The 56,189-nt window shown below is 72.4% G+C and carries 50 protein-coding genes and 1 riboswitch (2 of these 51 only partly in view); of the genes, 26 read left to right on the plus strand and 24 right to left on the minus strand.

Annotation, left to right across the window (positions count from 1 at the left end; genetic code table 11):
• The 4 genes from ABIA32_RS21450 to ABIA32_RS21465 form a co-directional block, all read left to right on the plus strand.
• Window positions 1–1,456 carry the 3' portion of a biotin carboxylase N-terminal domain-containing protein gene (locus ABIA32_RS21450; protein ID WP_370097783.1) on the plus strand. Its footprint begins 542 nt before the window's first position, so the window shows 1,456 of its 1,998 coding nt (coding positions 543–1,998); the start codon falls outside the window, past its left edge; its stop codon occupies window positions 1,454–1,456.
• Entirely contained in the window at window positions 1,453–2,628 is a 1,176-nt protein-coding gene (locus tag ABIA32_RS21455) for an acyl-CoA dehydrogenase family protein (RefSeq protein ID WP_370097786.1), read from the plus strand. The genes ABIA32_RS21450 and ABIA32_RS21455 overlap by 4 nt, the downstream gene beginning before the upstream one ends.
• 45 nt (window positions 2,629–2,673) lie before the next feature.
• Window positions 2,674–3,318 carry a TetR/AcrR family transcriptional regulator gene (locus tag ABIA32_RS21460; protein WP_370097789.1) on the plus strand — a complete coding sequence of 215 codons (645 nt, stop codon included), beginning with the start codon at window positions 2,674–2,676 and terminating at the stop codon, window positions 3,316–3,318.
• A 71-nt stretch (window positions 3,319–3,389) separates the two neighbouring features.
• On the plus strand, window positions 3,390–3,971 hold the full coding sequence (locus tag ABIA32_RS21465) for a Uma2 family endonuclease (RefSeq protein ID WP_370097791.1): 582 nt from the start codon (window positions 3,390–3,392) through the stop codon (window positions 3,969–3,971).
• Here the strand turns inward: ABIA32_RS21465 and ABIA32_RS21470 are convergent.
• The 6 genes from ABIA32_RS21470 to ABIA32_RS21495 form a co-directional block, all read right to left on the minus strand.
• Window positions 3,881–4,831, minus strand: a complete 951-nt coding sequence (locus tag ABIA32_RS21470) for an ECF transporter S component (protein ID WP_370097793.1) — start codon at window positions 4,829–4,831, stop codon at window positions 3,881–3,883. The two genes, ABIA32_RS21465 and ABIA32_RS21470, sit on opposite strands and share 91 nt — an antisense overlap.
• A complete protein-coding gene (locus ABIA32_RS21475) occupies window positions 4,828–6,441 on the minus strand; it encodes an ABC transporter ATP-binding protein (protein WP_370097796.1) in 1,614 nt (537 codons plus the stop codon). The genes ABIA32_RS21470 and ABIA32_RS21475 overlap by 4 nt, the downstream gene beginning before the upstream one ends.
• A complete protein-coding gene (locus tag ABIA32_RS21480) occupies window positions 6,438–7,532 on the minus strand; it encodes an energy-coupling factor transporter transmembrane component T (RefSeq protein WP_370097799.1) in 1,095 nt (364 codons plus the stop codon). The genes ABIA32_RS21475 and ABIA32_RS21480 overlap by 4 nt, the downstream gene beginning before the upstream one ends.
• Window positions 7,533–7,552: 20 nt before the next feature.
• A complete protein-coding gene (locus ABIA32_RS21485) occupies window positions 7,553–8,176 on the minus strand; it encodes an SCO2322 family protein (protein WP_370097802.1) in 624 nt (207 codons plus the stop codon).
• Between the two features lie 41 nt (window positions 8,177–8,217).
• Entirely contained in the window at window positions 8,218–9,471 is a 1,254-nt protein-coding gene (locus ABIA32_RS21490) for a prenyltransferase/squalene oxidase repeat-containing protein (protein ID WP_370097805.1), read from the minus strand.
• 70 nt (window positions 9,472–9,541) lie between these two features.
• A riboswitch (cobalamin riboswitch) is annotated at window positions 9,542–9,650 on the minus strand.
• Window positions 9,651–9,874: 224 nt separating this feature from the next.
• Window positions 9,875–10,939: an MBL fold metallo-hydrolase gene (locus tag ABIA32_RS21495; protein WP_370097807.1), complete on the minus strand. Its 1,065-nt coding sequence runs from the start codon at window positions 10,937–10,939 to the stop codon at window positions 9,875–9,877.
• A 150-nt stretch (window positions 10,940–11,089) separates the two neighbouring features.
• Between ABIA32_RS21495 and ABIA32_RS21500 the strand changes: the two genes are divergently transcribed.
• Entirely contained in the window at window positions 11,090–12,580 is a 1,491-nt protein-coding gene (locus tag ABIA32_RS21500; RefSeq protein WP_370097810.1) for an aldehyde dehydrogenase, read from the plus strand.
• A complete protein-coding gene (locus ABIA32_RS21505) occupies window positions 12,580–12,807 on the plus strand; it encodes a ferredoxin (RefSeq protein WP_370097813.1) in 228 nt (75 codons plus the stop codon). Before ABIA32_RS21500 ends, ABIA32_RS21505 begins: the two co-directional genes overlap by 1 nt.
• A gap of 131 nt (window positions 12,808–12,938) precedes the next feature.
• Here ABIA32_RS21505 and ABIA32_RS21510 read toward each other — a convergent pair whose 3' ends face one another.
• A complete protein-coding gene (locus ABIA32_RS21510; RefSeq protein ID WP_370097816.1) occupies window positions 12,939–13,538 on the minus strand; it encodes a TetR family transcriptional regulator in 600 nt (199 codons plus the stop codon).
• Between the two features lie 216 nt (window positions 13,539–13,754).
• On the opposite strand from ABIA32_RS21510, the gene ABIA32_RS21515 reads away from it, so the two are divergent.
• From ABIA32_RS21515 to ABIA32_RS21525, 3 genes are all read left to right on the plus strand, one after another.
• Window positions 13,755–15,080 (plus strand): glycosyltransferase family 4 protein, encoded by a 1,326-nt coding sequence (locus tag ABIA32_RS21515; RefSeq protein WP_370097818.1) that lies wholly within the window; start codon window positions 13,755–13,757, stop codon window positions 15,078–15,080.
• Window positions 15,081–15,156: 76 nt separating this feature from the next.
• On the plus strand, window positions 15,157–15,891 hold the full coding sequence (locus ABIA32_RS21520) for a class I SAM-dependent methyltransferase (RefSeq protein ID WP_370097821.1): 735 nt from the start codon (window positions 15,157–15,159) through the stop codon (window positions 15,889–15,891).
• Complete coding sequence (locus ABIA32_RS21525; protein WP_370097824.1) at window positions 15,888–16,940, plus strand: prenyltransferase; 1,053 nt, start codon at window positions 15,888–15,890, stop codon at window positions 16,938–16,940. Before ABIA32_RS21520 ends, ABIA32_RS21525 begins: the two co-directional genes overlap by 4 nt.
• Before the next feature lie 152 nt (window positions 16,941–17,092).
• Here the strand turns inward: ABIA32_RS21525 and ABIA32_RS21530 are convergent, their stop codons facing one another.
• Both ABIA32_RS21530 and ABIA32_RS21535 read right to left on the minus strand, forming a co-directional pair.
• Entirely contained in the window at window positions 17,093–17,485 is a 393-nt protein-coding gene (locus ABIA32_RS21530) for an SRPBCC family protein (protein WP_370097826.1), read from the minus strand.
• 11 nt (window positions 17,486–17,496) lie between these two features.
• Window positions 17,497–20,904 carry an AAA family ATPase gene (locus ABIA32_RS21535; protein ID WP_370097828.1) on the minus strand — a complete coding sequence of 1,136 codons (3,408 nt, stop codon included), beginning with the start codon at window positions 20,902–20,904 and terminating at the stop codon, window positions 17,497–17,499.
• Between the two features lie 134 nt (window positions 20,905–21,038).
• On the opposite strand from ABIA32_RS21535, the gene ABIA32_RS21540 reads away from it, so the two are divergent.
• Both ABIA32_RS21540 and ABIA32_RS21545 read left to right on the plus strand, forming a co-directional pair.
• Window positions 21,039–21,413 carry a nuclear transport factor 2 family protein gene (locus tag ABIA32_RS21540; protein WP_370097830.1) on the plus strand — a complete coding sequence of 125 codons (375 nt, stop codon included), beginning with the start codon at window positions 21,039–21,041 and terminating at the stop codon, window positions 21,411–21,413.
• Window positions 21,414–21,486: 73 nt separating this feature from the next.
• A complete protein-coding gene (locus tag ABIA32_RS21545; protein WP_370097833.1) occupies window positions 21,487–22,257 on the plus strand; it encodes a maleylpyruvate isomerase family mycothiol-dependent enzyme in 771 nt (256 codons plus the stop codon).
• A 151-nt stretch (window positions 22,258–22,408) separates the two neighbouring features.
• Here the strand turns inward: ABIA32_RS21545 and ABIA32_RS21550 are convergent, their stop codons facing one another.
• The 5 genes from ABIA32_RS21550 to ABIA32_RS21570 form a co-directional block, all read right to left on the minus strand.
• Window positions 22,409–23,419 (minus strand): LLM class F420-dependent oxidoreductase, encoded by a 1,011-nt coding sequence (locus ABIA32_RS21550; RefSeq protein ID WP_370097836.1) that lies wholly within the window; start codon window positions 23,417–23,419, stop codon window positions 22,409–22,411.
• Between the two features lie 80 nt (window positions 23,420–23,499).
• Window positions 23,500–24,498, minus strand: a complete 999-nt coding sequence (locus ABIA32_RS21555) for a hypothetical protein (RefSeq protein WP_370097839.1) — start codon at window positions 24,496–24,498, stop codon at window positions 23,500–23,502.
• 42 nt (window positions 24,499–24,540) lie between these two features.
• Window positions 24,541–25,536, minus strand: coding sequence for an N-acetylmuramoyl-L-alanine amidase (locus ABIA32_RS21560; protein ID WP_370097842.1), 996 nt, complete (start codon window positions 25,534–25,536; stop codon window positions 24,541–24,543).
• Entirely contained in the window at window positions 25,526–26,920 is a 1,395-nt protein-coding gene (locus tag ABIA32_RS21565; protein WP_370097844.1) for a hypothetical protein, read from the minus strand. The genes ABIA32_RS21560 and ABIA32_RS21565 overlap by 11 nt, the downstream gene beginning before the upstream one ends.
• 125 nt (window positions 26,921–27,045) lie before the next feature.
• Window positions 27,046–27,702, minus strand: a complete 657-nt coding sequence (locus tag ABIA32_RS21570; RefSeq protein WP_370097847.1) for a class I SAM-dependent methyltransferase — start codon at window positions 27,700–27,702, stop codon at window positions 27,046–27,048.
• 141 nt (window positions 27,703–27,843) lie between these two features.
• Here ABIA32_RS21570 and ABIA32_RS21575 point away from each other — a divergent pair, with 141 nt between their 5' ends.
• From ABIA32_RS21575 to ABIA32_RS21595, 5 genes are all read left to right on the plus strand, one after another.
• Entirely contained in the window at window positions 27,844–30,024 is a 2,181-nt protein-coding gene (locus tag ABIA32_RS21575; protein ID WP_370097849.1) for an acyl-CoA dehydrogenase family protein, read from the plus strand.
• On the plus strand, window positions 30,021–31,214 hold the full coding sequence (locus ABIA32_RS21580; protein WP_370097851.1) for a lipid-transfer protein: 1,194 nt from the start codon (window positions 30,021–30,023) through the stop codon (window positions 31,212–31,214). Before ABIA32_RS21575 ends, ABIA32_RS21580 begins: the two co-directional genes overlap by 4 nt.
• Before the next feature lie 272 nt (window positions 31,215–31,486).
• Window positions 31,487–32,353, plus strand: a complete 867-nt coding sequence (locus ABIA32_RS21585; RefSeq protein WP_370097854.1) for a MaoC/PaaZ C-terminal domain-containing protein — start codon at window positions 31,487–31,489, stop codon at window positions 32,351–32,353.
• A gap of 59 nt (window positions 32,354–32,412) precedes the next feature.
• The gene (locus tag ABIA32_RS21590; RefSeq protein ID WP_370097857.1) at window positions 32,413–33,492 is read left to right on the plus strand and encodes a zinc-binding dehydrogenase; all 1,080 of its coding nucleotides are present in this window, start codon (window positions 32,413–32,415) and stop codon (window positions 33,490–33,492) included.
• Window positions 33,493–33,529: 37 nt separating this feature from the next.
• Window positions 33,530–34,474 (plus strand): 3-oxoacyl-ACP reductase, encoded by a 945-nt coding sequence (locus ABIA32_RS21595; protein ID WP_370097860.1) that lies wholly within the window; start codon window positions 33,530–33,532, stop codon window positions 34,472–34,474.
• Window positions 34,475–34,603: 129 nt separating this feature from the next.
• On the opposite strand, the gene ABIA32_RS21600 is transcribed toward ABIA32_RS21595, so the two are convergent.
• Together ABIA32_RS21600 and ABIA32_RS21605 are read right to left on the minus strand one after the other, a co-directional pair.
• Window positions 34,604–34,744 (minus strand): hypothetical protein, encoded by a 141-nt coding sequence (locus ABIA32_RS21600; RefSeq protein ID WP_370097863.1) that lies wholly within the window; start codon window positions 34,742–34,744, stop codon window positions 34,604–34,606.
• Between the two features lie 74 nt (window positions 34,745–34,818).
• Window positions 34,819–36,870: an alpha/beta hydrolase family protein gene (locus ABIA32_RS21605; RefSeq protein ID WP_370097865.1), complete on the minus strand. Its 2,052-nt coding sequence runs from the start codon at window positions 36,868–36,870 to the stop codon at window positions 34,819–34,821.
• A 278-nt stretch (window positions 36,871–37,148) separates the two neighbouring features.
• Between ABIA32_RS21605 and ABIA32_RS21610 the strand changes: the two genes are divergently transcribed.
• Genes ABIA32_RS21610 through ABIA32_RS21620 form a run of 3 tightly spaced genes read left to right on the plus strand, consistent with a single transcriptional unit; the run spans window position 37,149 to window position 40,022 of the window.
• A complete protein-coding gene (locus ABIA32_RS21610) occupies window positions 37,149–38,075 on the plus strand; it encodes a Nif3-like dinuclear metal center hexameric protein (RefSeq protein ID WP_370097868.1) in 927 nt (308 codons plus the stop codon).
• A gap of 10 nt (window positions 38,076–38,085) precedes the next feature.
• Window positions 38,086–38,829 carry a zinc ribbon domain-containing protein gene (locus tag ABIA32_RS21615; protein WP_370097947.1) on the plus strand — a complete coding sequence of 248 codons (744 nt, stop codon included), beginning with the start codon at window positions 38,086–38,088 and terminating at the stop codon, window positions 38,827–38,829.
• Window positions 38,826–40,022: a bifunctional RNase H/acid phosphatase gene (locus ABIA32_RS21620; RefSeq protein WP_370097871.1), complete on the plus strand. Its 1,197-nt coding sequence runs from the start codon at window positions 38,826–38,828 to the stop codon at window positions 40,020–40,022. The genes ABIA32_RS21615 and ABIA32_RS21620 overlap by 4 nt, the downstream gene beginning before the upstream one ends.
• Window positions 40,023–40,068: 46 nt before the next feature.
• Here ABIA32_RS21620 and yaaA read toward each other — a convergent pair whose 3' ends face one another.
• Window positions 40,069–40,863 carry a peroxide stress protein YaaA gene (yaaA, locus tag ABIA32_RS21625; RefSeq protein WP_370097876.1) on the minus strand — a complete coding sequence of 265 codons (795 nt, stop codon included), beginning with the start codon at window positions 40,861–40,863 and terminating at the stop codon, window positions 40,069–40,071.
• A gap of 267 nt (window positions 40,864–41,130) precedes the next feature.
• On the opposite strand from yaaA, the gene serB reads away from it, so the two are divergent.
• Together serB and ABIA32_RS21635 are read left to right on the plus strand one after the other, a co-directional pair.
• The gene (serB, locus tag ABIA32_RS21630) at window positions 41,131–42,372 is read left to right on the plus strand and encodes a phosphoserine phosphatase SerB (RefSeq protein WP_370097879.1); all 1,242 of its coding nucleotides are present in this window, start codon (window positions 41,131–41,133) and stop codon (window positions 42,370–42,372) included.
• Between the two features lie 36 nt (window positions 42,373–42,408).
• A complete protein-coding gene (locus tag ABIA32_RS21635; RefSeq protein WP_370097882.1) occupies window positions 42,409–43,101 on the plus strand; it encodes a hypothetical protein in 693 nt (230 codons plus the stop codon).
• A gap of 18 nt (window positions 43,102–43,119) precedes the next feature.
• Here the strand turns inward: ABIA32_RS21635 and ABIA32_RS21640 are convergent, their stop codons facing one another.
• From ABIA32_RS21640 to ABIA32_RS21655, 4 genes are all read right to left on the minus strand, one after another.
• Window positions 43,120–44,790, minus strand: coding sequence for a GMC oxidoreductase (locus tag ABIA32_RS21640; RefSeq protein WP_370097885.1), 1,671 nt, complete (start codon window positions 44,788–44,790; stop codon window positions 43,120–43,122).
• 167 nt (window positions 44,791–44,957) lie between these two features.
• The gene (locus ABIA32_RS21645; protein ID WP_370097888.1) at window positions 44,958–46,028 is read right to left on the minus strand and encodes a hypothetical protein; all 1,071 of its coding nucleotides are present in this window, start codon (window positions 46,026–46,028) and stop codon (window positions 44,958–44,960) included.
• The gene (locus ABIA32_RS21650) at window positions 46,025–47,353 is read right to left on the minus strand and encodes an MFS transporter (RefSeq protein WP_370097891.1); all 1,329 of its coding nucleotides are present in this window, start codon (window positions 47,351–47,353) and stop codon (window positions 46,025–46,027) included. The genes ABIA32_RS21645 and ABIA32_RS21650 overlap by 4 nt, the downstream gene beginning before the upstream one ends.
• A gap of 41 nt (window positions 47,354–47,394) precedes the next feature.
• The gene (locus ABIA32_RS21655; protein ID WP_370097893.1) at window positions 47,395–47,970 is read right to left on the minus strand and encodes an ArsR/SmtB family transcription factor; all 576 of its coding nucleotides are present in this window, start codon (window positions 47,968–47,970) and stop codon (window positions 47,395–47,397) included.
• A 72-nt stretch (window positions 47,971–48,042) separates the two neighbouring features.
• On the opposite strand from ABIA32_RS21655, the gene ABIA32_RS21660 reads away from it, so the two are divergent.
• Together ABIA32_RS21660 and ABIA32_RS21665 are read left to right on the plus strand one after the other, a co-directional pair.
• Entirely contained in the window at window positions 48,043–48,618 is a 576-nt protein-coding gene (locus tag ABIA32_RS21660) for a dienelactone hydrolase family protein (protein ID WP_370097896.1), read from the plus strand.
• A gap of 282 nt (window positions 48,619–48,900) precedes the next feature.
• Entirely contained in the window at window positions 48,901–49,308 is a 408-nt protein-coding gene (locus ABIA32_RS21665) for a hypothetical protein (RefSeq protein WP_370097898.1), read from the plus strand.
• 456 nt (window positions 49,309–49,764) lie between these two features.
• Here ABIA32_RS21665 and ABIA32_RS21670 read toward each other — a convergent pair whose 3' ends face one another.
• Both ABIA32_RS21670 and ABIA32_RS21675 read right to left on the minus strand, forming a co-directional pair.
• Complete coding sequence (locus tag ABIA32_RS21670) at window positions 49,765–50,220, minus strand: PIN domain-containing protein (RefSeq protein ID WP_370097901.1); 456 nt, start codon at window positions 50,218–50,220, stop codon at window positions 49,765–49,767.
• A complete protein-coding gene (locus tag ABIA32_RS21675; protein WP_370097903.1) occupies window positions 50,217–50,495 on the minus strand; it encodes a type II toxin-antitoxin system Phd/YefM family antitoxin in 279 nt (92 codons plus the stop codon). Before ABIA32_RS21675 ends, ABIA32_RS21670 begins: the two co-directional genes overlap by 4 nt.
• A gap of 252 nt (window positions 50,496–50,747) precedes the next feature.
• On the opposite strand from ABIA32_RS21675, the gene ABIA32_RS21680 reads away from it, so the two are divergent.
• From ABIA32_RS21680 to ABIA32_RS21690, 3 genes are all read left to right on the plus strand, one after another.
• Window positions 50,748–51,290: a LysR family transcriptional regulator substrate-binding protein gene (locus ABIA32_RS21680; protein ID WP_370097905.1), complete on the plus strand. Its 543-nt coding sequence runs from the start codon at window positions 50,748–50,750 to the stop codon at window positions 51,288–51,290.
• A gap of 416 nt (window positions 51,291–51,706) precedes the next feature.
• Window positions 51,707–54,031 (plus strand): discoidin domain-containing protein, encoded by a 2,325-nt coding sequence (locus tag ABIA32_RS21685; RefSeq protein ID WP_370097908.1) that lies wholly within the window; start codon window positions 51,707–51,709, stop codon window positions 54,029–54,031.
• Between the two features lie 372 nt (window positions 54,032–54,403).
• Window positions 54,404–54,577, plus strand: a complete 174-nt coding sequence (locus ABIA32_RS21690) for a hypothetical protein (RefSeq protein ID WP_370097911.1) — start codon at window positions 54,404–54,406, stop codon at window positions 54,575–54,577.
• A gap of 51 nt (window positions 54,578–54,628) precedes the next feature.
• On the opposite strand, the gene ABIA32_RS21695 is transcribed toward ABIA32_RS21690, so the two are convergent.
• Window positions 54,629–56,189 carry the 3' portion of a DUF2264 domain-containing protein gene (locus tag ABIA32_RS21695; RefSeq protein ID WP_370097914.1) on the minus strand. The gene runs 485 nt beyond the window's last position, so only the last 1,561 of its 2,046 coding nucleotides appear in the window; its start codon lies off the right edge, out of view; the stop codon is at window positions 54,629–54,631.

The following is a 56,189-nucleotide window of genomic DNA, read 5'->3' on the forward strand; positions in this document are numbered from 1 at the left end:
CGGCAACGCCGAGGTCTTCGTCGAGCCCTACGTCGAGACCGGCCGCCACGTCGAGGTGCAGCTGCTCGCCGACGCCCACGGCACCGTCTGGGCCCTCGGCGAGCGTGACTGCTCGATCCAGCGGCGGCACCAGAAGGTCGTCGAGGAGTCGCCCGCCCCGTTGCTCGACGCTGACACGCGGGCCCGCCTGCACGAGGCGGCTCGCGCGGCGGCCCGCGCCATCGGCTACGTCGGCGCGGGCACGGCGGAGTTCCTGCTCGCGCCTGACGGGCGCTTCTTCTTCCTGGAGATGAACACCCGGCTCCAGGTCGAGCACCCGGTCACCGAGTGCGTCACCGGCCTCGACCTGGTCCGGCTGCAACTGCTCGTCGCCGAGGGCGACCGCCTCCCCGGCGCGGAGCCGCCTGCGCCGCGCGGCCACGCGATCGAGGTCCGCCTCTACGCCGAGGACCCGGCGCGCGACTGGCAGCCGCAGACCGGAACGGTCCAGCGACTGGAAGTGCCCGGTGTCACCGCCTGGTTCACCCCGCCCCGGAGCGGGGAGGAAGCCGGGTTGCGGCTCGACGCGGGCTTCGAGGACGGCAGCGCTGTCGGGGTCCACTACGACGCGATGCTCGCCAAGGTCATCGCCTGGGCGCCGACCCGCGAGGAGGCCGCCCGCAGGCTCGCGGGTGCGTTGGCACGGGCCCGCGTCCACGGGCTGACGACCAACCGCGACCTGCTGGTCCGCGTGCTGCGGCACCCGGAATTCCTGGCGGGTCGCGTTGACACCGCCTTCCTCACCCGGCACGACCTCACCGCGGGGACGGACAAGGACGGCGTCGCGCTCTCCGCGCTGGCCGCCGCCCTCGCCGACGCGGCGGCCAGGCGCACGCCCGTCACCGGCGGCTGGCGCAACGTGCCCGCGCAGCCGCAGGTCAAGCGCTACGCGATGGAGGGCGTCGAGCACGAGGTCCGCTATCGCGAGACGCGCGGCGGCCTGGTCGCCGAGAGTCACCCGGGTGTGGCGCTCGTCGCGTCCGCGCCCGAGCGTGTCGTGCTCGAAGTCGACGGCGTGCGGCGGGCTTTCGAGGTCGCGCGCTACGGCGAGCTGGTCCACGTCGATTCGCCGCTCGGCGCGGTCGCGCTGAGCGCGCTGCCACGGTTCCCCGACCCGGAGCGCGAGGCGGCGGCCGGTTCGCTGCTCGCGCCGATGCCCGGCACGGTCGTCCGGGTCGAGGCGGCGGTGGGGGACCGGGTCACGGCAGGACAGCCGCTGCTCTGGCTGGAGGCCATGAAGATGCAGCACCGCGTCGCGGCCCCGGCGGAGGGCGTGGTCACCGAACTACGCGCGACCGTCGGCCAGCAGGTCGACACGGGCGCACTGCTCGCCGTCATCGGCGAGCCACCCAGCACCGAAAGCGAAGAAGAAAGCACCGGCAGCATCACCCCGGAGGAGGGGACACCGCAGCCATGACCGCGACCTTCGACAGCACCTTCGTGGAATCGGAAGAACGCCGCGACCTGCGCGCCGCCGTGCGCGCGCTCGGCAGCCGCTACGGCCTCGAATACAGCCTCGCCTGCGGCAAGGAGCATCGTCCCGCCGACGAACTGTGGCGCGAGGCGGGCAAGCTGGGCTTCCTCGGCGTCAACCTGCCCGCCGCGTACGGAGGCGGCGGCGCGGGCATCCAGGAGCTCGCCCTGGTCCTGGAGGAGCTCGGCGCCTCCGGCTGCCCGCTGCTGATGCTGGTGGTCACGCCCGCGATCTGCGGCAGCATCATCTCCCGCTTCGGCACCCCGGAGCAGAAGCAGCAGTGGCTCCCCGGTTTCGCCGACGGCACCCGCCGGATGGCCTTCGGCATCACCGAGCCCGATGCGGGCTCCAACGCCCACCGGCTGACCACCACGGCGCGCCGCGATGGCTCGGACTGGCTGCTCACCGGCCGCAAGGTCTTCATCTCCGGCGTCGACGCGGCGGACGCCACGCTCATCGTCGGCCGCATGGAGGACGCTCGCACGGGCAAGCTCAAGCCGGCGCTGTTCATCGTGCCGAGGGAGACTCCCGGCTTCGAGTACCGGCCGATCGAGATGGAACTGCAGATGCCCGAGCGGCAGTTCCAGCTCTTCCTCGACGATGTCCGGCTTCCGGCCGACGCGCTGGTCGGCGACGAGGACGCGGGGCTGCTCCAGCTCTTCGCGGGCCTCAACCCGGAGCGGATCATGGCGGCGGCCTACTCGCTGGGGATGTCGCGCCTGGCGCTGGACCGAGCGGTCGACTACGCGAAGCGGCGCACGGTGTGGGACACGCCGATCGGCGCGCACCAGGGCCTGGCCCACCCGCTCGCGCAGATACGCATCGAGCTGGAGCTGGCCAAGCTGATGATGCAGAAGGCGGCCTTCCTGTACGACGCGGGGGACGACTTCGGCGCGGGCGAGGCGGCGAACATGGCCAAGTACGCGGGGGCTGAGGTCGCGGTCCGGGCCGTGGACCAGGCGGTGCAGACGCTGGGCGGCAACGGCCTGGCCACGGAGTACGGGCTCGCGGCGCTGATCACGGGAGCGCGGGTGGGGCGGATCGCCCCGGTGAGCCGGGAGATGATCCTGAATTTCGTGGCTCAGCACACGTTGGGGCTGCCCAAGTCGTACTAGCAGGTCAGGGGGCACCGTAGAGTTCGTCGCGGAAAGGATCAGCCCGTGTCGTCACCATCCGTTGCCCCCGCCCCTGCCTCCGCCTCCGCGAGGGCGCCCAAGCAGGATCGCAGCCGCGCGACGCGGCAGCGTCTGCTGGAGGCGGCCGTCGACTGCCTCGCGGAGGTGGGCTGGTCCGGCAGCACGGTGGCCGTGGTCGCGGAGCGCGCCGGCGTCTCGCGCGGCGCGGCCCAGCACCACTTCCCGACGCGGGAGGACCTCTTCACCGCCGCCGTCGAGCACGTCGCGGTCCAGCGCCGCGCCGAGCTCGACGCCCGCGCGGCGGCGCTCCCGGCTCGGGGGCAGAACCGCACACAGGCGGTGGTCGGCATGCTCGTCGACCTCTACACAGGACCGCTGTTCCGCGCCGCGCTCCAGCTCTGGGTCGCGGTCAGCACGGACGACCAGCTTCGCCCCCGGGTCCTCGAACTGGAGTCCCGCGTCGGCCGCGAGACCCACCGCACCGCCGTCACCCTCCTCGGCGCGGACGAAACCCGCCCCGGGGTCCGCGAAACCGTCCAGGCCACCCTCGACATGGCCCGGGGCCTCGGCCTCGCCGACATCCTCAGCGACGACGGCGCGCGGCGCGCGAGGATTGTCCGGCAGTGGGCCCGGATCCTGGACGCGGAACTCGCCGACTCGATCGAGTGAAGACGAAGTTACTCTCTGGTGCGGCGCGCGACCGTGCGTAAAGCTGGTCGTCGACACCGAGGGGGTGCAGCATGAGTGCTATGGCGTTCGAGACGGTACCGACGACGGCGGAGCTCCTCCTGGACAGCTTTCTCACCCTGGAGACCCCGGAGGGCTTCAAGGCTGAGCTGGTCGAAGGGAAGATCGTCGTGTCCCCTGCCCCTGACGGGGACCACGAGGACTGCATCAGCACCATCCTGCAACAGGTGATCCGGGATTCCCGGATTCAGATGGACTGTTCGGGCAACAAGGGTCTGCAGATGCCGAGTGCTGTTGTGGAGCCGAAGAATCATGTGATCCCGGACATCACGATTGCCCCGCGCGAGCTGCGACTCTTCCGGGGTGCTCCTATCTGGATGCCGACCGTGGGGGTGTCGATGGTGGTCGAGGTGACGAGCACGCGTCCCTCCGACGATCGGATCATCAAGCGGCATTGCTATGCGCGTGCGGGGATCCCGCTCTATCTCGTCGTGGACCGCGATGAGGGCCGGGTGATCCGCTACAGCGAGCCTGCCAAGGACGACTACTCTGCGGGAGAGTCGGTCCCGTTCGGCGACCCCGTGCCGCTGCCGGAGCCGTTCGGTTTCTCGCTGGATACGAGCGATTTCATCTGACCCTCTCCGGTCTCGAACCGCGCCGGGGCGTGGAACGCCGCGCGGCGGGAGGCGCGGCGGAGGGAGAGCAGGACCGCGCGGCCCAGCGTCAGGCAGAGGACGGCGGTGAGCGCGCAGCGCATCAGGTCCCAGCCCATCGCCGTGGTGAGGTGGTAGAGGGCGAAGCGAGTCACGTTCGCCGCCAGCGGGTCGCCGGGGACGAAGGAGATGGAGCTGCTGAGGCCGGCGATGTAGGGCCAGCCCTGGAGGTCCATGATCAGGCCGTAGAGCTCGGCGGAGACCGCGCCGTAGGCGGCCAGCAGCCAGAGTTCGGGGCGGCCGCGTAGGGTCGCCGGGCCGGGGAGCAGGCCCGCGCCGAGGCAGACCCAGCCCATGGCGAGCATCTGGAACGGCAGCCAGGGCCCGACGCCGCCGGTGAGCAGAGCGGACGCGAAGAGCGTGATGTTGCCGAGGACGAAGCCGAAGCCGGGGCCGAGTACGCGTCCGGCGAGCACCATCAGGAAGAAGGTCGGCTCCAGCCCGGCCGTCCCGGCCCCCAGCGGGCGTAGCGCCGCGCCCGCCGCCGCGAGGACGCCGAGCAGGGCGATGGACTTCGCGTCCAGCCCGGCCTGCCCACCCGCCGCGCTGCGGCCTTCCGCGATCTGAGCGACGACCACCGCGAGCAGCAGCGGCAGGAGTACGGCGAACATCCAGGGCGCGTCCGTGGAGTGCGCGGCCAGCGCGGAGTGCGGGGAGGCGAGGAGTGGCCAGCCGAAGGCGACGAGGCCGAGAGTGGAGATGAGGACGAGCAGGGTGGTGGACCGCTTGCCGAGGGGAACCGGGCGATTCAGTTCGGCGCGGTTCATGTCGCGGCGGCTCATGTCGGCAAGCCGAGCGCCGTCGCGACCTGGGTGACCGTCAGCCAGGGTCCCGAGCCGATGATCTTCGCGACCTGTGGCGCGAAGGCGGGGGAGGAGACCACGACCTCGCTGGTCGGCCCGTCGGCGACGACCTCGCCCTCGGCGAGGATCACCGTCCGGTGGGCCAGCTCCGCCGCGAGTTCGACGTCGTGGGTGGCCAGCAGCACGCCGTGGCCCTTGGCCGCGAGGCCGCGCAGGATGTCGACGAGGCGCGCCTTCGCGGCGTAGTCGAGGCCGCGCGTCGGTTCGTCGAGCAGGATCAGCCCCGGGCGGGCGGTGAGAACGATGGCCAGCGCGAGCGTGAGGCGCTGGCCCTCGGAGAGGTCGCGGGGGTGGGTCGCGTCCGCGATGCCGGGGATCAGCCGCTCGACCAGCGCGCGGCAACTGCCCGACGCGGCACCCGCGTCCGCGTCCGCTGCCGCGCACTCCGCCGCGACGGAGTCGCAGTAGAGCAGGTCGCGCGGCTCCTGCGGGACCAGGCCGACGCGGCGCAGCAGGGAGGCGGGGGCGGTCGTGTGCGGGGTGAAGCCGCCTACGCCGACCGCGCCGCTCGTCGGCGCGTACAGGCCGACGAGCGTGCCCAGCAGGGTGGACTTGCCCGCGCCGTTGCGGCCCATCAGCGCGGTGATCTCGCCCGGCCGGAACGCCAGCGTGACGCCGTTCAGCGCGCGCACCTGGTCGCGGCGGACGAAGACGCGGTCGAGGACGGCCAGCGGTTCCCCGTCCGACGACGGAACTTCAGCGGGCCGGGGCGCGATCGCCAGCCGCTCCCGCAGCGGCGCGGCCTGGCGTCGCGCGTCGCGGACCGAGAGCGGCAGCGGACGCCAGCCCGCCGCGCGGCCGAGCGCGACCACGGGCGGGTGCACGGGCGACACAGCCATGACCTCGGCCGGTTCGCCGACCACCGGCGGCTGCCCGCCGCCCGGCAGCAGCACGACCTGGTCCGCGTACTGGACGACCCGCTCGAGCCGGTGCTCGGCGAGCAGCACGGTCGTGCCGAGGTCGTGCACCAGCCGCTGCAGCACGGCGAGCACCTCCTCCGCCGCGCCCGGGTCCAGCGCGGACGTCGGCTCGTCCAGGACCAGCACCTTCGGATGCACCGTCAGCACCGAGCCGATCGCCACGCGCTGCTGCTGCCCGCCCGAGAGCGTGGCGAGCGGTCGGTCGCGCAACTCGGCGAGACCGAGCAGGTCCAGCGTCTCCTCCACCCGCCGCCGCATCACCTCCGGGGCCAGGCCGAGCGACTCCATACCGTAGGCGAGTTCGTCCTCCACGGTGTCGGTGACGAAGTGGGCGAGGGGGTCCTGCCCGACGGTACCCACGACGTCGGCGAGGTCGCGCGGCCGGTGGGTGCGGGTGTCCCGGCCGGCCACGGTCACCCGGCCCCGGAGCACCCCGCCGGTGAAGTGCGGCACCAGCCCGCTCACCGCGCCGAGCAGCGTCGACTTGCCCGAGCCGGAGGGCCCGACCAGCAGGCAGAGTTCGCCCTCGGGTATCTCCAGCTCGATCCCGCTCAGCGCGGGCCCGGCGGCGTCGGCGTAGTGGACCGAGACGTCCTCGAAGGTGATCACTTCCGGGTCTCCTTCGCCTTCGCGACAGAACGACGGACCGGCGCGGGCGCGACGAACGCGGGCAGCAGGCCGAGCAGGACGACCGCCGCCGGCAGCAGCGGCAGCGTCGGTGCGGTCAGCGGCACCGGCGGCGGGTTGAGTATGTCGGCGTAGGCGGGACCGCAGAGCAGCATCCCGGCCGCCACGGCGACGCCGGACCCGGCGACCAGCCAGGCGCGCAGGTCCCAGCGGTCCGGCCGGTAGCGGGTGCGGACCGCCCGCCGGCCACCGAGCAGCAGCCCGCCCGCCGCCGCGACCGCGCCGATCCCGAGCAGCGGCAGCGCCCACGCGGCGCCGTCCGCGCCGAGCAGTCCATAGGCGGCGACGCAGCAGCCGAGCAGTCCCGCCAGCGTCAGCACCGCCGTGGTCAGCCGGACCCGACGCGGCACGTCGGCCTGGCGGCCGAAGCCCCGCGTGTCCATTGCGGCGGCCAGGTTGACCGAGCGCTCCAACGCGCCCTCCAGCACCGGCACGCCGATGGTCAGCAGCACCTTGACGCCCTTCTCCGACCGGCCGCGCAAGCGCCGTGCGGAGCGCAGCCGCTGGGCGTCGGCAACCAGGTTCGGCGCGAAGGTCAGCGCGACGACGACGGCCACGCCCGCCTCGTAGAGCGCGCCCGGCAGCGAACGCAGCAGCCGCGCCGGATTGGCCAGCGCGTTCGCCGCGCCCACGCAGGCCAGCAGGACGGCCAGCCGCAGCGCGCCGTAGGCGGCGAAGAGGAACCCCTCCAGGCTGAGCGGACCGCCCAGCCGCACGCCCTTCGCCCATTCCGGCAGTGGGATCTCCGGCAGGGTGAAGAGGATGTGCGTCCCCGGGATCGGGGAGCCGAGCAGCGTGAAGGCGATCACCCTGATTCCCAGCACCAGCAGCCCCAGCCGCAGGAACACTCCGTACGAACGGGCCCACGGCGCGTCGGTCCTGCGCGCGGCCACGACGTAGCCCGCCACGGCCGCGATCAGGAGCAGCAGCAGCGGATTGGTGGTCCGCGAGGCGGCGGTGGCCAGCCCGAGGGCCCACAGCCACCAGGCGCCGGGATGCAGGGAGTGCTTCATGTCGGTGAATTGATCGGGGGTCAGTTGGTGTTTCCGCGGCGGCGGTTCCGCCACCACGCCGCGCCGCCGAGTGCCGCGACGAGCGCTGCGCCGGCCGTCCAGCCGAGGACCGGCGTGGACGAGCCACCGCCCGTCGGCCTCGGCGCGGCCGCCGCCGGGGCGGAACCGTTGTCAGCGACGGCCTCGCCGCAGCCCTGCGCCGGATAGCCGGAGATGGCGCAGAGAATGCCGTTGCTGTCGTAACGCAGCGGTGGCACGAGCTGGGCCAGCAACTGCGCCGAGCTGGCGTCGGTCGCGAGCACCGCGCAGCCGCCCCGCTCGGCGGGCGCGCCCGCGTCCGTGCCGTAGTCGATGACGACGGCCACCCGCTTCTTCCCACTCACGGGAGGAGCCTTCGCGCACAGTTCAGCGAAGGACGGCGCGCCGGTGCTGCGCGGCTGCACGGCGTGCGCGCTGTCGACGCTGACGCCGAAGCGCCAGCCGTCGACAGAGCCGTCGGCCGGGACGTTGGTGTTCGGGCCCTGCTGCTGGTAGGTCCAGGCGCTGCCGCTCCAGGACCAGAACGACCAGTACCGGTACGCCGTCGCTGAGGCGGGTCCGGCGAGCAGCAGCGGCAGCAACGCCACCAGGGCGGCGGCCGACACGGCCACCGCCCTCGCGATCCGCCGGGGGATCGAGCGGGGTATCAAGACCGCTTGCCGCGGGTGTAGCTGATGAAGAGACCGGCGCCGATGCTGGCGACCAGTGCCACGCCGAAAATCCACCACGGCGACGTGCCGCTGCTCTTCTTCGCGGGTGCGGCGGTGGCGGAGGCGGCGCTCGCCGGGGCGCTCGCGGTACTGGGCGTCGCGGCCGGGGTCGGGCCGGTGCCCTCCAACTGCGTGACCAGGTTGGTCGTGCCGAACTTCGTCGCGTCCGTGCCGGTCGCCTGCGCGGCGAGGATCAGCAGGGACAGCGCGCTCGGGCTGGCCGCACCGTGGTCGCCCTGGGTCCACGCCTGGCCGTTCTGCCGCAGCCAGCCCATCGCGCCCTGCGCGTCCGCGAGGCGGCCCTGGTGGGCCAGTGCGAGCACGGCCCACGCGGTGGCGGCATAGTCGGGGCTCGGCGCGGCGCCGGCCAGCGCCTGGGTCAGGTGCTCCTGGCCGCTCTTGAGCTGAACGGCGAGGTAGTTCGCGGCGGACGCGGCCGGGTCCGAGCAGGCCGCGGACGCGGCGGCGCTCGCGGTCGACGCGGCCACCGGCAGGAACGCCTGCTCCGCGCCGAGTGCGCCCTGCGCGCTGGCGAGACCGTTGGCGGCAAGCTTGCCGTTCTTGTCCGGCTGGTAGGCGAACGCGCCCTGCTGGGCCGCGGGCGCGGAGCAGCCGAGCTGGAACGCGGCCAGGCCCTGGACGGCGGTCTTGCCGTTCTTGGCCACGGTCGCCGGGTCGGTCTTGGCGGCGGCGAGCGCGGTGACGGCGAGCGCGGTGGAGTTCGCGTCGCTGGCGGCGCCCGGGTTGTAGGACCAGCCGCCGTCCTTGTTCTGCACGTTCTTGTACCAGGCCACGGCCTTGGCGACGGCGTCGTCGTGTCCACCGAGCGCGGTGAGTGCCTGGACGGCGACGGCGGTGGCGTTGGTGTCCTCGGTCGCGGGCGCGCAGGCCTTGGCCGGGTCCGGGTTGTAGGAGGGCCAGCCGCCGTCGGCGCACTGCTGCTTGGTGAGCCAGTTCACGGCGGAGGCGGCCGGGGTGACGCCCTGGGTGTGCAGGGCGAGGATGCTCAGCGACTGCCGCCAGACGCCGTCGTAGGTGGGGTCGCTCTTGCCGTAGAGGCCGGCGGGCACGGTGACGGGCGCGGGCGATGCGGACGCGGCGAGGGCGGGCCCGGCGGCACCGATCAGGACGGCGGCGGAGACTGCGACACCACACGCCGCCTTCGCGGCGGGGCGGACGGCGGAGAGCATGGCGGAAGGGGCCTTTCGGTGAGCGGAGGACGATCCGTAGCCTCGACGGTGTCGAGCCCCCACGGGTTCGACGCGCCGCTCGCGTCCTGACAGGCACTCCGGCTCTACGGCTGCGGGTCAGCGCCGGAATCCCACCGGCTTCCCCTGCTGGGACGCGGATCAAGTTGTGGAGTCACCTTAGCCTGAGCTCGGGATCAGCCATGCAGTCACCCAACGGGCGCGGGGAACTGCGCGAGAAACCACCGTGTGCCGATGGCCCCTGCTCGTTCGGCGCGCCAGGTGGGCGGGTGGCTTGTCGCGCAGTTCCCCGCGCCCCTGGTGGTGCAACTGGTCCCATTGCCGACCGGCTCGCGCCCACGCGCCGGAGGCGCAAATCGGCAGCCCCGCGCCCCTGGAGGTGCAACTACCTCGCGTGGTAGCGGATCGGCTCCTCGTCGGTGACCGCCTCAGCCAGGCCCGTCTTCACCAGCCTGCGCAAATGCGCTGCCGCCTCCGACACCGCCAGGTGCCGCGCCAGGAAGCCCAGCTCGGACCAGGGTCGGTTCCAGTGCATCCCCTGCGCCGCCTGCCACAGCGTGAGCGGCTCGTCGCGCAGCTGACCGTGCAGGTCGGCCAGCCGTTCCGCGTGATGGTCGAGCAGCGCTCGCACGCGTCCGGGCGCGTCCGCGAAGCGGTACTGGTGGGCCGGGAGGATCTCCTCCGGCGCCAGCGCCGCGATCCGCTCCAGGGAGTCGAGGAAGTCGCCGAGGGGGTCCGTCGGCTCGTCGCCCGGGTTCTCCGGGTAGAGGCTCACCACCGGGGTGATCGTCGGCAGCAGGTGGTCCCCGCTCAGCAGGCGCGTCTTCGGCTTCTCGTCCAGGTAGAGGCAGACGTGGCCCGGCGTGTGGCCGGGAGTCCACATCACCCGCAGCTCGCGGCCCGGCACGCCCGCGCTCTCGCCGTGGACCAGCTCCCGGTCCGGCACCGCCGCGCCCAGCGTCGCCGGACCGTTCTCCGAGTCGCCGCCCCAGGAGGCCAGGCCGTCCAGATGATCCTGTGGGACGCCCGCCGCGCGCATGGACCGTGCCATCCGGCCGATCCACTTCTCCGTCGGGACGTCACGGATCGCCCGGACCACCGACGCCTCGGCCTCGTGCATCGCGATCCACGCCCCCGACGTCTCCTGCACGTGCGCGGAGAGGCCGTGGTGGTCGGGGTGGTGGTGGGTGATCAGCACGCCGTGCACGTCCGACAGGGCGAAGCCCGCCGCCGCGATGCCGGACGCGAGGATCTCCCGGCCGCTCGGGTCGTCCCATCCGGTGTCGACGAGCACCGGCCCGCTCGTGCTCTCCAGCAGGTAGACGAGCGTGTAGCGCAGCGGATTGTCGGGGATCGGCACGGGGATGCTCCACACGCCGCCGCCCAGGTCCTGCACGGGCGGGAGGACCCGGTCGCGCCACGCCGCACGGTCGGGGGTGTCCTGCGGCACGGGGCCTCCTCAAATGTGGAACACGTTCCTTGCGTCATGCACCTAATCCGGGAGGGTACTGCATGGGCATTGCCGCCTATAAGTAGAACTGGTATCAGTTCTCATGGAGTGGGACGGCAGCTTTCCGGTGTCCCGTGGGAGGAGAGATCGATGACCGACAGCGCAGCAGCGTCCGGCGGATTCACCGAGTACGGCGAGCTCTACATCGGCGGTTCGCTGGTGGCCCCCGCCGGGGCCGAGGTGATCGAGGTGATCTCGCCGCACACCGAGGAGGTCATCGGGCGCGTGCCGCACGCCTCCCGCGAGGACGTGGACCGGGCCGTCGCGGCCGCGCGCAAGGCGTTCGACGACGGCCCCTGGCCACGGATGAGCCTGGACGAGCGGATCGAGATCTGCGCACGGATCAAGGACGGCATCGCCGCCCGCGCGGACGAGATCGCCCGCGTGATCAGCTCCGAGAACGGCTCGCCGTACTCGTGGAGCATCCTGGCCCAGGCCTACGGCCCGATGATGATCTGGGACGCGGCGATCACCAACGCCCGCAAGGTGGTCCTGGAGGAGTACCGCGGCGGCGTGCTCAGCCCGATCCTGGTCCGACGCGAGCCGGTCGGCGTCGTGGCGGCGATCGCGCCGTGGAACGTCCCGCAGTTCATCGCGGCGGCGAAGCTCGCGCCGGCGCTGCTGATGGGCTGCACCGTGGTGCTCAAGCCCTCGCCCGAGACGCCGCTCGACTCCTACATCCTCGCCGAGATCGCGACCGAGGCCGGACTGCCGGAAGGCGTGCTCAGCATCCTGCCCGCCGACCGCGAGGTCAGCGAGTACCTGGTCGGCCACCCCGGCATCGACAAGGTCTCCTTCACGGGCTCGGTCGCGGCGGGCAAGCGCGTCATGGAGGTCGCCTCGCGCAACCTCACCCGCGTCACGCTGGAGCTGGGCGGCAAGTCCGCCGCGATCCTGCTGCCCGACGCGGACCTGGACGCGGCGGTGGCGAACCTGATGGGGTCCTCCTACATGAACAACGGCCAGGCCTGCGTGGCGCTGACCCGCGTGCTCGCTCCGCGCTCCCGCTACGACGAGATCGCGGAGAAGATGGCGGCGGCCGTCAGCGCGCTCGTCGTCGGCGACCCGCTCGCCGCCGAGACACAGGTCGGCCCGCTGGTCGCGAAGCGCCAGCAGCAGCGCAACCTGGACTACATCCGCATCGGCCAGGAGGAAGGCGCGAAGGTCCTCACCGGCGGCGGCGTCCCGGCGTCCCAGCCGAAGGGCTGGTACGTCGAGCCGACGCTGCTGGGCTCGGTCGACAACCGGATGCGGGTCGCCCGCGAGGAGATCTTCGGCCCGGTGGTCTGCCTGCTGCCCTACGACGACGAGGCGGATGCGATCCGCATCGCCAACGACTCCGACTACGGCCTCTCCGGCAGCGTCTGGGCGGGCGACGCGGAGCACGGCGTAGAGATCGCCCGGCAGGTGCGGACCGGGACCTTCTCGGTCAACAGCTTCAGCCTGGACTTCAACGGCCCGTTCGGCGGGTTCAAGAACTCCGGCCTGGGCCGCGAGTTCGGCGTCGAGGGACTGGCGGGCTTCCTGGAGGAGAAGACCATCAACCTCCCACAGGGTTACCCCGTCCCCGGGGAGAGCTGATGGGCGACCGCTGGCGGATCGAGGTCGACCGGGGGGTCTGCATCAGCGGGGGCTTCTGCGCGGCGAGCGCGCCTGAGGCGTTCAGGTTGGACGCGGCGCGTCAGTCCCACCCGATCGAAGAGGAGATCGACGCGTCGGAGGCGGTGCTTGGCGCAGCGGAGAGCTGCCCGGTGGAGGCGATCCTGATCCAACTGGCGGAGACCGGAGACCCTGTCTTTCCGGACTAAGCGTGAGTTGCAACTCCCCAGGGGCGCGGGGAACTGCGCGACAAGCCACTGATGTGGGGTGTCCCCGAACGCGCAGGGCCATGCGCACAGGGTGGTTTCTCGCGCAGTTCCCCGCGCCCCCGGAGGTGCAACTATCCCTCGATGGTCAGCAATTTGCAGGCCGTCTCAAGGTCGATACGCACCTGCGCGATCGACGCCCTTCCCGACAGCCACGTCACCAGCGCCGAGTGCCACGTGTGCTCGATGACCCGCACCGCCGCCAGCTGTTCGCGCGACGGAGCGTGGTCCAGCCCCATCGCGTCCAGGATCAGCGCGCCGGTGATCCGGCTCACCTGGTCCACCTCCGCGCTCACCGAGCGGTCCGCGAAGGTCAGCGCGCGGACCATCGCCTCCGCGAGCTGCGGCTCGCGCTGGAGGCCGCGGAAGGTCCGCATCAGCGTCTCCGCCACCCGTGCTCCCGGGTCGTCGCCCGCGGCGGGATGCTTGCGGGTCTGCTCCTGGAACAGCTGCAGCTGGTCCTGCATCGTCGCGACCAGCAGATGCACCTTCGAGGGGAAGTACCGGTAGAGCGTGCCCAGGGCCACGCCCGCCGTGTCCGCGACCTCCCGCATCTGGACCGCCTCGAAGCCGCCGCGCGACGCCAACTGCGCGGCGGTGTGCAGGATGCGGCGGCGACGTGCCTCCTGCCGCTCGGTGAGCGGCGGCGCCGAGGGCCGCGGGGTGGTCGTCATCGAGAGCTCCTACGTACCTACCACTGGATCCCCGAATGATGGCGCAGAGAGCGGGCGTGGCGCGAATCACCCGCCCCGGCCGATTTCGTAAAGCTACGGACCGGTAATCTTCAAGCTCTCTCGCTGCCGCCCCGCTGGAACGTGTTCTAGATTACCCTGACCGGGGCAGCCCGGGGAGGGCGCAGGAGAAGCAAGAGACCCAGGAGAGGGGTCCAGTTGACCGCGAGCCACGACGAGCCGCTGCGCATCGCCCTGCTCTCGTACAAGGGCAACCCGTTCTGCGGCGGCCAGGGCGTCTACGTCCGGCACCTGTCGCGGGAGCTCGCCCGGCTCGGGCATGACGTGCGCGTGCTCGGCGGTCAGCCGTATCCGACCCTCGACTTCGACGCGGTCGACCCCGACGGGCCCGGTCGGCTCGCCTTCGGCGAGATCGCCAGCCTCGACCTCTACCGCGACCCTGACCCGTTCCGGACGCCCGCGCTCTCCGAGTACCGCGGGCCGGTCGACGTGCTGGAGACGGCGATCATGCGCACCGGCGGCTTCCCCGAGCCGCTGACCTTCAGCCTGCGCGCCCGCCGCCACCTCGCCCAGCACCGTGGCCGCTACGACGTCGTCCACGACAACCAGACCCTCGGCTACGGCCTGCTCGGTCTGGACCGGATCGGCTTCCCGCTGGTGACCACGATCCACCACCCGATCACCGTCGACCGCGCGCTGGACCTCGACGCCGCCGAGGGCCCGCTCAAGAAGCTCTCGGTGCGCCGCTGGTACGGGTTCACCCGGATGCAGCGCCGCGTCGCGGCCCGCCTGGACTCGGTGCTCACCGTCTCGGAGAGCTCCGCCCGCGAGATCGTCGACCACCTCGACGTCGCGCCGCAGCGCGTGCACGTCGTCCCGATCGGCGCGGACGTCGACCTGTGGTCGCCGGACCCGGCCGTCGCCGAGGTGCCCGGGCGGATTGTCACCACCGCCAGCGCCAACGTGCCGCTCAAGGGCCTGGTCCATCTCGTCGAGGCGCTGGCCAAGGTCCGCACCGAGCGCGACGCGCACCTCGTCGTCGTCGGCAAGCGGCCCGAGGGCGGGCCGGTCGCCGAGGCGATCCGGCGGCTCGGGCTGGAGGACGTCGTCGAGTTCCGCGGCGGCATCGACGACGCCGCCTTCGTGGACCTGGTGCGCAGCGCGCAGGTCGCCTGCGTGCCGTCCCTCTACGAGGGCTTCTCGCTGCCGGCCGCCGAAGCGATGGCCACCGGGACACCGCTGGTCGCGACGACCGGCGGGGCGATCCCCGAGGTCGCCGGGCCGGACGGGGAGACCTGCCTGGCCGTGCCGCCGGGCGACCCCGGCGCACTGGCCGCCGCGCTCGGCCGGCTGCTGGACGAGCCGGAGCTGCGCGCCAGGATCGGCGCGGCGGGCCGCGAGCGGGTGCTGGCCCGCTTCACCTGGCGCCGGGCGGCCGAGCTGACCGTCGAGCGGTACCGCGAGGTGATCGCGACCGGGGTCGGGCAGCGTGCCCGGGCCGGCGCCGGCTGGCGCTACGTCTGACGCCCCTCACGATCAACCTCCCTTTCATTCTTCACTCCTGCCTCGCAGTTCACCGCAACCGTTAGGAGCCCCGGCCGTGCTGACCGTCGACTTCTCCCGCTTCCCGATCGCCCCCGGCGACCGGGTGCTCGACCTCGGCTGCGGCGGAGGACGCCACGCCTTCGAGGTGTACCGGCGCGGCGGCCGCGTGGTCGCACTGGACCGCAACGCGGAGGAGATCCGCGAGGTCCGACGCTGGTTCGCAGCGATGGAGCTGGAGGGCGAGGCCCCGGCCGGCGCCTCCGCGATCGCGGTGGAGGGCGACGCGCTGTCGCTTCCCTTCCCCGACGACAGCTTCGACAAGATCATCATCTCCGAGGTGATGGAGCACATCCCGGACGACAAGGGCGTGCTGGCGGAGATGGTGCGCGTGCTGCGCCCCGGCGGCTCGATCGCGATCACCGTGCCGCGCTGGCTGCCCGAGCAGATCTGCTGGGCGCTCTCGGACGCGTACCACGAGGTCGAGGGTGGCCACATCCGCATCTACCGGGGCGAGGAGCTGCTGGAGAAGATGCGCGGCGCCGGTCTCGACCCGTACGGCACGCACCACGCGCACGCGCTGCACTCGCCGTACTGGTGGATCAAGTGCGCGGTCGGCGTCGACAACGACAAGGCGCTGCCCGTGCGCGCCTACCATCAGCTGCTGGTCTGGGACATCGTCGGCGCCCCGGTCATCGGCAAGCTGACCCGCTGGACCGAGAAGGCGCTCAACCCGGCCATCGGCAAGAGCTTCGTCGCCTACGCGACCAGGCCGCACGGGAGCAAGGCGTGAGGACGCTGACCCTGGACGGCGTGCTGACCGCCGAGCAGGCGGCGGCGACCGTGCGCAGCATCCTCGCGGAGCAGCGTGCCGACGGCGCGATCCCGTGGTTCACCGGCGGCCATCTCGACCCATGGGACCACGTCGAGGCGGCCATGGCGCTGGACGTCGCGGGCGAGCACGCCGCGGCGGAGGCCGCGTACCGCTGGCTGATGCGGTGTCAGAACGCGGACGGCTCCTGGTACGCCGCGTACCGGGAGGGGGAGCCGAGCGACCTCAACCGCGAGTCCAACTTCTGCGCGTACATCGCGGTCGGCGCCTGGCACCACCATCTGGCGACGGGCGACGACTCCTTTCTGGAGGAGATCTGGCTCACCGTCAGCCGGGCGGTGGCCTTCGTGCTGGAGCTCGGCCGCGCGGACGGAACGGTCTCCTGGCGGCGCGAGGAGAACGGCTCGACACCCGACGAGGCCCTGCTGACCGGCTGCTCCAGCGTCCACCACGCGCTGCGCTGCGCGCTGGCGATCGCGGAGTACCTGGAAGAGCCGCAGCCGGACTGGGAACTGGCGGCGGGTCAGCTCGGCCACGCCGTGGCCCATCACCCGGAGCGCTTCCTCGACAAGGACCGTTATTCGATGGACTGGTACTACCCGGTCCTCGGCACGGCGCTGCGCGGCGAGGCGGCGAAGGAGCGGATCGAGCGCGAATGGGACCGCTTCGTCGTTCCCGGGCTGGGCGTGCGCTGCGTCTCCGACCGTCCGTGGGTCACCGGCGGCGAGAGCGCGGAGCTGGCGCTGGCCCTGTGGGCGATCGGCGAGTCGACGCGGGCGGTGGAGATCCTCCAGTCCATCCAGCACCTGCGCCACGAGGACGGCGCCTACTGGACCGGCTACGTCTTCGAGGACGACGCGATCTGGCCCGAGGAACGCACGACCTGGACGGCGGGTGCGCTGCTGCTCGCGGTAGCGGCGCTGGGCGGCGACGAGGCGACGATGACGATCTTCGGCGGCGACAGCCTCCCAGCCGGCCTGACGGCCGACTGCTGCGGGGCGCTGCGCTAGCCCTCACTCCTCCGGCCAGTTGCAACCCCCCCAGGGGCGCGAGGCTCTGCTCGATGAACTGCGTGCGCCGACAAGCCACCCTGGGTGGTGAGTCGCCGAACGAGCAGGGCCATCCGCACAGGGTGGTTTCTCGCGCCCCTGGGGAGCTGCAATTAGGCGCCCGTTGCCAGCGCTGCCAGGCGGTGCAGCGAGGTATGGATCACCGCTCGCTGTGTCGCAAGACGGGCTGCCTCCGACTCGGGAATCTCGACGTGGGCGGACAAGCGGGTGCCTCCGCCCGTGCCCGCGGTCAGGCGCCATTCGAAGACCAGGTCGGAGACGAGGCAGGAGATCCGCACCATGCCGTTCGCGCGGCTCGCGCAAAGCTGCTGTGGCATCGGGAAGTCCGGGTAGCCGTCCGGATAGAGGGTGTAGCCCTCGGCCGTCGTCGCCTCGACGCTGCCGACCCCTGCCCACCAGTGGGGGAAGGACGTCGGGTCGTAGAGCAGCTTCCATACCTCCTCCGGTGGCGCGGAGATGGTCAACTCCTCGTCGAAATCCGGCATCTGATATCTCCTCAATTCTCTTTCGCTGCGACGGCGGCGAGATCCGCCCTGACCGCCGCCAGCTCGCGGGCCGGTTCGACGAGCGCGCTGATCGGTGGTCGGCCCAGGTCGATCAGCGACCCGACCAGCGCGTCGCCGTCGATGCGGCCGCTGCTCCGCTCCCACGCCGCCGCCGACTCGCGCAGGCGCGCCGCCGCCGTCCGCGCGTCGCCCTCGGCGAGGGCGATCAGGCCCTGGACGTGGCTCATCCTGGCGACCAGCGTCTCGGGAAAGTCGCCCAACGAGACCGGCTCCAGCGCGGCCGCGCGCAACTGCGCCGTCGCCTCCTCCGGACGCCCCGCGCGGGCCAGCGTCTCGGCGAGGAGCAGCCGCGTGCGCGGGCGGCTGACGGGTGCCTCGGCCAGGGCGAGCGCCTCCGCGAGCTCGGCCGCCGCCGTGGTCGGATCGCCCTCGGCCAGGGCGAGTTGGCCACGGTCGTGATGGGTGAGCGCGATCAGGTCGGCGAGACCCGTACGGGCGGCGACCTCCTCGCCCGCTGTGCAGGCGACGCGGGCCTCGGCCGTCCGCCCGAGCCGGCACAGTACCGCCGTGCGGGCGGAGTGCGTGCAGACCGTGCTCCGCAGGAGGCCGTTGGGGACGACCACTGCCAGGCAGCGCTCGGTGAAGTCCAGCGCGCGCTCCCAGTCCCCGGCGCAGGCCGCGGCGCTGGCCGCGTTGATCAGGCAGCTGTACGCCAGCTCCGGCCGGCCCGCGCGTCCGGCTGCCGCTGCGCCGGCGATCAGCGGGGCGAAGCTGTCGGTGAACTGCCCGGCCCGGATCAGCGCGTGGCCGCGCGCCAGCCCGATGTCGTTGGCCAGCAAGTCACTTGGGGTGCGGCGGCCGATCACCTCGGCGACCTCGCGCAGGATCCGGTCTACTTCCGCCGGGTCGCCCGCAACGGCATGCGCCCACGCGAGCCCGGCCAGCGCCTCGGCGCGGATGCCCGGATCGTGGCTCTCGGGCGAGCGGTCGAGCAGGTCCAGCACGAGGGTGAAGCTGCGCCGCGACTCGCGCGGGTGGCAGACCCCGCCGCGCAGCCAGTAGCCGCGTCGCAGCCACGCGTGCACCTGCGACTCGGCGTCCTCGGGCGCGATCAGTTCCAGGGCCCGCTCGAAGGCCGCGTCGGACTCGGGCAGCCGCCCCTGCCACGCCTCGACCTCGGCGAGCTCCACGAGCAGCTCCGGCGTGTCCGGCACCAACGCGAGGGCCTCCCGCAGGAATCCGGCCGCCTCCCGCAGCGCGCAGACGCCCCGCGCCGCGCCCGCCGCCTCGGCGTAGCGGGCGGCGGCGGCAGCGGGCTCCCCGGCCAGCCGCAGATGCCGCCCCAGCTCGGCGGCGAACCGCGCCCGCCCGGTCTCCGCGTGCCGCACCCCGCCTGCGGCGGGCACGGACGCGCCGACGCTCGCGCGCTCGGGTGAGGCGGCGGGATGCGTCGACCCACGGCCTCCTGCCTCCGCCGCCTCCGAGCGTGCCCGCTCGCCGCGGCTCGGCATGACGCCTGCCGCACCGCCCGATGCGGGCCGATGCGGGCCGGGCCTCGTCGAATCGCCGTCTCCGGCTGCCGCGCCCGCCGCGCCCGAGGCGCTCGATACGAGGTTCGTAGCGCCGAGGGAGGCGGAGGAAGCCTCGGCCCCGGGGTAGGACCGGGCGGCCAATGCCACGGCCAGCGCGGCGTGGGTCGCGGCGCGTTGGGGGCCGGGAAGGTCCGCGTAGCAGGCGTCGCGGAGGAGGGCGTGGCGGAAGCCGATGCCGGAGGCGTCCGCCAGGAGGAGTCCGGAACTCAACGCCTCCGTCGCCGCCGCCGACGCGTCGGGGAGCGGCAGGGAGCGGAGCTCCGGCATCGACAGCGGGCGGCCCGCCGCGGCGATGTAGGTGACCGCCTGGCGCGCCGTCGGTGTCAGTCGGCTGATGGCCGCGTGGACGGCTCCGCGCAGTCCCGCCGCGAGGTCGGCGTCGCGCAGCGCCGCAGCGCGGGCGGCCTCCACCGCGAGCAGCGGATTGCCGTCCGCGAGCCGGGCGATGCGCGCTGCCTGGGTCACCGTCAGTCCCGGCTGCTCCAGCGCCAGTTGCTTGAGGACAGCGTCCGGCAGCGGTGCCAGCTCCAGCTCCGCGCTCACGCTGCCGGAGGCGTGCAGCGCGGCCAGTACGGCGTCCAGCCGACGGTGGCCCGGGAGCCTGCGACGGGTCAGCACGACGAGGCAGAACGACTGCCCCGCCAGCCGACGGCCCGCGTACGCGAGCAGATCCAGGCTGGACGGGTCGGCCCGGTGCACGTCCTCGAGGACCAGCAGCAGCGGGCCCTCCCGCGCGACCCGCAGCAGCAGCTGCGTGGAGTGTTCGAGCTGCCGCAGGTGCTCGGCGTGCGGGTCGACGCGAGGTTCGGCTCGATCGCCGGGATCGGCCACCTCGGCCAGGACCTCCGCCCAGAGCGCGAACGGGACGCCGTCCGCCAGCGCGTCCGCGTATCCGGCCAGGGTACGGACGCCCTCGTCGTCGAGGCGTCGCCGCAGCTCGGTGACGAGGAGCGTCTTGCCCATCCCGCCGTCGCCCGCCAGGGCGACCACGGAACCGCGGCCCTGCGCCGCCTCCCGCCAGGCCCGGTCCAGCGCGGCGACCTCCGCGCCGCGCCCGCGCACCCGCGTGGGCGCAGGGGCCGCGCGCGGACCGGCCTCTGCCCGGTCGGCGGCGCGGAGCCTGCGCGCCAGTGCGGCCAGCTCCGGCCCCTCGGCGATGCCCAGCTCGCGCTGGAGCCGACGCCGCAGTCCCGCGTGGACCGCGAGGGCGGCCGGGCGGTTGCCCGAGGCGGCGAGCAGCTCCATCAGCTCCGCGGCGGCGTCCTCGTCGTACGGACGAAGCGCCAGGCGCTGACCTGCTGCGGCGAGGGCCGGGCCGAGTTCACCGCTCTCGCGCGCCGTGCGCGCCGTCTGCGCGAGCAGGGCGGCGACCCGCACCTGGTGCTCCTCGCGGGCGGTGACGGCCCAGTCCTGCTCGAAGGAGGGCAGCAGCTCACCTCGGCACAGCGCCATCGCCTCCCGATCGCGGCCGTCCGCCGCCAGCCGGGCGAACTCCGCGAGATCCACGGTCAGGCCCTCGGCGCGCAGCCCGACGCAGGCTCGGTCGGCGATCAGGTGGCCCTCGGCGGCCGGACCGAGCGCGGCGCGCAGCGCCCAGACGGTGCTGCGCAGGCTGGCGCGGGCGGCCGGCTCCGGCGCGGCGGGCCAGAAGGCCCCGGCGACCCGTCCCCGCGGGTGCGGGCCGGGGGCGAGCGCGAACCAGGCCAGCAGCTCCCTGGCCCGTCCGGCGGGCAGCGCGACGGGGCACCCGTCGAGCTCCACCTCCAGCTCGCCGAGCAGCCGGATCCCCAGCCTGCCGGTCTCCACCCCTCCAGGTTAGTGCCGCGCCCGCCGGCGGCCCCTGCCGCGACCAGCGCGTTGACGGTGGATTGACGGTCGCGGAGGAGCGTCGACACCGAACAGGAGAACCGCAGGAACGACCAAGAAGGGCGGGACCCGAGATGAGCACCCTGAAGACCACCCCCGCGTTCGACACCGAGGCCCTGCGCCGCGGCATCGAGGAGCGCGACGCGGCCACGCTGCGCGCCCTGTACGCGGACGACGCCGAGCTGACCCTCGTCGACCGGCGGGACCAGCCCAGCCACCCGCTGACGTTCATCGGCGGCGACGCCATCGCGGCGTACCAGGCCGAGATCAGCAGTCGGGACATGGAGCACCGGCTGGAGCGCGTCGTCGTCGACGCCACCGGTGAGCACGCCGCCTTCCTGGAGGCCTGCCGCTACCCGGACGGCACCCGCGTGGTCTGCGCGGCCGTGCTGGACCTGCGCGACGGACGCGTCGTCCGCCAGAGCGGCGTCCAGGCCTGGGACGAGTGAGCCCGCCCGCGTGAGTCGAGGTGAAGACTCCCTGCCCGGACGTGCGCACCGGTGTCGGTGCTAGCGTCCGGGCATGGGAATGGACTGGCTGACACACGACCGGTATCTCGACTCTGCTGCGGCAGACGGGCGCAGGCTCGCCGGGGCTGTCGCAGCCGGAGACCTCGCCGCGACTGTGCCGAGCTGCCCGGAGTGGACGCTGCGGGACCTGGCCTTCCACCAGGGCATGGTGTTCCGCTGGATCGGCGAGATCGTCGCGCGCAAGGCGCAGCAGCGGCTGCCGTTCAAGGAGGTCCCCGACCGCGAGATGCCGGCCGGCGGCGAGGCCGCCTGGCTCCAGGCGGGCGCCGACCGCACGATCGCGCTGCTGCGCGAGACCGGCCCGGACCTCGACGTGTGGGGCTGGGCCGGCACCGGCGGCACCCGCTGGTGGGCCCGCCGGATCGCGCACGAGACCCTGGTCCACCGCATCGACGGCGATCTGACGGCCGGTCTGCTGCCGGAGGCCGCCGCCGACCTGGCGGCCGACAACATCGACGAACTGCTCACCAACGCCACCGACGCCACGGCCCGCGCCTTCACCGCCCGCGACCGCCTCGCCGGCGAGGGCGACAGCCTCCACCTCCACTGCACGGACGTCCCCGGCGAGTGGCAGCTCCTGCGCACCCCCGAGGGCTTCACCTTCTCCTACGGCCACGCCAAGGCCGACGCCGCAGTGCGCGGCACCGCGCTCGACGTGATGCTCTGGCTCAACGGCCGCCTGCCGCAGGGTGCGGTCGGCCCGGAGCTGTTCGGTGAGGCCCACGTCCCGCAGCTGTGGCGCGAGGGCCTGAGCCTGAACTGACAGGGAAGTTGCACCACCCAAACCACCCTGCGCGGATGGCCCTGCGCGTTGAGGACCCCCTGCATGTCGGTGGCTTCTCGCGCAGTTCCCCGCGCCCCTGGAGGGTGTAACTGGCCGTTTCAGCGAAGGTGTCCCCGGCCTCGGGCGGAGCCTAGAGCACCAGTTCCGCCAGCGTGCGCAGCGTCGCCGGGTCGCGGGAGGTGATGAGCAGGTCCGTGACCGGCGTGGAGCGCCACGCTGCGACGCGGTCGGCGATGCGGGCGCGGGAGCCGACCAGGCTGATCTCGTCGGCGAAGGCGGCGGGGACAGCCGCGATCGCCTCCTCGCGGCGGCCGGCCAGGAACAGCTCCTGGATGAGCCGGGCCTCTGCCTCGTAGCCCATCCGGGCCATCAGGTCGGCGTGGAAGTTCTTGGCCTGCGTGCCCATCCCGCCGATGTAGAAGCCGAGCATCGCGCGGATCGGCGCGAGCCCCTCCGCCACGTCCTCGCAGACGCGGGCGTGGACCATGGGCGCGACCATGAAGCCGGGCCGGGCGTTCGCCAGCGGCTCGGCGTAGAGGTCGGCCCGGTCGGGGGAGAAGTAGAGCGGGAGCCAGCCGTCGGCGATCCGGGCGGTCTGGGCGATGTTCTTCGGGCCCTCCGCGCCGAGCAGGATCGGGATGTCCGGGCGCAGCGGGTGCAGGATCGGCTTGAGCGCCTTGCCCAGGCCGGTGCCGTCCGGGCCGGTGTAGGGGAGCGGGTGGAAGCGGCCGTCCAGGGCGACCGGCTTCTCGCGCCGCAGCGTCTGCCGGATGACGTCGACGTACTCGCGCACGGCCGTCAGCGGCGAGCGCGGGAACGGGCGGCCGTACCAGCCCTCGACGACCTGCGGGCCGGAGAGGCCGAGGCCGAGCAGCAGGCGGCCGCCGGAGAGGTGATCGAGCGTCATGGCGTGCATGGCCGTGGCGGTCGGGGTCCGGGCGGCCATCTGCGCGATGCCGGTGCCGAGCCGGATCCGGCTGGTGTGGGCGGCGATCCAGGTCAGCGGCGTGAAGGCGTCGGAGCCCCAGGACTCTGCGGTCCAGACGGAGTCGAAGCCGAGCCGCTCGGCCTCCTGGGCGAGTTCGACGAAGCCCTGCGTGGGGGCCGCACCCCAGTAGCCGAGGACGAGACCGAGGCGCATGACGAGACCCCCACGCTTGGCTGACGGAGCGTCAGATTAGCGTGGGGGTCGCCAAATGTCAGCTACAAGCAGGGCGGGGATCAGCCTCGCTGGATACCCGAGGTGTCGGCGAGCAGGCCGCGCTTGCCCTCCTGGGTCTGCGTCAGCAGGGCGTCGCCGCGCTGGGCGATGGCCAGGTACCAGGTGCCGGGCACCAACTCGCCGACCGGCGCGCCCTTCGGGTCGCCCTCGGGGGCGAGCGGGCGGGCGGCGGGGACGGCGAACCAGAACGGAGCGAAGGCCGGGGTCGGCGGCTGCGCGGGAGCGGGGGCCGGGGGCGGCGTGCGGGAGCCGAGCGGCAGCGTGGCCGGGACGGTCGGCGGCTCGTCCTGCGGCTCCGGCGTCGGCGTGGCCAGCGGGGACGGCGTGGGCGTGGGCGCAGGGGTCGGGTGCGGCGCGGCCTGAGCCGGCTCCGGCCCGGTGAACGGCTGCCCCGGGTGGGCCTGCTGGACGGGCTGGCCGCCGAAATGGCCCACGTGCGGCTGCGATTCCGCCGGCGCGCCGAACCCCTGGGCGCCGTAGCCCTGCGATCCGGTCGGCGCGGCCGGTGCCGCTTCGGGCAGCAGCGGTGCGGTCAGCAGCGGGACCAGCGGACCCGCGACGGCGAGGAATACGGCCAGCGCGGAGAAGAGGAACGCCAGGAACGCGCCGAGCTCCGGGCTCGAGGTGGCGTTGGCGCGGCCCCAGATGGCCCCCGACGGCGAGCCGAACAGCGACCAGAGCGCGGACCAGGCCGAGGCGACCGTCAGCACCGTGCCCCAGGCGCGCAGCGGGATGCCGAGCACGGCGCGGTCCTCCGGCAGCCTCCGCCCCAGCAGCACCAGGCCCACGCCGATGATGCCGAGGAAGAAGACGCTCGGCAGCAGCGGGAACAGGTCCGTGTTCCACGCGTTCGTCGACGCGCAGTCGGTCGGGGCCCCATCGATGCCCGAGCACTGAATCCCTCCCGCGGTGTAGTACGTGAGGAAGGAGGAGATGAAGAGAAGCAGCGCCGATGCCGCCAGTGCGGCGTCCCCCCTGGTGACGGTTCGCAGATTCACCGAGTAGGCCTCTCGTGAGTTTTGGGACCGCTTGGGACCGTATCAGCCCGAGGTGTGGCTCTCGTGCAGGACAAACTGGCTGAGTCCGTTCGCGATGCCCTGCGCCGCCGACTGGCGCCACGTCGAGGAGGTGAGCTTGGCTGCGTCGTCCGCGTCGCGCATGTTCGCGCACTCGATGAAGACCTTCGGCACCGTGGAGAGGTTCAGGCCGCCCAGGTCGCTGCGGATGTCGTAGCCCGTGCCGCCGTTGATGTAGGTGGCGTAGTGCTCGCCGGTCGCGGAGGCGAAGGCGGAGCGGACGTCCATCCCGAGCGCGTGCGACGGCGCGACGATGGCGCTGTTGTCGACGCCACCGGACGTCACCGCGCTCGGCATGATCACGTGGAAGCCGTAGTCGGACGCGCCGGCCCCGTCGGCGTGGATGGAGATCGCGGCGTCGGCGTGCGCCCGGTTGCCGATCGCGGCGCGCTCGGTGATGCAGGGCCCCCACGGCGTGTTGCCGTCCTGGGTGAAGACGACCTTCGCGCCCTCGGCCTGCAGCAGGGTGCGCACCCGCCGCGCCACGTCGAGGGTGAACTGCGCCTCGGGGTAGCCCGCGTTCGTGGAGGCGCCGGTCGTGTCGCACTCCTTGCTGCCGTTGCCGATGAAGACGTTGCTGTTGATCTCACTCGGGTGGTCGACGTTGTTCGGGTTGTGGCCCGGGTCGATCACGATCACCTTGCCGGCCAGCGGCTTGCCCGCCGTCCCGCTGGGCGAGGACGAGGCGGAGCCGCTCGGGGCCCCCGAGGCGCCCGAGGTTCCGGAGGCGGTGGACGAGGCGGAGCCCGAGCCGGAGGGGGACGCGCCGCCGACGTGGTCCCCGCCGGGCTGTCCTGCGGCCGCCCGGCTCGCCGAACCGGATGCCGCGCCCTTGGCGCCTTCGCCCGCTATGGCCTGCCAGCCGAGCCAGCCCGCGAAGCAGAGCGGCACGAGCGCGGCGAGCACCAGGACGAGGGTCGCGCCCCTGGTGCGCGGGGACGTGTGCTGCTCAGATGTCATCTTTGGTCCATGAGTGCAGTCCGTACTGTGCGGCGATCGCGTTCCACTGTGCCACGAAGGCGGCCTTGTCCGAGCTGGCCTGCGCACTGGAGGCGGTGGCGGCGGTGAAGTCGCTGGTCTTCGTCGTGGCGGGGCCGGGTGCGGTGCAGCCGCTGGAGATCAGCGAGCCGGCCCAGGCGGCGTAGGAGCTGTCCGCGCTCGCCGACTCCTGCTCGGCCTTGGCGAGCGACTGCATCATCGCGGTGCCGTTCGGCAGCTGCGAGACGTCCAGCTGGCCGATCTTGGTGACCAGGCTCTGCCGGTCGGTCGCCGCCGCCTGGAAGGCGGACTGTGCGGCGCTGAGGTTCGTGCAGCTGCCGGCGTCGGTGGCGGCGGAGGCGACCTGCCGGCGGTCGGTGGCACTCTGTCCCAGCACGCCGTCGACGGCGTCGGCCTGGGACTTCGCCGCGGCGCTCGCGGTGTCCGAGGGCGACGCGGAATCCGACGCGGAGGGCGAGGCCGAGTCGGACGCGGGGGCCGAGGAACTGCTGCCGGCCGAGCCGGACGGAGCCGCGGGGACGCCGGTCGACGACGCGGTGGGCGTCCTGCCGATCCCGAGCCCCCACACCGCGCCGACCCCGAGCAGCGCTGCCACGACCACGACCAACGCGACGAGCAGCGGCAGGTTCGACCGCGCGGGCGCCGGCGCGGGCGCTGCCGGGGTCGGCGGCGGGTAGCTCGGTCCGGACGCCTGGTACGGCGGCGGGGGATACCCGGGCCCGGACGGTGCGCCGCCACCTCCCTGGGGTGCGTGGCCGACTCCCGGTGGCGTGTAGCCGGCGGCGGGCGGTGCGTACGAGACGCCTGGCGGCGTGTAGGGCGAGCCCCCGGCGGGGCCGTAGCCCGGCGTCGGCGGGGCCGCTTGAGCGGGAGGCGTCGGTGCGGAGACGGGGGCCGAGCTGAAGTTCGGCACCGTCGGCGTCGCCCTCGGTGCGGGCGCGGGGCCCGGCCCCTGCGTCGGCGCCTCGGCTGGCGACGCGGCTGCACTCGCGGCGGTCGGCGCGTAGGGGCGCACGACGGGCTGGTCCAGCTCGGTGGGGACGGGCTCAGGTCCCGGTCCGGCCTGGGCCTGGGCCGGGATTGGCGAGGCCGTGGGCGCGGCGGGTCCGCCCGAGGGACCGGGCGGCACGGGAGGCATGACGGCGGTCTGCTCCTCGGGAGCGGCATCCTGAGGCGGCGTGCCCGGCGTGCCCGGCGTGCCCGGCGCGTCCTCGGGGCCCGGGGGCACGGCGTCGCTCTTGCGCAGCGGCGTCGTCTTCGGCTCGCCGCGGCGGACCCAGCCGCCGGCCCCGTCTCTGGCCGTCGGATCCCACACCGCGGGCGCGGTGTTGTCCTGCTCGCTCACTTGCCCACCTCTGTTCCCCGTACCGATGGCGGCCACGGTATCGAAACGCGGGTGCGGGCAGGCGATTTTGCCGAGGATCAAGATCCGGCCGCCGGAGAACAGCGACGGCGATCCGTTCCCGGGGATCAGCCCCGGCGGCGCAGCACGCGCAGCGAACCCGTCACCGAGAGCTCCTCGAACCCATCCGCGAGCGCGCGCAGGTAGACCCGGTACGGGGCCTGTCCGCCGTCGGCCGGGTCGGGGAAGACGTCGTGCACGACCAGCAGCCCCTCGGGGGCGAGGTGCGGGACCCAGCCCTCGTAGTCGCCGGTCGCGTGCTCGTCGGTGTGCCCGCCGTCGACGAAGACCAGGCCGAGCGGGGCGCCCCAGAGCGCGGCCAGCTGCGGCGAGCGGCCTACCAGCGCCACGACGTGCGGTTCGAGGCCCGCCGCGTGCAGTGTGCGGCGGAAGCTGGGCAGCGTGTCCATCAGTCCGACCTCGGGGTCGACCAGGCTGCTGTCGTGGTACTCCCAGCCCGGCTGCTGCTCCTCCGAGCCCCGGTGGTGGTCGACCGTCACCGCGACGGTGCCGCCGATCCGCGCGGCCTCGGCCATCAGGATCGTGGACCGCCCGCAGTAGGTGCCGACCTCCAGCAGCGGCAGCCCCGTCCGCTCGGCCGCCTCCACGGCGGCGGCGTACAGGGCCAGGCCCTCGTTCAGGGGCATGAACCCGGTCGCCGCCTCGAAGGCGGCCAGCACGCCGGCCTCCGGCCGAGTCCCGTTGATCTCTCGCGTCGCGTCCATAGCCGGCCACCCTACCGGCGGGTCACATCGTCCGGAACGGTCGGTTGCGGGTCGGCTCCGGAGCCGGTTCCTTTCGCGGACTTCCCAATTTCTGCAACGCGTTCTAATCTGACGCCACGTCAGTTGCGGGAAGGGGCGTAGATGGCCATCGGCATCAGCGAAGAGCACCGGGAGCTGCGGAGCTCGGTGCGGCGCTGGCTGGAGCGGGAAGTGTCCGGTGCGGTGGTCAGGGGCGCGCTGGCGGAGGGGCCGGGGGCGGTGGGGACCGCCCGGCCCCTGTGGTGGAAGGGGTTGGCCGGGCAGGGGATGCTCGGCCTGCACCTGCCGGAGGCGGTCGGCGGGGGCGGCGGCGGGCTGCTGGACCTGGCGGTCGTGGTGGAAGAGAGCGGCCGGGCCCTGTTGCCCGGGTCCTTCCTTCCCACCGTCCTCGCCTCCGCGCTGCTCGCCCAGGCCTGGCCGGTGGACTCGCAGGGCCGACTCGCGGCTCTCGCCGAGGGGGAGCTGAGCGCGGCGGTGGCCTGGGACGGAGCCGCCAGCGTGACCGACGGGCGCTTGCGCGGAAGCGCCGCCGTGGTCCTCGGCGCCGCCGAGGCGGACGTGCTGCTGGTGCGCGCCGCCAACGCTGCCGACGTCGGCTCCTGGTACCTCGTCCAGGCATCCGGGGCGCGGATCACGCCGCTGACCGCGCTCGATCTCAGCCGTGGCCTCGCCCGCGTCGACTTCGACGACGCGCCCGCCGAGCCGGTGGGAATCGCTGACGCCGACGCGGTGATCGCCACGCTGCTCGCCGCCGAGGCCGGCGGCCTGGCCCGCTGGGCGCTGGAGACCGCCGTCGCACACGCCAAGGTGCGCGAGCAGTTCGGGCGGCCGATCGGCCAGTTCCAGGCCGTCAAGCACCTCTGCGCCGGGCTGCTGGTCCGCGCCGAGAAGGCCGCCGCCGCGACCTGGGCCGCCGCCCGCGAGACGACGCCGCTGACCGCTGCCGTCGCCGCCGCCCTCGCCGTCGACGCGGCCTGCGCCAACGCGGAGGACTGCATCCAGATTCTCGGCGGCATCGGCTTCACCTGGGAGCATGACGCCCACCTGCGCCTGCGCCGCGCCTTGACGCTGCGCCAACTGCTCGGTGGCGACGGTGCACTGTGGCGGCGCGTCGCCGAAGCGGCCGCCGCGCAGTCGGGGGAGTGGCGTCCGGAGCTGGAACTGCCCGCCGAGGCGGAGGAGTTCCGCGCGGAGGCACGTGCGGCCGCCGCCTCCGTGCGCGGGCTGGAGCCCGCCGAACAGCGTCGCTGCCTCGCCCCGGGCGGCTGGGCCGCGCCGCACCTGCCGCCGCCCTACGGCCTTGGCGCGAACGCGCTGCGTCAACTCGTCGTCGAGCAGGAGCTGCGCGCCGCCGAGGTGCGGCTGCCGGACCTCACCATCGGCAACTGGATCGTCCCCTCTCTCGTCGCGCACGGCACCGACGCGCAGCGCGAACGGCTGCTGATGCCGACCCTGCGCGGCGAGATCACCTGGTGCCAGCTCTTCTCCGAGCCCGAGGCCGGCTCCGACCTCGCCGCGCTCCGCACCCGCGCCGTCCGCCAGGAGGACGGCAGTTGGCGCGTCGACGGCCAGAAGGTGTGGACCTCCAGCGCCCGCAGCGCCGACTTCGGCATCCTGCTGGCCCGCACCTCGCCGGAGAAGCCCAAGCACAAGGGCCTCACCTACTTCGTCGTCGACATGCGCAACACCCCCGGCGTCGACATCCGCCCGCTGCGCGAGCTCACCGGCGACGCGGTGTTCAACGAGATCTTCCTGGACGACGTCCGGCTGCCCGCCGACGCCGTCGTGGGCGCGGTGGACGAAGGCTGGCGCGTCGCCCGCCACACCCTCGGCAACGAGCGCGTGCACATGTCCGACGCGAGTCCGACCGGGCCCGCCGTTCAGCGACTGCTGCGCGCGCCGGGCGCGGACCCGGCCACCGTCGGCCGACTCGCCGCCGACGAGCACGTGCTGACCTGCATCGATCTGCGGTCCACGCTCAGCGCGCTGGACGGCCTGGACCCGGGCGCGGGCGGCAGCGTGCGCAAGCTCGTCTCGGCCCCGCACGCGCAGCGCGTCGCCGCGTACGCGCTGGAGCTGTGCGGGCCTGCGGGCGCCGTCTACGAGGGCGTCGGCCGCGAGTCCGGGCACGCGCTGCTGATGTCGCGCTGCCTGACCATCGCCGGCGGCACCACGCAGGTCCAGCTCAACGTCGTGGCCGAGCGGATCCTCGGCCTCCCGCGCGACCCCGCACCCGAATCCGGACCGCTGTCCGCATCGACCGAGAAGAAGAGTGGCGTATGACCGAGAAGGTGTTCCTCGTCGGCGTCGGCATGACCAGGTTCGAGAAGCCGGAGACGCGCGACTGGCAGTACTGGGACATGGCCAAGGAGGCCGGGGACGCGGCCCTCGCGGACGCGGGCATCGGCTACGAGCTGATCGAGCAGGCCGCCGTCGGCTACTGCCACCAGCAGTCAACGGCCGGGCAGCGCGCCGTCTACGAGATCGGCCTGACCGGCATCCCGGTCTACAACGTCAACAACAACTGCGCCACCGGCTCGTCCGCGCTCATGATGGCCCGGCAGTTCGTCGCGGGCGGGCTGAACGACTGCGTGCTCGCGCTCGGCTTCGAGAAGATGAGCAAGGGCGCGCTCGGCGCGGGCAGCGGCGCGGACGGCTTCGCGGTCAGCCCGGTCGCCCGCCACTACGGCATCATGGCCGCCAAGCACGGCTTCGAGATGAGCCCGCCCACCGCGCAGATCTTCGGCAACGCCGCCCGCGAGCACATGGAGCGCTACGGCACCACCGCCGAGCAGCTCGCGCTCGTCGGCGTGAAGAACCATCGCCACTCCACGGCCAACCCGCGCGCGCAGTTCCGCGACGAGTACACGCTGCAGGAAGTGCTGGACGCGAAGACCATCCACGCGCCGCTCACCAAGTTCCAGTGCTCGCCCACCTCCGACGGCGCCGCCGCCGCGATCGTGGTCAGCGAGCGCTTCGTGCGCGAGCACAGCCTGCAGGACCGGGCCGTCGAGATCGTCGCCCAGGCGATGACCACGGACACGGCGGAGAGCTTCGCCTCCGGCTCCTGCATCGACGTGGTCGGCAAGCCGATGTCGCGGGAGGCCGGCCGCGCGGTCTTCGCGCAGTCCGGCCTCGCTATCGAGGACGTCGACGTCATCGAGCTGCACGACTGCTTCTCCATCAACGAGTTGCTCACCTACGAGGCGCTGGGCATGTGCGCGGACGGTGAGGGCGGCAAGCTCGTCGCCGACGGCGCGACGAGCTACGGCGGCCGCTGGGTGGTCAACCCCTCCGGCGGACTGATCTCCAAGGGCCACCCGCTCGGTGCGACGGGGCTGGCCCAGGCCGCCGAACTGGTCTGGCAGCTGCGCGGCGAGGCGGAGGGACGCCAGGTGCCGGACGCCCGGGTAGGCCTGGCGCACAACATCGGCCTCGGCGGCGCGGCCGTGGTCACCCTCCTGCGTCGCTGACCCTGCTGTGCGAGGACTCACCGCTGACTCACTGGCTCCGGGGCGTTCTCAACTCAACCGCTTTGCGCTAGAACTTGTTCTAGCTCATTTGATTGAGCACGGATCAGCACGCTCAGCCCCTCAGCCCGCGGGACCGACCGGACGACAACAGTCGGGGCCCGCGTAGAGCGACCCCGGCGCGGCCGACGGTGCGGACGGCCGCGTCGGGGTCCACCAATCCCGGCATGCTTCCAGACTGACTGAGCGATCCGGCACGAAAGAAAGGCTTCGCAATGCCCATCGATCCCGCAGTGGCGCTCGCCGCCCCCGCCCGGACGACCGACCTCGCCTGGGAGCAGAAGGACGTCATCCTCTACCACCTGGGCGTCGGCGCGGGCGCGCAGCGACCGGCCACCGACCCGGACGAACTGCGCTACACCTACGAGAAGGACCTCCAGGTCCTGCCCAGCTTCGTCACCGTCGCCGGCGGCGGGCTCGCCAAGGCCGGCGCGTTCAACCAGCCCGGCCTGCAGATCAACCTGGCCCAGGTGCTCCACGGCGGCCAGCGCATCGAGCTGCACCGGCCGATCCCGGCCGCCGGCCAGGCCGTGCTGACCAGCTCGCTCGCGGCGATCTACGACAAGGGCAAGGCCGCGGTCCTGGTGATGCGCAGCGAGGCCGCCGACTCGGACGGCCCGCTCTACACCTGCGACACCGAGATCTTCGTCCGCGGCGAGGGCGGCTTCGGCGGCGAGCGCGGCGAGAGCAGCCGCATCGCGCTGCCCGAGCGCGGCGCGGACTTCCAGCGCGAGGCGCCGGTCCGGCACGACCAGGCGCTGCTCTACCGCCTCTCCGGCGACTGGAACCCGCTCCACGCGGACCCCGACTTCGCGAAGCTGGCCGGCTTCGACCGCCCGATCCTGCACGGCCTCTGCTCCTACGGCGTCACCCTCAAGGCCGTCGTGGACACCGTGCTCGGCGGCGACGCCACCCGCGTCCGCAGCTACAGCACCCGCTTCGCAGGGATCTTCTTCCCCGGCGAAACCCTCCGGGTCCGGATCTGGCAGGACGCCCCGGACCGGCTGCTCGTCAGCGCGACCAGCGTGGAGCGAGACGACGCGCCGGTGCTCGCCGACACCGTCGTCACCTACCAGCCCTGAGACCTCTCCCTTCCGCACTGTCCCCACCACCCGCACCGCAACAACCGAGGAGCCCGAAGATGCGCGCAGCGGTTCTGCACGAGACCGGCCAGGAAAAGCTGGAGGTCCACGACGGCGTCGAGATCCCGGCCACCGGCCCCGGCAAGGTCCGGATCCGGATGAAGGCCGCGAGCCTGTGTCACTCCGACCTGTCCGCGATGAGCGGCGTGCTGCCGCAGCCCGCCCCGTTCGTGCCCGGCCACGAGGGCGCGGGCGAGATCGTCGAGGTCGGCGAGGGCGTCGACAACCTCGCCGTCGGCGACCGCGTCATCGTCTGTTGGATGCCGCCTTGCGGTCACTGCGCCAGCTGCAAGCGCGGCGAGGGCAACCTCTGCCTGGCCGCCTTCGGCAACATGGGCACGCCCAGCTACCGCCACGACGGCCAGGACATCTTCGGCTTCTCCGCCACCGGCACCTTCGCCGAGGAGAGCGTCGTCGCGGCCGGCTGCGCGGTGAAGCTCCCGGACGACGTCCCCTACGAGGTCGCCGCGCTGATCGGCTGCGGCGTCACCACGGGCGTCGGCGCGGCCATCAACACGGCGAAGGTGACGCCGGGTTCATCGGTCGTCGTGATCGGCTGCGGCGGCGTCGGCATCGCCGCGATCCAGGGCGCGAAGGTCGCGGGCGCGGCGCAGATCCTCGCCGTCGACCCGGTCGCCGGCCGCCGTGAGTGGGCGCTGCGCTTCGGCGCGACCGAGGCCGTCCATCCGGACCAGCTGGACGAGGCCAAGAACCGGATCACCGCGGGCGAGGGGTTCGACTACGCCTTCGAGGTCGTCGGCCGCTCCGCCACCGTCCGCACCGCGTACGACGCCACGCGTCGAGGTGGCTCGGTGGTCGTGGTCGGGGCCGGCGCGATGGACGACAACGCCCAGTTCAACATGTTCGAGCTCTTCTTCAACGAGAAGCGCATCCTGCCCTCCCTCTACGGCGGCACGGACGTCCCGAAGACCTACCAGACCGTCATCGACCTGTGGCGGGCCGGACGCCTCGACCTCGAGGGCATGATCACGCACCACGTCCGGATCGAGGCCATCAACGACGCGATCGAGCAGATGCGCACGGGCGAGGCCCTGCGCACCGTCATCGACCTGGGCTGACCACTCTTCACCCGAAATCCGGATCAGGAGCCAACGGATGACCACCTCCCTCAACGGCCTCACGGCGATCGTCACCGGCGCGGGCCGGGGCCTCGGCCGCGCCGAGGCGCTGGAACTCGCCCGCGCGGGCGCGAACGTCGTCGTCAACGACTTCGGCGCGCCCGGCCGCGACGGCAGCGGCGCGGCGTCGGCGGCCCCCGCTGACGAGACCGTGGCCGAGATCGTCGCCCTCGGCGGCCACGCCGTCGCCCACCACGGCGACGTCGCCGACCTGGCCTCGGCCAAGGCACTGGTCGATCTTGCGATCGAGACCTACGGGCAGCTGGACATCCTGGTCAACAACGCCGGGATCCTGCGCGACCGGATGGTCTTCTCCATGAGCGAGCAGGAGTGGGACTCCGTCATCCACGTCCATCTCAAGGGCCACTTCGCCACCACCCGCTTCGCGGCCGCGCACTGGCGCGACCGCAGCAAGGCGGCGGGGGCGCCGGTCTACGGGCGGATCGTCAACACCTCGTCCGAGGCCTTCGTCGCCGGCTCAGCCGGCCAGCCGAACTACGCGGCGGCGAAGGGCGGCATCGTCGGCCTGACCACCAGCTGCGCGTCGGCGCTGGCGCGCTACGGCGTCACCTCGAACGTGATCTGCCCGCGGGCCCGCACGCGAATGACGGAGGACGTCTTCACCGGCTCGATAGGCGCGCCGGAGACCGGCGTCGACCCGCTCGCTCCGGAACACGTCTCCCCGCTGGTGGCCTACCTGGCCTCTCCGGCGGCGGCCTCGGTCAACGGCCAGTGCTTCGTCGTCCACGGCGGCATGGTCGCGGTGCTGGGGGCTCCGCCGGTCCTGGCGAAGTTCGACACGGCGAAGGAGGCGTTCACTCCGGGCGAGCTGGACGAACTGATGTCACCGTTCTACGCGGACCGCAAGCCCGGCGACGGCTTCGCCAACATGGCAGTACTTGGCCTGAAGCACGAGAGCTGAGCTGTGGTTGCACCTCCAGGGGCGCGGGGAACTGCGCGACAAGCCACCGATGTGGTGAGTCGCCGCACGAGCAGGGCCATCCGCAGTGGGTGGTTGCTCGCGCAGTTCCTCGCGCCCCTGGAGGTGCAACTACTGCTCTGAGCGCCGGTGACGGCCGTGGGTCGTACCGTCCTGGCCGTCCTCTTCTGAACCGTGGCCGCGGTGACGGCCGTGCACGGTCGCGTCGTCCTCCGCGCCGTTCTCATTGATGTCGGTGAGGGCATCAGACATGAGACTTGTCTTCTCCGTGTTGTTCGCTTCGTCCGTCAATACGGGTCAAACCCTAATCTGCCGACCCGTCCGTTTCACACCGGGCGCACGCTCCGCAAGAACCCCGCCAGCAACTCCTGCAGCAGCGGCGCGCCCTCCTCGGCCAGGACCTCGTGCCCCGCGCCGGCCGCCTCCACGTACTGGAAGTCGACGCCCTCCACACGGCCGATGCGCAGCAACTCCTGCCGGAGCAGCCGGGACTGGGTGACCGGCACGACGTCGTCCGCGTCACCGTGGACGATCAGCAGCTCCGAGGCCAGCCGGTGGCACAGCAGCAGCACGTCCCGTGGGCCGCGCCCGTCCCTCGGCTCCGTCGCCGCACCCATCCGTTCCGTCAGGCCGCGCACCGCCGGGCCCGCCTCGGCGTGGAGCCGCGCGCCGGAGAGGAACGGCGAAACCGCCGCCACCTTCGCGACCCGCTCCGGCGCCGTCCCTGCCGCCAGCAGCGCCAGGAACGCGCCGTAGCTGATGCCGAGCAGGGCGACCCGCCCCAGGCCCAGCGACTCCCGCTGCCCGCCGATGCTCTGCAGCAGCGTCAGCACGTCGTCCAGATCCGGTCCGCCCCACGCGTCCTGGACGGCCTGCGCGTGCTCGACGCCGTAGCCCGTGCTGCCGCGCTGGTTCGGGGCGACGACGGCCAGGCCCTCGGCGGCCAGCCGCTGGAGCGTCGGCTCGAACTCCATCCGCCAGGCGTCAGCCGGGCCGCCGTGCAGCGCCATGACCAAGTGCTCGGCCGTCAGCCAGGCGTCGCCGCCGTAGACGACGCCCTCCAGCGGGCCCGCCGCGCCGGGCAGGGTGACCGTCTGCGCGGGCTCCCACGGGCGGCCGTCCGGGCGCTGCGCGCTGCCGTCCAGCCGCCAGCCGGTCTCCCTCGGTTCGGGGATCACCTGGACGACGCTGCTCAGCCCGGCCGCGCCGCCCTGCAGCGGGGCGAGCCCGAGCGGGACCGCGCGCGGGATCGGCCGCGTCTCGCCACTGAGCAGCAGGTCGACGTCGATCGAGGCCATCGCCGCCGGGCGGTCGGGCGCCGAGTACGGCATCCGCAGGCCCGCCGCAGACCAGTGCCCCACTCCGCCGAGCCGGCCCGGCGGGATCGGCAGCGGGTCGAGCCGGACCCCGCCCGGCTCCCAGAGCGCCAGCGTCGACGTCGCCCCCCAGTCGGCCTGGATCGCGACCCGGTTGCGGCCGGGCTCGATCGCGACCGGGCGCAGGAAGTGCGTGCCGCCGCGCAGGCACTCCGGGAAGTGCAGCGGGTCGCTGGACCCGAGCACGCCCCAGCCGAGCCGGTCCTCGCCCGGCGCGTCGCTGCGCACGAGGATCAGGCCGCTCGCCGGATCGCAGGCGGCGAGGCGGTCGTTGCTGCGCGTGGAGAGCTCGAGGAAGGGCGTCAGCAGTCCGCGCACCAGATCGAGCACGACCGTCTTCACCCGGCCGGAGCCGTCGCCGAAGCGCTGCAACTGGTCCAGCGCGAGCAGCCGCCCGCCCTCGTCCAGCCACACGCCACCGCCGTAGAGGCCGGGCAGTTCGGCGATGGGCTGGGGGGCGGAAACCCCGTCGGCGCTGATCAGCCAGACCGTGGTGGAGGCCTCGCCGTCCGTGCCCAGCGCGACGGCGACCGGCGCGCCCGGCGTCGGGGCGGGCAGCGGCAGCAGCCGCAGGCCGGCCCGGTGGAGCCGACCGGCCGACAGATCGGCCTGCCCGTCTGTGCCACGGACTATCAGCTCCTGCTGCGAGCCCTCGTGCCGGCAGATCAGCACCCGCCCGTCGGTCAGCGGTACGAGCTGCGAGCGAAGGCTCTCCGAACGGCGGCCGCCGGCGCCCGGCCGCAGCGGCTCGGGCTCGCAGACCTCGGCCCCGCCGGTCCCACCGGCCGCCTGGCCCAGACGCCAGCTCTCCACGAACCATCGGCCGTCGGCCTCGGCGGCCAGGCAGGCGGCATGCGAGCCGTCGGCGGAGAAGGTGAAGCTGACCCGCCGCAGCGCGGCCGAGGCCGGCCGTCGCCCCGGCCCGCCCGCCGCGTCGGGCGCGGTCGAGGGGTACGGGTAGAGGGGAGGGAAAGGAGGGACGGTCAGGGGGATCGCGGTCATGGTTGCACCACCGCTGCTCGGTCGGAACGACGACGGGGGAGAGGAGCGCCCGGAGTCAGGGCCGTTACGGCCCCAGGCAGCGCACCGCGCGCCCCCCGGCGCCGGCGAGGGCAACGGGCCTCGGCCCGCGCGTCTCGCCCGCAGACCGAAGCTACTTTCGGCCACAGATCGCTCGCACGGGATCGCGGATTCATCACTCGTACGGGTGGAGCAGCCGATCCGGCCGTAACCTTCCGCGATGTCCGATCCGGGCACCGCGCCGCGATACCCTCGGACACGTGCCGAAACTCTCCGACGTCCGCCGCGCTCTCGACGAGCTCTACCCGCCCGCCTGGGCGGAGTCCTGGGACGCCGTCGGGCTCGTCTGCGGCGATCCGGAGGCCCGGGTCAGTCGGGTGCTCTTCGCCGTCGACCCGGTGCAGGCCGTCGTCGACGAGGCCGCCCGTTTCGGCGCGCAGCTCGTCGTCACGCACCACCCGCTCTACCTGCGCGGCACCACGACCGTCGCGGCCGACACCTTCAAGGGCAAGGTCGTGCACACCCTGATCCGCCAGGGAATCGGCCTGATGGTCGCACACACCAACGCCGACCACGCCGACCCTGGCGTCTCCGACGCACTCGCCGAGGCCATCGGCTTGCGGATCACCGGCCCGCTCATCCCCGACCCGACCGACCCGGCGGGCCGCCGCGGCACCGGCCGGATCGGCGAGCTGATGGAGCCCGTGCGGCTGGAGACCTTCGCCGCCGCAGTCGCGGCGGGCCTGCCCGCCACCGCCCAGGGCGTCCGCGCCGCCGGCGACCCGGATCAGCTGATCCGCCGCGTCGCGGTCTGCGGCGGTTCCGGTGACAGCTTCTTCGCGGCAGTCCGCGAGGCCGGAGTCGACGCGTACGTCACCGCCGACCTGCGCCACCACCCGGCTTCCGAGGCCCGCGAGGCCACATCCGACGGCAAGCCGGCCCTCGTCGACGCCGCGCACTGGGCCACCGAGTGGCCCTGGCTGCGCAGCGCGGAGAGCGCACTGCTCGCCGTCTCGGAGAAGCACGGCTGGGATCTGACGACGCGGGTGTCCACCCTCGTCACCGACCCCTGGACCACGCACGCCCCGATGCCCTTCGCGGACCTCACGTCTTCCACGGACCTCACGTCCTCCGCGGACCTCACCGCGTCCGCGCACCCCACAGCCTTCGACCAGCCCACTGCCTGAGGAGTACCCCCTGAACGCCGCGCCCGCCGACCAGATCCGCCTGCTGGACCTGCAGGCACTCGACTCCCGCCTGGACCAGCTCGCCCACCGCCGGCGCACGCTGCCGGAGCACGCCGAGATCGAGAAGCGCACCACCGACCTCGCCCAGCTCCGGTCGCTGACCGTCGCCGCCGAGACCCAGCTCAGTGACGTCCAGCGCGAGCTGGTCAAGGCCGAGCAGGACGTCGACCAGGTCCGCCAGCGCGCCGCGCGCAACCAGAAGCTGCTCGACTCGGGCAGCGTCGGCTCCGCCAAGGACCTGGCCAACCTCCAGCACGAGGTCGGCTCGCTCGCCAAGCGCCAGGGCGACCTGGAGGACGTGGTCCTGGAGATCATGGAGCGGGTCGAGTCCGGCCAGACCCGGGTCAGCGAGATGACCGCCCGCCGCGACGACGCCGAGAGCAGCGCCAAGGAGGCGGAGGGCCGCCGCGACGTCGCCTACGCCTCGATCGACGCCGAGGTCGAGAAGGCCACCCGCGACCGCGAGACCATCGCCGCGGTCATCCCCGAGGACCTGCTCAAGGTCTACACCCGCCTGCGCCAGCAGAACGGCGGCGTGGGCGCGGCCCGCCTCTTCCAGCGCCGCTGCGAGGGCTGCCGGGTCGAGCTCAGCATCACCGACCTGGGCGCCGTGCGCGCCGCCGCCCCGGACGCGCTGGTTCGCTGCGAGAACTGCGGACGCATCCTCGTCCGCACCTCGGAGTCCGGTCTGTGAGCACGGGTTCCGGAGCACCGGGCCGTCGCTTCATCGTCGAGGCCGACGGCGGGTCCCGGGGCAACCCGGGACCGGCCGGCTACGGCGCCACCGTCCGCGACGGCGACACGGGTGAGCTGCTCGCGGAGGCCGCCGAGTACATCGGCCGGGCCACCAACAACGTCGCCGAGTACCGCGGCCTGATCGCCGGGCTGCGCGCGGCGGCGGCGATCGACCCGGCGGCCACGGTCTCGGTACGGATGGACTCCAAGCTCGTCGTCGAGCAGATGTCCGGCCGCTGGCAGGTCAAGCACCCGGACATGAAGCCGCTCGCGGCCGAGGCCCGGTCGGTCCTCCCGGCCGGTCAGGTGACCTACGCCTGGATGCCCCGGAACCAGAACAAGCACGCGGACCGGCTGGCCAACGAGGCCATGGACGCGGGCCAGGCCGGCCGCCAGTGGGAACCGAAGGCGGCGAAGGCGGCCGCCGAGGCCGAAGCTGTCCAGGAAATCGGGACAGATTCGGCCTCCGGCTCCTCTGCCCCGGCTCACAAGATCACCACCCCGGCCGGCTGGGCCGCCCCCGCGGACCTCGGCACGCCGACCACCCTCGTCCTGCTCCGCCACGGTGAGACCGCGCTCACCCCGGAGAAGCGCTTCTCCGGCAGCGGCGGCGGCGACCCCTCGCTCTCCGAACGCGGTCGCTGGCAGGCGGAGCGCGCCGCCGCCGCGTTCGCGGCGCGCGGCAGCATCCAGGCGATCGTCTGCTCGCCGCTGGCCCGTTGCCGCGAGACGGCGCAGGCTGTCGCGGACGTGCTGGGCCTGGAGGTCCGCGTCGAGGACGGCCTGCGGGAGACGGACTTCGGCTCCTTCGAGGGGCTCACCTTCGCCGAGGTGAAGGAGCGTCAGCCGGAGGCGCTTGACGCCTGGTTGGCCTCGCCGAAGACCGCCCCTCCGGACGGCGAGAGCTTCGTCGCGGTCGCCCGCCGCGTCTCCGTCGCCCGGGACAAGCTGCTCGCCCGGTACGCGGGGAAGACGGTGCTCGTCGTCTCGCACGTCACGCCGATCAAGACCCTGGTCCGGCTGGCCCTGGGCGCTCCCGCCGAGTCGCTCTACCGGATGGAGCTGGGCGCCGCGGCCGTCTCGGCGGTCCAGTACTACGCCGACGGCAACGCCTCGCTGCGCCTCTTCAACGACACCTCGCACCTGCGCTGATCCGCCGCGCGGGCGGCAGCCGGCTACGCCGCCGCGGCTGTCGCCGTCACAGCTCCGAGACGACGACGTCCAGCGCCCACGGCTTGCCCGCCGCACGCGCCGCGGCCTCCACGGTGTACTTCAACTCGCGCAGCGCCTCGACGAGCTCGGCCGGTGAGGCGGGCTCGGCGCCGGACTCCAGCAGTTGGCGCAGCAGCCTGCCCTTGGTGGCCTTGTTGAAGTGGCTGACGACCGACCGCTTGGTCACTCCGTTCACCACGCGCTCGTGCAATACCCGCACGGTCGCCGTCCGTTCGGCGACCGCGCCGGCGGGCTTCCACAGCGCGGCGTACGCGGACGACCGCAGGTCCAGGACCAGGCCGTCACCGGCGGCCTCCGGCATGGCGTCGGCCATCGGCTTGCGCCAATACGCCCCCAGCCCGCCCAGCGGCGGCAGCTTCACGCCGCCGGAGCAGCGGTACGGGGGAATCCGGTCGGTGATCCGCACGGCGCCCCACAGGCCGGAGAAGACCAGCAGGCTGCGCTCGGCGCGGGCGCGGGCGTCGCCCGCGAGGTCGGCGAGCCCGAGCGCGTCGTAGAGCACGCCGGTGTACAGCTCACCCGCGGGCAGCGCGGGCGCGGACCGCAGCAACGCGTTCCGCGCGAGCTCGCCCCGCAGGCCCTCGCTCAGCCCGAGCACGTCCAGCGCGGTGGCCTCGTCCCCGGTGCTGACGGCGACCAGCGCCCCCAGCACCTGCTCACGCCGCACGTTCAGCGCGGGCAACGCGAGCGCCCCCAGATCGAGCGGCGCACCCACCCCGGACGCGGCCTTGCCCTCCGACGGCGGCAACAACACGAGCACAGCTCGACCCTCCTGAAACACGTCTTCCCGCCCACCACCCTATGGCTTCTCACCCCCGAGCCAGTTGCACCACCAGGGGCGCGGGGAACTGCGCGAGCAACCACCGGCGTGCGGATGGCCCTGCTCGTTCGGTGCTCGACCCGCGTGGGTGGCCTTTCGCGCACGCAGTGAATCAAGCAGAGCCCCGCGCCCCTGGATAGTGCAACTGTCCGCCTGGCGGGACGCGATGCCTGGTCGGTGGGCACACCCGGTAGCGTGGGGCTCACCATGAACGCAAAGACTGCCGCCGGCGCCGCAGCCACCGCCGAGTCCCCGACCCTCCTCGTGAAGGTCTTCGGGAAGGACCGTCCGGGTATCACCACCGGCCTCTTCACCACCCTCGCCGCCTACGGTGTCGACGTCGTCGATTTTGAGCAGGTCGTCACCCGGGGCCGGATCGTGCTCTGCGCCCTGGTGACCGCCCCGCCCAAGGACGGCGAGCTCCGCGCAGAGGTGCACCAGTGGGCGGAGAGCCAGAAGCTGCAGGCCGAGGTCATCTCCGGTATCGGCGACAACCGCCCCCGCGGCGAGGGTCGCTCCCACGTCACCGTCCTCGGCCACCCGCTCTCCGCCGCCGCGATCGCCGCGCTCAGCGCGCGCATCACCGACGCGGGCGGCAACATCGACCGCGTCTTCCGCCTGGCCAAGTACCCGGTCACCGCCGTCGAGCTCGCCGTCTCCGGCGTGCCGACGGAGACCCTGCGCGCAGCCCTCGCACTCGAGGCCGCCTCCCAGCGCGTCGACGTCGCCGTGGTCGCCTCCGGGCTTCAGCGCAAGGCCAAGCGCCTGGTCGTCATGGACGTCGACTCGACGCTGATCCAGGACGAGGTCATCGAGCTCTTCGCCGCCCACGCCGGCTGCGAGGCCGAGGTCGCCGAGGTCACCGCCGCCGCGATGCGCGGCGAGCTGGACTTCGCCGAGTCGCTGCGCGCCCGCGTCGCGTTGCTCGCCGGGCTGGACGCGGGCGTCGTCGACAAGGTGCGCTCCGAGGTCCGGCTCACGCCCGGCGCCCGGACGCTGATCCGGACCCTCAAGCGGCTCGGCTACCAGGTCGGCATCGTCTCCGGCGGCTTCACCCAGGTCACCGACGACCTGGTCGAGCGTCTGGGCCTGGACTTCGCCGCCGCCAACACGCTCGAGGTCGAGGACGGCCGCTTCACCGGGCGCGTCGTCGGCGACATCGTCGACCGGGCCGGCAAGGCCACCATGCTGCGCCGCTTCGCCGCCGAGGCAGGCGTACCGCTGGAGCAGACCGTGGCCATCGGCGACGGCGCGAACGACCTCGACATGCTGAACACCGCCGGCCTAGGTGTGGCCTTCAACGCCAAGCCCGTCGTCCGCGAGGCCGCGCACACCGCCGTCAACGTGCCCTTCCTGGACACCGTCCTCTACCTGCTGGGCATCTCCCGCGAAGAGGTCGAGGACGGCGACGGCGCCGTCGACCTCCCCGAGGGGCCCGGCGCGCCGTAAGCCGCCTCACGCGCTGCGGCCGGTCACCATCGAGGGATGCACCTGCATCCCGGAACCGGCCGCTCCGCTCTGCTCTTCATGCTGCTCGCCTTCATCGGCACCTTCGCGATCACGCGCCTGATCGTGCGCATGATCCGCTCCGGACGCGGGCCCTTCGGGAATGTCGCGGTCGGCTCGGTGCACGTGCACCACCTGGTGCCCGGGATCTTCCTGATGCTCATCGCCGGGCCGATCGAGTTCCTCGCCGTCCCGCGCGGGCACTTCCGCGACATCGTCGCCGCCGTCTTCGGCGTCGGCGCGGCGCTGACACTCGACGAGTACGCGCTCTGGCTGCACCTCTCCGACGTCTACTGGGCCGACGAGGGCCGCAAATCCGTCGACACCGTCGTCGGTGTCGCCGCGCTCGGCGGGATCGGGCTGCTGGTCTCCAACCCCTTCTCCCGCCAGCAGGGGGAGGGGACCTGGTTCTTCTTCGCCTTCCTGCTGCTCAACTGCGCGTTGTCGGTCGTCTCCGCCCTCAAGGGCCGGATCTTCCTCGGGCTCGCGGGCGTGCTGGTCCCGTTGGTCGCGATCTGGGGTGCGGCCCGGCTCGGCTACCCGGGCTCGCCCTGGTTCCGTCGCTTCTACGCGGAGGGCAGCCCGAAGCGGGCCAGGGCGGAGCGGCGAGCGTCCAGGCGCAAGCTGACCGACCGCCTCAAATCCCTGGTCAGCGGCATCCCCCAGCGCTGACCGAGCTTGGCCCCCGGGTCAGCCGAAATCGTTCGCCAGCACGTTCTCGATGTTCCGCTCCGCCAGCGCGGTGATCGTCACGAAGGGGTTCACCCCCGTGCTGCCGGGGACGAGCGAGCCGTCGGTGACATAGAGCCCCGGGTACTCGGGCAGCCGTCCGTACAGGTCTGTCGCCTGGCCCAGCACGCAGCCGCCCAGCGGGTGGTAGACGAAGTCGTCGCCCCAGGTCCTGTAGACGCCGAAGAGATCGGTCCGGTAGATCGTTCCTTCCGCGGAGTTGATCCGGTCGAAGACCCGCTTCGCCGCGGCGATCGACGGCTCGGTCCAGGACGCCTGCCAGTTCAGGTCCACCCCGCCGGTGGCGCTGTTGAAGCTGAACGCGGCCCGGTTGGGGTTCTTGGTGATGGCCAGGTAGAGGCTGATCCACAGCTCGGTCCCGGCCGGGAAGGGCGAGATCTCGGCGAAGCAGGGCCCGTTGGGGTCGTCCCAGTTGTCGATGCCCTTGACCGGCATGCACGACTGCAGCGAACCGGTCGGCGCCCACAGGTAGTTGGCTCGGCCGACCATCACGTTGCCGTTGTTGCCCCAGCCCTGGCCGACCGCGTCGGGCAGGTTCGGCAGCCGTCCGGTGGCTCGCATCGCCACCAACAGCTTGCTGGTGCCGACGCTGCCGGCGCCGAAGAAGACCTTCTCCGCCGTGACGGTCTTCCGCGCCACGACGTTGCCGCCCGTGTCCAGCTGCGACAGCTCCACCGTGTAGCCGCTGCCGACCGCCGCCGGGTAGACCGCGGTGACCTGGTGCAGCGGACTGATCGACAGCAGCCCGGTTGCCGCGGCGGCCGCCAGGTAGGACTTGTCGAGGGACTGCTTGCCGTGGTTGTTGCCGTAGATGACCTCGCTCGCGAGCGCCGACCGTGGCGCGCTCCCGGCCAGCTCACGCTGCATGTAAGGGAAGCTGTAGACGTTGGGCACGAACACGGTGTTGAACCCGGCGTCGTGCGCCTGACTCGCCCCAACCCGCGCGTACTGGTAGCAGGACGCGGAGTTGAACCAGCTCTGATCGATGCTGTTCGCCCCGAGCCCGGCGTTCGCGCGCGGGAAGTAGACGTTGTACATCGCGTCGGAGTCGACCTGCGGCAGGATTTCCTCGAAGTACGCCCGCTTCGGCACGACGGCCATCCCGCCGTTCACCAGCGACCCGCCGCCAACGCCCCGGCCCTGGTACACGCGGGTGTTCGCGAAGTGCTCGGAGTCCAGCACGCCGGCATAGCGCGAGATGCTCTTGTTGTAGGGGGCGCCGAGGAAGTAGCCCACCGGCTGGTCGGTCTCGGTGCGCAGCCAGAACGAGCGGCCGTCCGGCTTGAGCATGCTGCTGAACACCTTCCCGTCACCGCCGGGCGTGGTCCAGCTCTGCCCCATCTCGACCATGGCCACCGGCACCCCGGCCTGCGTCAGCCGCAGTGCGGTCACCGCTCCGCCGTAGCCGCTGCCGATCACCAGCACCGGCACCCGGTCCCCGCTCCCGATCGCCCGCGCGGGCGTCGCCACCGCTGCCGTGATCAGCGAGGGCGCGGCCAGCACCCCCGCGCCCGCCGCCGTCCGCGACAGGAACTGACGCCGCGACAATCCTCTCCCGGCTGCGTTCGCAGACCCGATTTCAGACCCGATTGCAGACCTGGTTGCAGACATGGCGGAACCCACCGTTCATTGCTGAACCTGGCTGACTCGTGGCGCGAAGGCGCCGCCCGAAGCAGCCCGATCCCGGTGCGGCGACGAGGAATTTCGCCCGCGCGAGCAGAGAAGTCAAGGGAGATCACAGAGCATGCCTGCCGCGTCCCCCGACTCTGCTCCCGCCCTCAATGTCCCTGCGGCAAGCCGATGGGGTTGATCTCGGGCGGGATCCCGGCCTTCCGCAGCCGCCGCGCGGGCTCCGCCAGCGCACCGAGCAGCGCCTCCAGCTGACCCTCCGCGAGCGGCCGCAGCAGCCGTGCCGCCAGCCGGTCCGTCGCCTCCTCGATCCGCTCCCGCTCCTCGCGCCCCCGATCGGTGACCGCGCCCCGGGTGTCGAGCAGTCCGCGCGAGCGCAGACGCTCACCAGCGTCCGCCCACTCCTCCTCGGTCCAGCCCCGGTCCATCCGCATGCCTTCCCCCGGCACGCGTCCCGTCGCCGCGGCCAGCACCAGCGCCTCGGGCGCGTCCAACTCGTGGTCCGCCAGCACGGCGACGTGCGCGTCACCACGGAACTCACGCAGGCACGTGACGAGTTGCCACAGCTCCTCGACCGGATCGGCGCGCCGCCCGCACAACTCCCGGTTCGCGGCGAACAACGGCCGCGCGAGCGCCGGCGCGTCCGCCACGACGGCCCCGAGCGGCCCGGCCACCGCCGCCGCGACCTCGTCGGCGTCGGGTAGCACACGCCGCAACGCGTCGGCCGTATACCGGGCCCGCCAGTCGAGGGCTTCCCCGGGCGAGACGATCTCCCAGGCGGCGGGCAGCGCCCGCGCCAGCATCCCCGGCGCGAACACCCCCAACACGGCCTCGGCGACCGCAGGGCCCACGGGCCCCAACGGCGCCAGCCGCGTGGGGAAGTAGCCCATCCAGAAGCCCCTGAGGCCCATGGCCTTGCCGAGTTTGCGGCACTCGTCGTCGAAGTAGACGACGGCGTGCAGGGGTTCGGTCCGCAGCCAGAGCGTCCGTGCGGCGGTTGTCGTCATGATCCCGAAGCTATCAGTCGCCGCCGGAAATGCGCGGGCAACGGTGCCCCCGGGATCGGTGCGCGCCGCCAGGTAGGCGGCGTTGATGCGGTAGGCGCCCTGCGGCAGTCCGCTCACCAGGGTGTCGGTGGCGGCGCTGGCCCGGTCCCGGTACCAGATGCTGCCCGACCTGCTGGAGCCGTAGGAGCCCTTGAGCGTCTCTTGCACGCTCACGAGGCTGTTGATCTGCTTGGCGGCGGTGGCGGGGGCGAAGCGGTAAGCAGCGGGGCTTCGTGTGACCGGCCATGTGTAGCGCAGGCGGCCGTGTCTCGGCTCGTGAGACGGGTGCGCTCCGCCCACGCGGCCACCGGCGGGCCTGCGGCCCCCAGGGCCGCGAAGAACGCGCCGAGCAGTAGCCAGCCTGCCTGTCCGAGGCCGAGGACCGCTGCCGTGAGAATCACCGGGGCCAATGCCTGTCCGGCGTCGAAGCCGATGCCGAAGAGGCCCTGGTATTGCCCCTGGGCGTGGTCGGGGGCGAGACCGAAGCCGAGCGCGAAGCCGGCCGAAGACTCCCATACCTCTCCGAGACTGTGCACGCAGACGGCGACGACGGCGAGCCCCGGCGCGATCCAGGCCGGAACGTCCGCGGTCAGAGCCATCAAGGGGCAACTGACGAAGAAGAGCAGTCCGGCGAGGCGGAACGCCCGGCCGCCCTGGCGCGGCGTCTCCACCCGGGAGCCGATCCTGCTTTGGAGCAGTACGCATACCCCGCTGTTGACCGCGTAGACCGCCGCCACGGTCCAGCGGGGCGCGTCGGTGTGAGCGGAGAGCCAGATCGGCAGCAGCAGGGAGACGGCCTGGTATTGCAGGCCCATACCGCCGTAGAGCGCGACGAAGGACACGAACGGCCGGTCGGCCAGGACGGCCCAGCCATGGTGCTCCTTGGGCCGGGGCAGGGGCTGGTAGCGCGGGACGCCGATCAGGACGATCAGGCCTGCGCAGGCGAAGCTGGCGGCGTTGGCGAGGATGAGCGCGGTGTATGCCGGGCGGGTGTTGACCGAAACGGCGAAGGCGGCGCCGAGGGTGCCCAGGACCACGCCGAGGTTGACGAACGTGCGGAGTCTCGCCCTGAATGCGGCCGGGCGTTCGCCGCCGACACGGGCGATGAGCGCACCGCCTGCTGCGCCGCTCGCCGTTGCTGCCAACCGGTCCAGGGTGGCGATGAGCGTGAACGTGAACCCGCTGTGGATGAAGACGAAAGCGGTCATCGTCACGGCCTGCATGACGAGGGTCGTCACCCAGACTGTGCGCGGCCCGTATCGGTCAGCCAGATTCCCGGCCGGGAGCCCGGCCAGCAGTCCGGCGAGCCCGGCGATCGTGAGGCCGACACCGACCTGTGCGGCGGGCAGGTGCACAACGAGCGTGAAGTAGAGCACCGCAGCGCTGTTGAACAGCCCGTTGCCCACCCGGCTGACGAAGCTCGAGATGATCAGAGCACGCTGCGGACCGCTTGGCGCCGGCAAGCTGGATATCCGTTGCTTGGCGCCCTTCCCGATCATGCGAGCAGGCTAGCAGCGCCCCTTGGCGCTTCGAGCGAAGCTCAACAGCTTCCCTGGGTCGGCGGCAGAGTCGGATAGTCAGGGATGGGATACACGCCGACGGTGAACCCGTAGACCGTCTCACCGGAACGCGGCAGCGTGTCGAACTCGTGGATCACCTGCTCCACACGCTCCCAGAACTCGGCCGCCTGCCCCTCGGAGATCCGGGCCCGCCGGATGAATTGGCGGACCTGCCCGAGCTCGTACGCCGCGGCTGATTCCTTCGCGGCCACCTCGAAGTCGTTGAAGTCCGGTGGCAGAGTGCCGCCGACTGCTTGCCGGCCCAGCCCGACGAAGAACATCCGCGCGGTGCGGCCGTAGTAGCGCTCCTCGATCGCCCGGACCCGGCGTGTCCGCACCACGCGCAGCAGACCGGCTTTGGCCAGGACCCCTACGTGATGCGCGACGGTGCTCTTCGGTCGCTTGACTGCGGCGGCGAGCTCAGTGACCGTCGCGGCACGCTCCTGCAGGAGGCCGAGGACGGTGGTGCGCAGGGGGTCGCTGATGGCTCGCACCTGCTCGGCGGTGGTGAGCTCGATCGTCTCGTCGAGGTCGTAGTCCGGAGTATTGCTCGACATGATCGCATTAGACTAGCATCGCCGATTGTTCGAGAAACTTGGATCATTCAGCGAGTCGAAAGCAGGCAGGCCATGGCCGAGGTTGTGCTGTTCCACCACGCTCAGGGACTGACTCCCGGAGTTGAGGCCTTCGCGGAGGAGCTCCGCCAGGCAGGCCACACCGTCCACGTACCGGACATGTACGAGGGGCACACCTTCGAGACCCTGGAGGAGGGCATCGGCTACGCGAGCCGGACGGGGTTCGGCACCATCATGGAGCGTGGGGTCGCCGCCGCCGCGCCGCTCGGTGGCGAGGTGGTCTATGCGGGCTTCTCCCTCGGCGTCATGCCGGCCCAGCGCCTGGCCCAGACCCGCGCAGGCGCGAAGGGCGCCCTGCTGATCTACTCCTGCCTCCCCGTGTCCGAGTTCGGCGCGACCTGGCCTGCCGACGTCCCGGTCCAGGTGCACGGAATGGACGCTGACCCGTTCTTCGCCGACGAGGGCGACCTCGACGCCGCGAAGGAGCTGGCCGCCGCCACGGAGCGCGCCGAGCTGTTCCTCTACCCCGGCAAGCAGCACCTGTTCGCGGACTCCTCGCTGCCCTCGTACGACCAGGCCGCAGCTGAACTGCTCACCCGGCGCGTCCTCGACTTCCTGTCGGCGCTGTAGGTCCCGACCTCGCTGCCGCGGGCGATCTCCTCCGCGGTCGGCTGGCTTGCCCAGGTCCGCCCGTACGACGAGAACCCCAAGCCCGGCACCGAACCTGATCGTTTTGGCAGGGTCGCCATGTGACGAAGCCCCGCGACCGGCGAACCGGGCGGGGGCTTCGCACTGGACGGGCGGAACGCAGGGAGTGATCGGATCTTTAGGGGGAGGCCTCGCTCCGCCGCCTCGCTGTTCTGCGCGAGCGAGCCGCTCGCGTCGATCTGCGCGGGCGCGTAGGGTCCAGGGGTGGACACGAAGACTCCGATCCCGCGCGTCCTCGTGATAGGGCTCGACCCGAGCAGGGTTCCGGGGCCCTGGGACCCCGATTCGGTGGTCGACGCGATCGCGAGGGGCATCGCCCGCTTCGCGGAGCACGGCGTCGGGGTTGAGACCTGTCTGTTCGGTCTCGACGGCAGCGACGACGTGGAGGCGGTCGTCAGCGCTGCCTTGACCTCCCGGCCTTGGGAGTGCGTGGTGGTGGGTGGTGGCGTGCGGAAGCCCGACGATCAGCTCGAACTGTTCGAGCAGGTGGTCAATCTGATTCGACGGCACGCTCCTGATGCGGCGCTCGCATTCAATCGCATGCCACTGGACACCTTTGATGCGGCCGCCCGCTGGATCGATGTTCCGGGAGAACCGTCCGGCGTCGGCTAAGAACTTCGACGATCAGGTTGCACCGGTGCTGCCGGGGCGGGCTAGGAGGTCGGGTGGCTCGGCCGAGACAGGCGTCGTCCTGCCGGGGCGGCCGCGCGGATTGCGTGGCGGGCTGCGGTGACCGGCGCGTCGGGCACCACTGATGACGCCGGATGCTGCGTTACCCTTCGGACCCGGATCCACGGGTCGTATCAGTGCACATCCACTGCACGATTACGCGGGAAGTCCTGGGAACTCGCCTCGGGTGAAATCGCAGGTCAGCGCGGTGGCGGGCGGACGAGTCGGCCTCTACACCGGGGACTTCCGAAGATCCGGCTGGATAGCCGCTGACCTGCTCGAACGCCCGGCAGTCGAGGGCAATGCACCGCGAATGCACTGGGACGAGAGCTGGCTTGCACGATCCCTTGAAGGGGGTCGAGCATGCCCCGTCGGGCGAGGTGAAGAGTTCACCGGGAGCTACGACAGCTCAAGGTCATCCGGAAGCAGTCGGAAGGCGCTGTGACCGGTCAGTGGCGTGACCGCCCGGAAATGCTTGCGGTCAAGGGTGGCAATGGCGTCAGTCCGAAATTCGCGCGCCAGAACCACGTTCATGGCATCCGTCAGGCCCAGCGGAAACGAGATGTAGTTCTGTCCGACGGCATGGGCTGCATGCAGATGCGCCCCTACCTCCGGAACTTCGAAGCGCCCGACGGCCACCTTGTCGGCGATGTATCGCAGCGCGGCCTGTGAGGCTTGCTCGGAGATGCCGGTCATCAGGAGGTAGTCGACCTCCGCCAAGACCATGGGTGAGATGACCGCGTGCCCGATTCTCTTGAGCGCTTCCCGGCAGACTTCGTGCTCCGCCTCGTTGACGTTGAACGCCGACACGAGTGCGCTTGAGTCCACGATGGCAACGGGGACGCTCTCACTCACCGACCGAACCCCTTCAGGTGGGCTGGGTTGGTGCTCAAGTCGGTTGGCCCGGCGAGCACCGGCATGTCGTCCAGCTCGTCTGCCATGGGGTCGGTGCGGAAGGGGTGCGCTGGCTCGTGGCGCCGGTTGTACGGCTCGATGCGCATTATCGGCATCCCGTTCTTGGTCACGATCAGGACGTTCCCCGCCTCGATGCGCTCAGCGATCCGGGAGGCGTTGTTGAGTTCTCTGAGGGGGACGACCGACGTCTGGGCCTCTTCCTGGGAACCTTCCATGCAGATAACGTACCACGCCCGTACCACGCCAGCTGGGCGACCGGAGCACTGGCGCCTCGGCGGCCGTCCCATCCCGTCCTCGAGGCCCCTGCTCCCACCCGGCTGTTGGCGGGGCGGCAAGAGCCCTCAGGCGACGTTGAACGCCCCATCAGGAGGGCACGCGGGCCGCTGCGCGGAGTCGCCCAATCTCACGGCGAATCGGAAGGACGTTGCCCGGAGGGCTCTGACTGCTTCGCTGGGTTCGACCTTCAGTTGGGTCAGGCGGGCAGGCCCGCAGTACTCCTCGTCGAACCGCCTCATCACATCCACGACGCGTTGCGGCGGGGTGCCGACCTGGTTATCTCCACCGAGGCCCCGGTGTCCACCCTTGCCTGGCTGCCACTGGCTGCGCCGCCACTGCGGGCCTACTTCGCGCCCACGCACGCATGGGCGTCGACGGATCGGGCCGGCGTGACACCTGCCGAACTGGTCACCCAGAAACTCCTTCTCCCGCCGGGCGACTTCATGACCCGGAAGCTCCTCGACCACGCGGTCATCCGCGCCGGCCTCGGCTACGCGAGCGTCGAGGAATGCCCCGTATCCCGCGTCATCCAGGCGCAAGCGGCAGCGAGCTTCGGGGTCGGAGTGCTGACCGAGCATCCAAGATTCGGCGTACGCACCCTGCCGGTGATGGACGGCGACGAGCCCCTCGTGCTCCGCCTCCACGCCGCGTGGGACCCGGCGCACCATGCCGCACCGGTCATTCACGCCCTCGTCCGGCGCATGGCCACACACGCCAATGCGGCAGCGGAGTAGGAGGAGCGGGAGCCGAGGGCATGGCAGCGCATCGAGGTAGCGCGAGAGGAGCGCGCCGGATCGCTGCCTGCCGGAAGGCGGGCGGCAGGCCGACTTCAGCGATGCGATCAAGGACTGACCGCGGCACCCCGTGACTGGGAGCTCAGACCTGGTCGCGGGGGCCGCGTGCGGATCAACGCCGCATGCCGCCGAGTCGGAGGCGACCCGGGCGCTGGAAATCGCCGGACGGACCCTCCCGTGCATGCCATGCGGCCTGCTACTCTCCACCGGTCTAGACCCTTGATGATGGTCTAGACCATATGGCCGGCTCGGCTCCGTCGAGGCACTCCGCCTCACGCGACGCCCACGCCCCGCTGCCTCGGAAAGGCGCCATCGCAGGACCACGTCGAACCCATCCTCAGAAGGGTTGTCCAGTCATGAGCATGACGCGACGGCAGTTCGGCATAGCCGCCACCGCCCTCCTCGCCACGACCGGTGCCGTCGATCTCGCGTCAGCGGGAACGGCACGGGCGGTGACGGCAGCGGCAACGCTGCCGGTGACTATCCCCGCCCTGCAACAGTGGACAGCGGGCTCCGGTGCCTACAGCTTCGGCGCCGGCACACGGATCGTCATCGACAGCTCCTTCGCCGGCCAACTCACCGGCGAGGCAGCCGTCTTCGCCGCCGACCTGCAGACGGCGACCGGGATCACGGTGCCGCAGGTGACCGCCCCGGCGGGATCGGCCGGGGCAGGGGACATCGTGCTCACGCTCGGCTCCGGCGACACCGGCCTCGGCAGCGAGGGCTACACCCTCACCATCGCGCCCGTGCTCACCGTCCAGGCCCGCGCCGCCGCCGGAGTCTTCTACGGCACCCGGACCGTCCTGCAACTGCTACGACAGGCCTCGACGATCCCCGGCGGCACCGCCCGCGACATGCCCACGCACGCCGAGCGCGGCCTGATGGTCGACGTGGGCCGCAAGTACTTCTCCGTGACCTGGCTGCAGAACCAGATCAAGGACATGGCCTACGCCAAGATGAACTACCTGCACCTGCACTTCTCCGACAACCTCGGCTTCCGCCTGGAGTCCGCCACCCACCCCGAGATCGTCTCCGCGCAGCACTACACCAAGCAGCAGATCACCGACCTGATCAACCTCGCGGCGAGCTACCACGTCACCATCGTCCCCGAGATCGACATGCCCGGACACATGGACACCATCCTGGCCGCCCACCCCGAGCTCAAACTCGTCGCGCAGGACGGCACCACACCGGACGGCAGCAACATCGACCTGTCCAACCCCGCGTCCTACACCTTGATGAAGGACCTGATCACCGAGTTCATGCCGCTCTTCCCCGCCCCCTACTGGCATCTGGGCGCCGACGAGTACGGCGTCACCTACTCCAACTACCCGCAGCTGCAGGCCTACGCCCAGCAGCAGTACGGGAGCAACGCCACACCCAAGGACGTCTACTACGGCTTCGTCCGCTGGGCCGACGCGATCGTGCGCGGCGGCGGCAAGACGATGCGGATGTGGAACGACGGCATCAGGGCCGGTGACGGCACCATCCCCGTCGCCGCCGGCATCACCGTCGACTACTGGTACAACTACGGCCTGAGCCCCCAGCAGCTGATGGACGCGGGCCACCCGGTCAACAACGGCAGCTGGACGCCCACGTACTACGTTCTCGGCGGCGCCACCCCCGACACGACCTACATGTACGAGCAGTGGAACCCCGGCATCTTCCAGGGCAATGTGACGGTCACCCACCCGGAACAGGTCCTCGGGTCGAAGATCCACGTCTGGTGCGACAACCCCGGCGCTCAGACCGAAGCGCAGGTCGCTGGCGGCATCTTCGCACCGCTGCGGGTGCTGGGCCAGAAAACCTGGGGATCGCCCGACCCCGTCACCACGTACGCCGCCTATCAGCCGATCATCGCCGCCACCGGACACATGCCCGGCTGGCCCGTGGACGTCGCCGCGGGCGACCTGGCCCTGAACAAGCCGACCACCGCCTCCTCCACCGAGACCAGCAACTTCCCCGCCGCCAATGCCACCGACGGCTCCTACGGCACCCGTTGGTCGAGCCTCTACACCGACCCGCAGTGGCTCCAGGTCGACCTCGGCGCGCCCTGCAGCATCACTGCGGCCAAACTCAGCTGGGAGACCGCCTACGCCAAGGCCTACCAGCTCCAGGTCTCCGACGACGCCACCACCTGGACCACCCTCTACAGCACCACCAGCGGCGCCGGCGGCGTCGAGAACCTCACCGGCCTGACCGGCGCCGGGCGTTACGTCCGCATGAACGGGACCCAGCGCGCGACGAGCTGGGGCTACTCGCTGTGGGAGTTCGAGGTGTACGGCTCGCCCGACCTGGCACTGGGCCGGCCCGCGACAGCCTCCAGCGTGGAGTCCGGCATCGCCTCGCTCGGGCCGTCCTTCGCCGTCGACGGCAACGCCGCCACCCGCTGGTCCAGCGACTACGCCGACCCGCAGTGGCTGCAGGTCGACCTCGGCGCCTCCCGGACCGTCACGGCGGTCAAGCTCGTCTGGGAACGGGCCTACGCGAAGGCCTACCAGATCCAGGTCTCCGACGACGCCTCCACCTGGACCACGATCTACGCCACCACGAACGGCCCCGGCAGTACCGAGTACCTCACCGCGCTGCGCGGCACGGGCCGCTACGTCCGCATGTACGGCACCCAGCGCGCCACCCAGTGGGGCTACTCCCTCTGGGAGCTGGAGGTCTACGGCTCCTGAGCAGCAACCGCACCCGATCCGTAACCCCGGGGCCGTCCACCTCCGGAAGCGGCGGCCCTGGCCAGCCCCGGGGCCGCTCGCGCCCTGCCCTGCGGCCCGCCGCGCAGACGGGGCCGGTGGCTCGCTGGGAGCTCGGCGTCGACGGATGCCAGTGCGCCGACCGGAGAGATCCAAGCCATCGAGCAGCTCGCCACCTCGCTGTGCCTCGCACCACACGGACCGGGCGAGGAAGCCGAGTTCGACCACCTCCACGCGCAAATCACGAACCGGCTCACTCAGATCCTGCACTCGCTCACAGCCGAGACCTGAGCTCACGTAGCCGCGGTCCGCAGCAGTGCGGGCCGCGGCCTCTCCCTGACCCGGCTCGGCGACATGCACGGCATCGGCGCGAAGATCGGCACCGCCGAGATCGCGGGCGGCACCGACGGCTGGATGGTCGCCTACAACGGCAACATCGCCGTCTGCGCCCTCGTTCAGGGCGGAAGTTCCGGCGTCGACTCCACCGGGTACGTCGTCCGCTCGTTGCTGCCCGCCGCAGGCTCGTAATTCAGTGAGCGGCTGCCACAGTCTGGTGCCGGGGCAAGCACGTGCGAGTGGTCAGCACAGCGTGGGTGAACGGTGGGGATGGCCCAGTGCTGCGGGGCTCGGCAGGACAGCGGTGGTGGTGTGGTTGTCGGGCCAGCGGACGGTGATGCGGGTGTCGCCCTCCCGGTCCGTGTCGAGGTCGAGGGCGGTGTCTGCGGCGCTGGTTGCCGTGGTGGTTTGGCCGGTGAGGACGACGACTGCGGCGTAGACCTCTCCGGGGCGGGCGGGTTGTTCGGTGGCGGTCCAGGGCACGGCGGTGTGGGGGCCGAAGGGGTTGGTGTCCTGGGCGTGGTGGACGCCGGCGCGGGGCAGTCCGCGCAAGCCGAGGACGAGGGAGTTCAGGCCGCTTTTCTCGGTTGCGACTTCGGCGCTGCCGGCGCCGAGTGGTGCGGTGGCGGCTGGCGGGGTGGTGTCGGCGAGGGGCCAGCCGCCGATGCGCAGCTGCCACGGCCCGCGCTGGGCGGGCCCGGGTTCGGGGGAGCTCTGGTCGCTCGGGTTGGGGTCGATGCGTGCGAGGCGGACCTCCCAGGGGCCGTGGAGGAGGGAGGCGGTGGTGAGCCAGGGGCCGGTCTCCCACTTCTCCTCGCCTTCGGTCTCCCAGGGCACCGGTGGTGCGGTGCGCAGCCAGTGGGTCCGGGTGCGGGAGACGGCGGCTTCGGGGCTGAGGTGGAGGGTGTGGGTGGGGCGGCGGTGGGAGGGGCGTCCGTCGGGGGTGATGAGGGCGATGTGGTTGTCGAGGGGGTGGCTGTGGTCGGTTTCGGGGGCGGTGTGGGTGCTGTAGGCGTGGCGGGCGTATTCGGGTTCGTCGAAGCTGGGGCGGTGCAGCGGGGAGTGATCGGGGCCGTGGTTGGCGATGCGGACGATGCCGTCGGCGCGGGTGCCGGAGACGAGCCAGCCGGGGGCGGGCAGGGTGAGCTGGACGTCGTGTTGCTCCAGCTCCAGGGGTTCCTCGGTTGCGGTCCAGGCGGGGTGATCGGCGGGGAGGACGAGTCCGGCGAAGGCTTTTGACGCCCAGTAGGGGGAGGCGGGTCCGGAGTAGGCCTGGCGCATGCGGGGGAAGGCGTGGTGCCAGCCGAGGCTGAGCAGGCCGGTGTCGGGGTCCTGGCAGCCGGCCTCGGTGAAGCGTCGCAGGACGCCGTTGGCGAGTCGGCGAGTGCGGCCGGGTGTCAGCGGGGTGGCGTCGAACAGTGCGCCGGTCCAGAAGGGAGCGAGCATCGCGAAGCGGTAGGTGAGTGAGCGGCCGTGGTAGAGGGGTGACCCGTCGGCGGCGACCAGGTGCTGGGCGTCGGAGAGGTAGTCACGCAGCCGGTCGCGGTAGCGGTCGCGCAGTTCGTCGGGAGCGTGGTGGCCGGAGATGCGGCAGTACCACAGGGGGTAGAAGTGGAAGGCCCAGCCGCCGTAGTAGTCGAAGTTGCGCAGGGCGTCGGACTGGGAGGTGCCGTCGGAGTACCAGCCGCCACCGATGTGCCAGGACTCGGTGCGGTCCAGGGTGCGCTGGATGTCGGCGTGGTTCCAGGGGCCGCCGACGGAGCGCAGGAAGGCTTCCATGACGGCTTGGAACCAGGTCCAGTTG

The sequence above is a fragment of the Streptacidiphilus sp. MAP12-20 genome (assembly GCF_041262525.1).
Lineage (GTDB): Bacteria > Actinomycetota > Actinomycetes > Streptomycetales > Streptomycetaceae > Streptacidiphilus.

Excerpts from the sequence above, each read along its gene's own strand:
- ABIA32_RS21455 (WP_370097786.1), top strand. The coding sequence starts at position 1,453 with ATGACCGCGACCTTCGACAGCACCTTCGTGGAATCGGAAGAACGCCGC.
- ABIA32_RS21465 (WP_370097791.1), top strand. The coding sequence starts at position 3,390 with ATGAGTGCTATGGCGTTCGAGACGGTACCGACGACGGCGGAGCTCCTC.
- ABIA32_RS21470 (WP_370097793.1), bottom strand. The coding sequence starts at position 4,831 with ATGAGCCGCCGCGACATGAACCGCGCCGAACTGAATCGCCCGGTTCCC.
- ABIA32_RS21480 (WP_370097799.1), bottom strand. The coding sequence starts at position 7,532 with ATGAAGCACTCCCTGCATCCCGGCGCCTGGTGGCTGTGGGCCCTCGGG.
- ABIA32_RS21490 (WP_370097805.1), bottom strand. The coding sequence starts at position 9,471 with ATGCTCTCCGCCGTCCGCCCCGCCGCGAAGGCGGCGTGTGGTGTCGCA.
- ABIA32_RS21500 (WP_370097810.1), top strand. The coding sequence starts at position 11,090 with ATGACCGACAGCGCAGCAGCGTCCGGCGGATTCACCGAGTACGGCGAG.
- ABIA32_RS21505 (WP_370097813.1), top strand. The coding sequence starts at position 12,580 with ATGGGCGACCGCTGGCGGATCGAGGTCGACCGGGGGGTCTGCATCAGC.
- ABIA32_RS21510 (WP_370097816.1), bottom strand. The coding sequence starts at position 13,538 with ATGACGACCACCCCGCGGCCCTCGGCGCCGCCGCTCACCGAGCGGCAG.
- ABIA32_RS21530 (WP_370097826.1), bottom strand. The coding sequence starts at position 17,485 with ATGCCGGATTTCGACGAGGAGTTGACCATCTCCGCGCCACCGGAGGAG.
- ABIA32_RS21540 (WP_370097830.1), top strand. The coding sequence starts at position 21,039 with ATGAGCACCCTGAAGACCACCCCCGCGTTCGACACCGAGGCCCTGCGC.
- ABIA32_RS21545 (WP_370097833.1), top strand. The coding sequence starts at position 21,487 with ATGGGAATGGACTGGCTGACACACGACCGGTATCTCGACTCTGCTGCG.
- ABIA32_RS21550 (WP_370097836.1), bottom strand. The coding sequence starts at position 23,419 with ATGCGCCTCGGTCTCGTCCTCGGCTACTGGGGTGCGGCCCCCACGCAG.
- ABIA32_RS21560 (WP_370097842.1), bottom strand. The coding sequence starts at position 25,536 with ATGACATCTGAGCAGCACACGTCCCCGCGCACCAGGGGCGCGACCCTC.
- ABIA32_RS21570 (WP_370097847.1), bottom strand. The coding sequence starts at position 27,702 with ATGGACGCGACGCGAGAGATCAACGGGACTCGGCCGGAGGCCGGCGTG.
- ABIA32_RS21575 (WP_370097849.1), top strand. The coding sequence starts at position 27,844 with ATGGCCATCGGCATCAGCGAAGAGCACCGGGAGCTGCGGAGCTCGGTG.
- ABIA32_RS21580 (WP_370097851.1), top strand. The coding sequence starts at position 30,021 with ATGACCGAGAAGGTGTTCCTCGTCGGCGTCGGCATGACCAGGTTCGAG.
- ABIA32_RS21585 (WP_370097854.1), top strand. The coding sequence starts at position 31,487 with ATGCCCATCGATCCCGCAGTGGCGCTCGCCGCCCCCGCCCGGACGACC.
- ABIA32_RS21590 (WP_370097857.1), top strand. The coding sequence starts at position 32,413 with ATGCGCGCAGCGGTTCTGCACGAGACCGGCCAGGAAAAGCTGGAGGTC.
- ABIA32_RS21595 (WP_370097860.1), top strand. The coding sequence starts at position 33,530 with ATGACCACCTCCCTCAACGGCCTCACGGCGATCGTCACCGGCGCGGGC.
- ABIA32_RS21600 (WP_370097863.1), bottom strand. The coding sequence starts at position 34,744 with ATGTCTGATGCCCTCACCGACATCAATGAGAACGGCGCGGAGGACGAC.
- ABIA32_RS21605 (WP_370097865.1), bottom strand. The coding sequence starts at position 36,870 with ATGACCGCGATCCCCCTGACCGTCCCTCCTTTCCCTCCCCTCTACCCG.
- serB (WP_370097879.1), top strand. The coding sequence starts at position 41,131 with ATGAACGCAAAGACTGCCGCCGGCGCCGCAGCCACCGCCGAGTCCCCG.
- ABIA32_RS21635 (WP_370097882.1), top strand. The coding sequence starts at position 42,409 with ATGCACCTGCATCCCGGAACCGGCCGCTCCGCTCTGCTCTTCATGCTG.
- ABIA32_RS21640 (WP_370097885.1), bottom strand. The coding sequence starts at position 44,790 with ATGTCTGCAACCAGGTCTGCAATCGGGTCTGAAATCGGGTCTGCGAAC.
- ABIA32_RS21650 (WP_370097891.1), bottom strand. The coding sequence starts at position 47,353 with ATGATCGGGAAGGGCGCCAAGCAACGGATATCCAGCTTGCCGGCGCCA.
- ABIA32_RS21655 (WP_370097893.1), bottom strand. The coding sequence starts at position 47,970 with ATGTCGAGCAATACTCCGGACTACGACCTCGACGAGACGATCGAGCTC.
- ABIA32_RS21660 (WP_370097896.1), top strand. The coding sequence starts at position 48,043 with ATGGCCGAGGTTGTGCTGTTCCACCACGCTCAGGGACTGACTCCCGGA.
- ABIA32_RS21675 (WP_370097903.1), bottom strand. The coding sequence starts at position 50,495 with ATGGAAGGTTCCCAGGAAGAGGCCCAGACGTCGGTCGTCCCCCTCAGA.
- ABIA32_RS21685 (WP_370097908.1), top strand. The coding sequence starts at position 51,707 with ATGAGCATGACGCGACGGCAGTTCGGCATAGCCGCCACCGCCCTCCTC.
- ABIA32_RS21690 (WP_370097911.1), top strand. The coding sequence starts at position 54,404 with ATGCACGGCATCGGCGCGAAGATCGGCACCGCCGAGATCGCGGGCGGC.